50 protein-coding genes, 1 tRNA gene and 3 pseudogenes (2 of these 54 cut by a window edge) are annotated in these 55,972 nt (G+C 64.5%); 22 read left to right on the top strand and 32 right to left on the bottom strand.

The features are described 5' to 3' along the window. From GA0116996_RS25775 to GA0116996_RS25765, 3 genes are all read right to left on the bottom strand, one after another. Positions 1 to 430, bottom strand: the 5' portion of a protein-coding gene (locus tag GA0116996_RS25775; protein WP_092317379.1) for a glutathione S-transferase. 191 nt of this gene lie to the left of the window's left edge; only the first 430 of its 621 coding nucleotides appear in the window; the start codon lies at positions 428 to 430; its stop codon lies off the left edge, out of view. 20 nt (positions 431 to 450) lie between these two features. Beyond that, complete coding sequence (locus GA0116996_RS25770; protein WP_092317377.1) at positions 451 to 1,428, bottom strand: NAD(P)H-quinone oxidoreductase; 978 nt, start codon at positions 1,426 to 1,428, stop codon at positions 451 to 453. A 90-nt stretch (positions 1,429 to 1,518) separates the two neighbouring features. Then, positions 1,519 to 2,667 carry an ABC transporter ATP-binding protein gene (locus tag GA0116996_RS25765; RefSeq protein ID WP_092317375.1) on the bottom strand — a complete coding sequence of 383 codons (1,149 nt, stop codon included), beginning with the start codon at positions 2,665 to 2,667 and terminating at the stop codon, positions 1,519 to 1,521. Positions 2,668 to 3,077: 410 nt separating this feature from the next. On the opposite strand from GA0116996_RS25765, the gene GA0116996_RS25760 reads away from it, so the two are divergent. After that, on the top strand, positions 3,078 to 4,331 hold the full coding sequence (locus GA0116996_RS25760) for a flavin-containing monooxygenase (RefSeq protein ID WP_092317373.1): 1,254 nt from the start codon (positions 3,078 to 3,080) through the stop codon (positions 4,329 to 4,331). 109 nt (positions 4,332 to 4,440) lie between these two features. After that, on the top strand, positions 4,441 to 5,586 hold the full coding sequence (locus GA0116996_RS25755) for an alpha-hydroxy acid oxidase (RefSeq protein ID WP_092317371.1): 1,146 nt from the start codon (positions 4,441 to 4,443) through the stop codon (positions 5,584 to 5,586). Positions 5,587 to 5,633: 47 nt separating this feature from the next. Here the strand turns inward: GA0116996_RS25755 and argE are convergent, their stop codons facing one another. The 4 genes from argE to GA0116996_RS25735 form a co-directional block, all read right to left on the bottom strand. Then, complete coding sequence (gene argE / locus GA0116996_RS25750) at positions 5,634 to 6,809, bottom strand: acetylornithine deacetylase (RefSeq protein WP_092317369.1); 1,176 nt, start codon at positions 6,807 to 6,809, stop codon at positions 5,634 to 5,636. A gap of 59 nt (positions 6,810 to 6,868) precedes the next feature. After that, entirely contained in the window at positions 6,869 to 7,843 is a 975-nt protein-coding gene (locus GA0116996_RS25745) for a LysR family transcriptional regulator (protein WP_092317367.1), read from the bottom strand. A 109-nt stretch (positions 7,844 to 7,952) separates the two neighbouring features. After that, the gene (locus GA0116996_RS25740) at positions 7,953 to 8,624 is read right to left on the bottom strand and encodes a DUF1028 domain-containing protein (protein ID WP_092317365.1); all 672 of its coding nucleotides are present in this window, start codon (positions 8,622 to 8,624) and stop codon (positions 7,953 to 7,955) included. 6 nt (positions 8,625 to 8,630) lie between these two features. After that, entirely contained in the window at positions 8,631 to 9,044 is a 414-nt protein-coding gene (locus GA0116996_RS25735; RefSeq protein WP_092317363.1) for a RidA family protein, read from the bottom strand. Positions 9,045 to 9,435: 391 nt separating this feature from the next. Between GA0116996_RS25735 and GA0116996_RS25730 the strand changes: the two genes are divergently transcribed. The 3 genes from GA0116996_RS25730 (at position 9,436) to GA0116996_RS25720 (ending at position 12,227) form a co-directional block, all read left to right on the top strand. Further along, positions 9,436 to 10,461 (top strand): ABC transporter substrate-binding protein, encoded by a 1,026-nt coding sequence (locus GA0116996_RS25730; protein ID WP_092317361.1) that lies wholly within the window; start codon positions 9,436 to 9,438, stop codon positions 10,459 to 10,461. A 93-nt stretch (positions 10,462 to 10,554) separates the two neighbouring features. Continuing rightward, positions 10,555 to 11,403 (top strand): ABC transporter permease, encoded by an 849-nt coding sequence (locus GA0116996_RS25725; RefSeq protein WP_092317359.1) that lies wholly within the window; start codon positions 10,555 to 10,557, stop codon positions 11,401 to 11,403. Between the two features lie 2 nt (positions 11,404 to 11,405). Further along, positions 11,406 to 12,227, top strand: a complete 822-nt coding sequence (locus GA0116996_RS25720; RefSeq protein ID WP_092317356.1) for an ABC transporter permease — start codon at positions 11,406 to 11,408, stop codon at positions 12,225 to 12,227. Between the two features lie 206 nt (positions 12,228 to 12,433). Here the strand turns inward: GA0116996_RS25720 and pdxR are convergent, their stop codons facing one another. After that, positions 12,434 to 13,945, bottom strand: a complete 1,512-nt coding sequence (gene pdxR, locus GA0116996_RS25715; RefSeq protein ID WP_092317353.1) for a MocR-like pyridoxine biosynthesis transcription factor PdxR — start codon at positions 13,943 to 13,945, stop codon at positions 12,434 to 12,436. Between the two features lie 140 nt (positions 13,946 to 14,085). Between pdxR and GA0116996_RS25710 the strand changes: the two genes are divergently transcribed. From GA0116996_RS25710 to GA0116996_RS25695, 4 genes are all read left to right on the top strand, one after another. Continuing rightward, positions 14,086 to 15,351, top strand: a complete 1,266-nt coding sequence (locus tag GA0116996_RS25710) for a 4-aminobutyrate--2-oxoglutarate transaminase (protein WP_208601273.1) — start codon at positions 14,086 to 14,088, stop codon at positions 15,349 to 15,351. 9 nt (positions 15,352 to 15,360) lie between these two features. Next, entirely contained in the window at positions 15,361 to 16,812 is a 1,452-nt protein-coding gene (locus GA0116996_RS25705; protein ID WP_092317347.1) for an NAD-dependent succinate-semialdehyde dehydrogenase, read from the top strand. A gap of 271 nt (positions 16,813 to 17,083) precedes the next feature. Continuing rightward, positions 17,084 to 18,061, top strand: coding sequence for a Bug family tripartite tricarboxylate transporter substrate binding protein (locus GA0116996_RS25700; RefSeq protein WP_092317344.1), 978 nt, complete (start codon positions 17,084 to 17,086; stop codon positions 18,059 to 18,061). 65 nt (positions 18,062 to 18,126) lie between these two features. Continuing rightward, positions 18,127 to 19,716, top strand: coding sequence for a gamma-glutamyltransferase family protein (locus GA0116996_RS25695; protein WP_092317341.1), 1,590 nt, complete (start codon positions 18,127 to 18,129; stop codon positions 19,714 to 19,716). Positions 19,717 to 19,819: 103 nt separating this feature from the next. Here the strand turns inward: GA0116996_RS25695 and GA0116996_RS25690 are convergent, their stop codons facing one another. Continuing rightward, positions 19,820 to 21,028 carry an NAD(P)/FAD-dependent oxidoreductase gene (locus GA0116996_RS25690; protein WP_092317338.1) on the bottom strand — a complete coding sequence of 403 codons (1,209 nt, stop codon included), beginning with the start codon at positions 21,026 to 21,028 and terminating at the stop codon, positions 19,820 to 19,822. A gap of 154 nt (positions 21,029 to 21,182) precedes the next feature. Further along, positions 21,183 to 21,374 (bottom strand): hypothetical protein, encoded by a 192-nt coding sequence (locus tag GA0116996_RS28145; protein ID WP_141693770.1) that lies wholly within the window; start codon positions 21,372 to 21,374, stop codon positions 21,183 to 21,185. A gap of 511 nt (positions 21,375 to 21,885) precedes the next feature. On the opposite strand from GA0116996_RS28145, the gene GA0116996_RS28330 reads away from it, so the two are divergent. Further along, positions 21,886 to 22,047: a hypothetical protein gene (locus GA0116996_RS28330; protein WP_167355552.1), complete on the top strand. Its 162-nt coding sequence runs from the start codon at positions 21,886 to 21,888 to the stop codon at positions 22,045 to 22,047. A 97-nt stretch (positions 22,048 to 22,144) separates the two neighbouring features. Here the strand turns inward: GA0116996_RS28330 and GA0116996_RS25685 are convergent, their stop codons facing one another. Continuing rightward, complete coding sequence (locus GA0116996_RS25685; protein WP_092317434.1) at positions 22,145 to 22,828, bottom strand: nitroreductase; 684 nt, start codon at positions 22,826 to 22,828, stop codon at positions 22,145 to 22,147. Between the two features lie 257 nt (positions 22,829 to 23,085). Between GA0116996_RS25685 and GA0116996_RS25680 the strand changes: the two genes are divergently transcribed. Genes GA0116996_RS25680 through GA0116996_RS25665 form a run of 4 tightly spaced genes read left to right on the top strand, consistent with a single transcriptional unit; the run spans position 23,086 to position 27,606 of the window. After that, positions 23,086 to 24,204 (top strand): iron-containing alcohol dehydrogenase, encoded by a 1,119-nt coding sequence (locus GA0116996_RS25680; RefSeq protein ID WP_092317336.1) that lies wholly within the window; start codon positions 23,086 to 23,088, stop codon positions 24,202 to 24,204. Continuing rightward, positions 24,204 to 25,598 carry an amidase gene (locus GA0116996_RS25675; RefSeq protein WP_092317333.1) on the top strand — a complete coding sequence of 465 codons (1,395 nt, stop codon included), beginning with the start codon at positions 24,204 to 24,206 and terminating at the stop codon, positions 25,596 to 25,598. The genes GA0116996_RS25680 and GA0116996_RS25675 overlap by 1 nt, the downstream gene beginning before the upstream one ends. Before the next feature lie 23 nt (positions 25,599 to 25,621). Further along, a complete protein-coding gene (locus tag GA0116996_RS25670) occupies positions 25,622 to 26,539 on the top strand; it encodes a tryptophan 2,3-dioxygenase (RefSeq protein ID WP_092317330.1) in 918 nt (305 codons plus the stop codon). 20 nt (positions 26,540 to 26,559) lie between these two features. Next, positions 26,560 to 27,606 (top strand): glutathione S-transferase family protein, encoded by a 1,047-nt coding sequence (locus GA0116996_RS25665; RefSeq protein WP_092317327.1) that lies wholly within the window; start codon positions 26,560 to 26,562, stop codon positions 27,604 to 27,606. Between the two features lie 90 nt (positions 27,607 to 27,696). Here GA0116996_RS25665 and wrbA read toward each other — a convergent pair whose 3' ends face one another. Together wrbA and GA0116996_RS25655 are read right to left on the bottom strand one after the other, a co-directional pair. Continuing rightward, a complete protein-coding gene (gene wrbA / locus GA0116996_RS25660; protein WP_092317324.1) occupies positions 27,697 to 28,323 on the bottom strand; it encodes an NAD(P)H:quinone oxidoreductase in 627 nt (208 codons plus the stop codon). A gap of 17 nt (positions 28,324 to 28,340) precedes the next feature. Beyond that, a complete protein-coding gene (locus tag GA0116996_RS25655) occupies positions 28,341 to 29,291 on the bottom strand; it encodes a ring-cleaving dioxygenase (RefSeq protein ID WP_092317321.1) in 951 nt (316 codons plus the stop codon). A 318-nt stretch (positions 29,292 to 29,609) separates the two neighbouring features. Between GA0116996_RS25655 and GA0116996_RS25650 the strand changes: the two genes are divergently transcribed. From GA0116996_RS25650 to GA0116996_RS25635, 4 genes and pseudogenes are all read left to right on the top strand, one after another. Then, entirely contained in the window at positions 29,610 to 30,521 is a 912-nt protein-coding gene (locus tag GA0116996_RS25650; protein ID WP_092317318.1) for a LysR substrate-binding domain-containing protein, read from the top strand. 242 nt (positions 30,522 to 30,763) lie between these two features. Continuing rightward, positions 30,764 to 30,877: pseudogene (locus GA0116996_RS25645) on the top strand (transposase); the annotation flags it as partial. A gap of 185 nt (positions 30,878 to 31,062) precedes the next feature. Further along, positions 31,063 to 31,326 (top strand): type II toxin-antitoxin system Phd/YefM family antitoxin, encoded by a 264-nt coding sequence (locus GA0116996_RS25640; protein WP_092317315.1) that lies wholly within the window; start codon positions 31,063 to 31,065, stop codon positions 31,324 to 31,326. Further along, positions 31,323 to 31,592, top strand: coding sequence for a Txe/YoeB family addiction module toxin (locus GA0116996_RS25635; RefSeq protein WP_092317312.1), 270 nt, complete (start codon positions 31,323 to 31,325; stop codon positions 31,590 to 31,592). The genes GA0116996_RS25640 and GA0116996_RS25635 overlap by 4 nt, the downstream gene beginning before the upstream one ends. A gap of 379 nt (positions 31,593 to 31,971) precedes the next feature. On the opposite strand, the gene GA0116996_RS25630 is transcribed toward GA0116996_RS25635, so the two are convergent. From GA0116996_RS25630 to GA0116996_RS25595, 8 genes are all read right to left on the bottom strand, one after another. Beyond that, positions 31,972 to 32,232: a gamma-butyrobetaine hydroxylase-like domain-containing protein gene (locus tag GA0116996_RS25630; protein ID WP_311734389.1), complete on the bottom strand. Its 261-nt coding sequence runs from the start codon at positions 32,230 to 32,232 to the stop codon at positions 31,972 to 31,974. 8 nt (positions 32,233 to 32,240) lie between these two features. Next, entirely contained in the window at positions 32,241 to 33,239 is a 999-nt protein-coding gene (locus tag GA0116996_RS25625; RefSeq protein ID WP_092317306.1) for a HEAT repeat domain-containing protein, read from the bottom strand. A 94-nt stretch (positions 33,240 to 33,333) separates the two neighbouring features. Further along, positions 33,334 to 34,110: an ABC transporter ATP-binding protein gene (locus GA0116996_RS25620; RefSeq protein WP_092317304.1), complete on the bottom strand. Its 777-nt coding sequence runs from the start codon at positions 34,108 to 34,110 to the stop codon at positions 33,334 to 33,336. Continuing rightward, on the bottom strand, positions 34,107 to 34,952 hold the full coding sequence (locus GA0116996_RS25615) for an ABC transporter permease (protein ID WP_092317301.1): 846 nt from the start codon (positions 34,950 to 34,952) through the stop codon (positions 34,107 to 34,109). The genes GA0116996_RS25620 and GA0116996_RS25615 overlap by 4 nt, the downstream gene beginning before the upstream one ends. Positions 34,953 to 34,966: 14 nt before the next feature. Next, a complete protein-coding gene (locus tag GA0116996_RS25610; protein ID WP_092317298.1) occupies positions 34,967 to 36,391 on the bottom strand; it encodes an ABC transporter substrate-binding protein in 1,425 nt (474 codons plus the stop codon). 39 nt (positions 36,392 to 36,430) lie between these two features. Beyond that, positions 36,431 to 36,676 carry a 4Fe-4S dicluster domain-containing protein gene (locus GA0116996_RS25605; RefSeq protein ID WP_063237363.1) on the bottom strand — a complete coding sequence of 82 codons (246 nt, stop codon included), beginning with the start codon at positions 36,674 to 36,676 and terminating at the stop codon, positions 36,431 to 36,433. A 24-nt stretch (positions 36,677 to 36,700) separates the two neighbouring features. Beyond that, positions 36,701 to 38,488, bottom strand: coding sequence for a fumarate reductase/succinate dehydrogenase flavoprotein subunit (locus GA0116996_RS25600; RefSeq protein WP_092317295.1), 1,788 nt, complete (start codon positions 38,486 to 38,488; stop codon positions 36,701 to 36,703). A gap of 39 nt (positions 38,489 to 38,527) precedes the next feature. Then, positions 38,528 to 39,379, bottom strand: coding sequence for a GntR family transcriptional regulator (locus GA0116996_RS25595; RefSeq protein ID WP_092317292.1), 852 nt, complete (start codon positions 39,377 to 39,379; stop codon positions 38,528 to 38,530). Positions 39,380 to 39,598: 219 nt separating this feature from the next. On the opposite strand from GA0116996_RS25595, the pseudogene GA0116996_RS25590 reads away from it, so the two are divergent. Beyond that, positions 39,599 to 40,268: pseudogene (locus GA0116996_RS25590) on the top strand (type 2 periplasmic-binding domain-containing protein). A 356-nt stretch (positions 40,269 to 40,624) separates the two neighbouring features. On the opposite strand, the gene GA0116996_RS25580 reads toward GA0116996_RS25590, so the two are convergent. The 6 genes from GA0116996_RS25580 to GA0116996_RS25555 all read right to left on the bottom strand — a co-directional run bounded on the left by GA0116996_RS25580 (position 40,625) and on the right by GA0116996_RS25555 (position 47,522). After that, complete coding sequence (locus GA0116996_RS25580) at positions 40,625 to 41,641, bottom strand: LysR family transcriptional regulator (protein WP_141693769.1); 1,017 nt, start codon at positions 41,639 to 41,641, stop codon at positions 40,625 to 40,627. 62 nt (positions 41,642 to 41,703) lie between these two features. Further along, positions 41,704 to 42,810: an S-(hydroxymethyl)glutathione dehydrogenase/class III alcohol dehydrogenase gene (locus GA0116996_RS25575; protein ID WP_092317286.1), complete on the bottom strand. Its 1,107-nt coding sequence runs from the start codon at positions 42,808 to 42,810 to the stop codon at positions 41,704 to 41,706. 45 nt (positions 42,811 to 42,855) lie between these two features. Further along, the gene (locus GA0116996_RS25570) at positions 42,856 to 44,223 is read right to left on the bottom strand and encodes a nucleobase:cation symporter-2 family protein (RefSeq protein ID WP_092317283.1); all 1,368 of its coding nucleotides are present in this window, start codon (positions 44,221 to 44,223) and stop codon (positions 42,856 to 42,858) included. 33 nt (positions 44,224 to 44,256) lie between these two features. Continuing rightward, complete coding sequence (locus GA0116996_RS25565) at positions 44,257 to 44,901, bottom strand: glutathione S-transferase family protein (RefSeq protein ID WP_092317280.1); 645 nt, start codon at positions 44,899 to 44,901, stop codon at positions 44,257 to 44,259. 10 nt (positions 44,902 to 44,911) lie between these two features. Then, positions 44,912 to 46,648, bottom strand: coding sequence for a Rieske 2Fe-2S domain-containing protein (locus GA0116996_RS25560; RefSeq protein ID WP_167355551.1), 1,737 nt, complete (start codon positions 46,646 to 46,648; stop codon positions 44,912 to 44,914). 25 nt (positions 46,649 to 46,673) lie between these two features. Further along, entirely contained in the window at positions 46,674 to 47,522 is an 849-nt protein-coding gene (locus tag GA0116996_RS25555) for an aromatic ring-hydroxylating oxygenase subunit alpha (protein ID WP_092317431.1), read from the bottom strand. A 316-nt stretch (positions 47,523 to 47,838) separates the two neighbouring features. On the opposite strand from GA0116996_RS25555, the gene GA0116996_RS25550 reads away from it, so the two are divergent. Both GA0116996_RS25550 and GA0116996_RS25545 read left to right on the top strand, forming a co-directional pair. Beyond that, the gene (locus GA0116996_RS25550) at positions 47,839 to 48,375 is read left to right on the top strand and encodes a MarR family winged helix-turn-helix transcriptional regulator (protein ID WP_208601272.1); all 537 of its coding nucleotides are present in this window, start codon (positions 47,839 to 47,841) and stop codon (positions 48,373 to 48,375) included. Positions 48,376 to 48,429: 54 nt separating this feature from the next. Beyond that, on the top strand, positions 48,430 to 49,527 hold the full coding sequence (locus GA0116996_RS25545; protein WP_092317274.1) for an enolase C-terminal domain-like protein: 1,098 nt from the start codon (positions 48,430 to 48,432) through the stop codon (positions 49,525 to 49,527). Between the two features lie 159 nt (positions 49,528 to 49,686). Here GA0116996_RS25545 and GA0116996_RS25540 read toward each other — a convergent pair whose 3' ends face one another. Both GA0116996_RS25540 and GA0116996_RS25535 read right to left on the bottom strand, forming a co-directional pair. Then, the gene (locus tag GA0116996_RS25540) at positions 49,687 to 50,259 is read right to left on the bottom strand and encodes a DinB family protein (protein ID WP_092317271.1); all 573 of its coding nucleotides are present in this window, start codon (positions 50,257 to 50,259) and stop codon (positions 49,687 to 49,689) included. A 152-nt stretch (positions 50,260 to 50,411) separates the two neighbouring features. Next, positions 50,412 to 51,216: pseudogene (locus GA0116996_RS25535) on the bottom strand (PhzF family phenazine biosynthesis protein). Between the two features lie 188 nt (positions 51,217 to 51,404). On the opposite strand from GA0116996_RS25535, the gene GA0116996_RS25530 reads away from it, so the two are divergent. Beyond that, positions 51,405 to 52,025: a hemerythrin domain-containing protein gene (locus tag GA0116996_RS25530; protein ID WP_092317268.1), complete on the top strand. Its 621-nt coding sequence runs from the start codon at positions 51,405 to 51,407 to the stop codon at positions 52,023 to 52,025. 606 nt (positions 52,026 to 52,631) lie between these two features. Here GA0116996_RS25530 and GA0116996_RS25525 read toward each other — a convergent pair. The 3 genes from GA0116996_RS25525 to clpX all read right to left on the bottom strand — a co-directional run. Continuing rightward, positions 52,632 to 52,707 (bottom strand) — tRNA-Val (locus GA0116996_RS25525). Between the two features lie 190 nt (positions 52,708 to 52,897). Continuing rightward, entirely contained in the window at positions 52,898 to 55,309 is a 2,412-nt protein-coding gene (gene lon, locus GA0116996_RS25520) for an endopeptidase La (protein WP_012352669.1), read from the bottom strand. 255 nt (positions 55,310 to 55,564) lie between these two features. After that, positions 55,565 to 55,972, bottom strand: the final stretch of a protein-coding gene (clpX, locus tag GA0116996_RS25515) for an ATP-dependent Clp protease ATP-binding subunit ClpX (RefSeq protein WP_012352668.1). The gene runs 870 nt beyond the window's last position; the window shows 408 of its 1,278 coding nt (coding positions 871-1,278); the start codon falls outside the window, past its right edge; it ends in the stop codon at positions 55,565 to 55,567.

The raw sequence follows: 55,972 nt of genomic DNA, 5'->3' as shown, positions 1-55,972 counted from the left end.
CGATTGACTCGAGGCAGGCACCGACTTTCGTCAGCAGCGCTTCACGCCACGTGGGCCACTGCACTTCCTCGGGCCGCGCGGTCCGTTCGTAGCGCGCGAGCAACGCGGCGTCGAGCAGGCCGTCGCCGAGCGCCTGCCGGGTCAGGGCCGTCCAGCGCGCGGGGCCGGAGGCGGGGAAGATATCCCCGGCGTCTGCCCGGCTGGCCAGGTACTCGCAAATCACCCGGCTGTCATAGATGGCCTGGCCATTTTCCAGGATCAGCGTCGGGACTTTGGCGAGGGGGTTGTGGGCCGCGATGCGCGGGTCGCGCCGCACCGGATGGGCGGCGCTGTCCAGCAGCTCGATGGATTCGGCCTGCCCCGTCAGGTGTGCGCAGACCATGACCTTGCGCACGAATGGCGAGGTCGGAGCGAAAAGAAGTTTCAGCATGCTTGATTGGATGACAGGCTCTAGGGGATCAGGACCAGCTTGCCGAAAACCTTGCCGCTTTCCAGCATCTGGTGGGACGCGACTGCTTCCGCGAGCGGGAAGGTGGCGTGGATGCGCGGCTTGACCCGTCCGTTTTTCAGCAGCGGGATGACATGGCGGGCAAGGCTCTGGGCCATCCGGGTCTTTTCGTAATGGGTCTGGGGGCGCATGGTGGACGAGTGCAGGCTCAACTGGCGCTGCATCAGCATCAGCAGTTCGACATTGACCGCCGAACCCTGCATGAAGGACAGGCTGACATGGCGGCCGCCGAAGGCCATGGCGGCAAGATTGCGGCGGATATAGTCGCCGCCGACGATATCGATGACCACGTCGACCCCGCGCCCATCGGTGTACTCCAGGCAGGCCTTGGTGAAATCGGTGGTGGGCCAGCAGATCGTCGCATCGGCGCCCATAGCGCGCAGTTCCGGAAAACGGCTTTCGTCGTTGTCCGTGACGATGACGGTTGCGCCGGCGGCATGCGCCATGCGGATCGTGAGCGTGCCGATGCCGCCGGCTGCACCGTGGATCAGGACGGTTTCGCCCATGGCCAGGCGGGCCAGCTCGAACAGGTTGTGCCACACGGTGAACAGCCCCTCGGGCAAGGCGGCTGCCTCGGCATCGGAAAGCGTGCCGGGCACGATGAAGGACTGATCGACCGGCGCCGTACACCACGGCGCATAGCCGCCGCCGGGCACCAGGCTCATCAGCCGCTGGCCCATCAGCTGGCGGTCCACACCGGGACCGCAGGCGACCACTTCGCCGCAGACTTCCAGGCCGAGCACGTCGGTGATGCCCGGCGCGGGCTTGGCGATACCCTGCCGCTGCATGATGTCGGGCCGGTTGACGCCGGCGGCAAGCACGCGCAGCAGGACTTCGCCAGCACCGGGCTCGGGCATGGGGCGCTCGGCCAGCACGAGCACACCGGCGTCGCCGGGTTCACGGGCGATGATGGCTTGCATGGAGCGGGGAAGACTGGTCATGGATGTGCTCTCTCAGGCGTTGTCTGACGCGTTGGGTTATGCCTTCGCGCTGCGCTCTTTCATCTATTCTTACGTCCGTTTCTGCGGACTGAAAATGCTGACGCCCTCATCGGGCAGCGCAAGTCCCGCGACCGAGCCGATGGGCCATTGCTGCATGGCGCCCAGGCCCGCACTGCGCACCGTGACGACCTGGCGGGCCGTCATCGGAATGTCCACGTCGATAAACGTATTGATGTGATCGCCCTGGTAGACGTGATGGATCACCGTGCCGCTCAACACCGATTCGGCATGCAGATGCTCAAGCTTGATGTGCTCCGGGCGCACGTACACGTCCAGCCTCTCCCCGTCGTGCGATGCATCGGCCAGGCGGGCATGCGGAAAGCTGATGAGCCCCGAGCCCAGGCGCAGTTGCACATCCGTTGCCGTCTGGCCGTGATAATGCGCCGGCAGGATGTTCACGTCGCCCAGGAAGGACGCCACAAACGGGTCTTGCGGGTTCTGATACAGATCGGCCGGCGACGCGATCTGCCGAATGATGCCGTTCGACATCACCGCGATCCGGTCGGACATGGCCAGCGCCTCGCCCTGGTCGTGGGTGACGAATACCGTGGTCAGGCGCAAGCGGCGCTGGATTTCCCGGATCTCTACCTGCATGGAGCCGCGCAGGTTCTTGTCCAGCGCCGAGAAGGGTTCGTCCAGCAGCAGTACCTTGGGCTGGATCACCAGCGCCCGCGCCAGCGCCACGCGCTGCTGCTGGCCGCCGGAAAGTTCGCGCGGCTTGCGGTGCCCGAGGCCGTCCAGCTTCACCAGGTCCATCACCTGCTTCACGCGCTGTGCGATCTCATCCTTGCCCACGCCCCGCATGCGCAGGCCATAGCCGATATTGCGCTCGACGGTCATGTGGGGAAAGAGCGCGTAATTCTGGAAGACGATGCCGATCTGCCGCTTGTGCGGCGGCTCGCAGGTCACCGGCTGGCCATCGATGAAAATCTCGCCGGTGTCGGCTTCCGCAAAGCCTGCGATGAGGTTGAGGAGCGTCGTCTTGCCGCAGCCGGACGGGCCCAGCAGGGTGAGGAATTCCCCGCGTCGTATCTTCAGCGAGAGCTCGTGCAGCACGGTGTGGTCGTGATACTTCTTGACCACCCGTTCCAGGCTGACTGCGGTATCGGGCTGTGCGTGGGGTTGCTGTGCGGCAGGCTCGGAGTTGGCTACGTTCATAGGTGTACAGAGATTGAGGAGTATGCCGTGCTCCAGGCTTGGGCCCAATGACATCGAGGCCGAGCTGGTACTGGCAAGCAGGATAAGTCAAAGAGCCAGTATCGGGACTTTGCCGAAACTGATGCGGTCCCTCGGAAAAAACGAAATGCTCGTTTTCAGGCGCAGGCGGCGCGGATGCGATGGCCGGGAACGCCTTGTGGTGCGCGGGTGCGGGGGCGGTGCGGGACCCTTCGGCACGCGCTTTACTTTTTCCTAAGTCCTGAGTTTGAAAAACGTGATTTTCAAACGAGGTGGGCTTCATCAAACTGGTCACCGTCGATGAGCGATGTCTCCAGGGCGCCAGGACGCCTTGCCGTCGAAGCTTCCGTGCCGGGGCGACTGACCGGGGCGATCATTCTTAGGAAACTCAAATGTCAGTGGAAAAAATCAACACCGTGGTGGTCGGTGCTGGCCAGGCGGGCATCGCGATGAGCGAGCATCTCGCGCACATGGGTGTTCAGCATGTCGTGCTGGAACGCAGCCGCATCGCAGAACGCTGGCGCTCGGAACGTTGGGATTCTCTGGTCGCGAATGGACCGGCCTGGCATGACCGCTTTCCCGGGATGAAATTCGAAGGAATTTCACCGGAGACCTTTCCGTCGAAAGAGCGCATGGCCCAGTATTTCGAGAGCTATGCCGCCATGCTGAAGGCCCCGATCCGTACCGGCGTGGAAGTCAGGCGGGTGGAACGGCATCAAGGGCGTCCCGGCTTCAGGGTGACGACTTCCGACGGCATCATCGAGGCAGACAACGTCGTTGCCGCAACCGGCCCGTTCCAGACGCCGGCCTATCCGAAGATCGTGCCAGAGAGCGAAAAGATCCGGCAGCTGCATTCCTCGGTCTACAAGAATCCGGGCCAACTGGCGGAAGGCGGGGTGCTCGTGGTGGGCGCGGGCGCTTCTGGCTCGCAGATCGCCGAAGAGCTGCGCCAGGCCGGCAAGACGGTTTATCTCTCGGTCGGCGAGCATTACCGCCCGCCGCGCGCGTACCGTGGCCGTGACTACTGCTGGTGGCTGGGCGCCCTCGGCCTGTGGGATGAAGTGAGGATCCGGCCCAAGAAGGCACACGTTGCTTTCGCCGTGAGCGGCTATGAAGGCGGCAAGACCGTCGATTTCCGGCGCCTGGCGCATGCGGGAATCCAACTGGTCGGCCTGACTCAATCCTTCAAGGATGGCGTCATGACGTTCGAGCCAGGCCTGCCCGAGAACATCGCCGAAGGCGACCGCGCCTACTTCGACGTGCTGCGCGAAGCGGATGCCTATATCGAAGAGAACGGCCTGCCGTTTCCGCCGGAACCTGACGCCTGGGAACTGCTGCCGGACCCGGAGTGCCTCAAGCACCCGATCCTCAGCCTCGACCTGGCTGAAGCCGGCATCACCACGATTCTCTGGGCGACCGGTTTCAAGTTTGATTTCAACTGGCTGAACGTGAAGAATGCCTTCGACGAGAAGGGAGATCCGTTCCATAAGCGCGGCATCTCCGCAGAAGGTGGTATCTATTTCCTGGGCCTGCCGAATCTAGTCAACCGGGCGTCGTCCTTCATCTATGGCGTCTGGCACGATGCGAAATACATCGCTGACCATATCGTGCTCCAGAACGGCTACATGACGTATGAGCGATCTTGAGCCTGTCCTTGAGGCTGCACGGTGACCTGTCATTGGTAACGAGATTGCACGGACGAGCTGCTGGATCGGGTGATCCAGCAGCATTTTTGTCTTCTTTCAGGGAGTTCCCATGGCCGAGATAACGTGCATTGAAGACTTGCGCAGCCTGGCAAGAAAGCGCGTGCCCCGCATGTTCTACGACTATGTCGACGGCGGGTCGTGGACCGAATATACCTACCGTGCCAACGAGGCGGATTTTCAGCGTATCGAATTCCGCCAGCGCGTGGCGGTCGACATCACCGAGCGCAGCACCGCCAGCACCATGGTGGGCCAGCCGGTCAGCATGCCGGTGGCGATCGCGCCCACCGGGTTGACCGGCATGCAGCACGCCGATGGAGAAATCCTGGCCGCGCGCGCAGCGAAGCGGCACGGCATCCCATTCACCTTGTCCACCATGAGCATCTGCCCGATCGAGGCGGTGGCGGAAGCCACCGGGTGCCATCCGTTCTGGTTCCAGCTGTATGTGCTGCGCGACCGGACCTTTGTCGAAGGCCTGATCGACCGTGCCAGGAATGCCAGTTGTTCGGCGCTGGTGGTCACGATGGACCTGCAGGTCTTCGGCCAGCGGCACAAGGACAAGAAGAACGGTCTGTCCACGCCGCCCAGGCCGACCCTGCGCAACCTTGTCAACATGGCGGGCAAGCCGCGCTGGTGCATGGGCATGCTGGGTACCAAACACCGTCAGTTCGGCAATATCGTCGGGCATGCCAGGGGCGTCGACAATATCGGGTCGCTGGTGGAGTGGACTCGCGAGCAGTTCGATCCGCGTCTGTCCTGGCAGGATGTTGAATGGATCAAGAAACGGTGGGATGGGAAGCTGATCGTCAAGGGCATTCAGGACCCCGAGGATGCGTGGCTGGCGGTGAAAAGCGGCGCCGATGCCATCATCGTGTCGAACCATGGCGGGCGCCAGCTGGACGGCGCCGCGTCATCGATCTCCACATTGCCGCGCATCGTGGAGGCGGTCGGGGATCAGGTGGAAGTCCATATGGATGGCGGCATCCGCTCGGGCCAGGACGTGCTCAAGGCCGTCGCGCTCGGGGCGCGTGGCACGTATATCGGTCGCGCCATGATGTATGGCCTGGGCGCCCTCGGGGAGCAAGGCGTGACCACGGCCCTGAACATCATTCAGAACGAGCTCGATCTCTCCATGGCGTTTTGCGGCAAGACGGATATCCAGTCGGTCGACCGCAGCATCCTGCTGACTTCATTTTGACAGCATCCCTGAGGGGTTCGAGCCGAAGCTGGCCGGGATGCCAGGACTCATTGACAGAGAAAATCGACGAGGCCGGCCAGCATGCGGTCGCAGGCTTCGATCTGCGCCAGCTCCACATACTCGTCGGCCTTGTGTGCGACTTCAATGCTCCCGGGGCCGCAGATCAGCACTGGCGTTTCGTTCCAGCTCTGCTGGAACAATCCACCCTCGCTCCCATAGTCCACCCTGGTGCATGGGGTGCCGGGGGGGAGCAGCGATGCGAGCAGGCCGACACCCGGCGCATCCTCGCGCGTGTTCAGGCTGGGATAGCTGTTCGTCATCCGGATTTCTGGTAGAGGCGCCGCAGGATCCAGCGCCTCTTCTTTGACGCGCCCGGCCAGGCGCTCCAGGACACGCGTCAGGATCTGCTCGGGTTTATCTTCCGAGACGTTGCGAATCTCGAAACTGACTTCGCATTCGCTGGGCACGATGTTCAAGGCGCGGCCGCCGTGGATGACGCCGGCGTGGACCGTGCTGTAGGGCACGCCGTAGCCCTCCTCGCGCGGGCCGCTTTCCGCCAGCTCACGCTGCACGTCCCGCAGGGATGCGACGAGGTCGCTGGCCATGTGGATGGCGTTGAAGAACCGGGGCGCCAGGCCTGAATGGCCGGCTTGGCCGCAGCAGACCGCCCGGTAGGCAGCCTTGCCCTTGTGACCGGTGCCGATCCGCATCAGGGTCGGCTCGCCGACAATGCACAGGTAGGGTGCGGGGAGGCTGTTCTCCAGGCGGCGCAGCAAGTGGCGCACGCCAACGCAGCCGATTTCCTCGTCGAAGGACAGCGCCAGCTGCAAGGGGCGCTGGAGCGGCTGGCGAGCGGCTGCCACCATGGCGGTGACGGCGCAGGCCACAAAGCCTTTCATGTCGGCTGTGCCGCGTCCGTAGATGCGGCCATCCCGGTGCGTAGCCTCAAAAGGGGGTGAAGTCCAGGGCTGGCCTTCCACCGGCACCACATCGGTATGGCCGGAGAGCAGGACGCCCGGAACGCCCACCGGACCGACCGTCGCAAACAGATTGGAGCGGCTGGCGTCTTGCGGGTCGGGCGCGAGCATCGATTCGATTCCGGCTTCCGCCAGGATGTCCTGGATCTTGTGGATGAGCGCGATGTTTGGCGTCAGGGAAACCGATGCGAAAGAAATGAGCGTTTCCAGGAGAGAGACGCTTGCTGAGGAGGCTTGATTTTCCATCTGTGGCCCTTCTTGATGGGGGCATTGCCGAACACGGCGTGACCGATGCAGCTGGCGCTTCAGGACGCCGCTTTCAGCGGTGCTGCGATATGGGGATCGAAGAAACTTGGAGCGCTCATTCCGGGGATGTATTGGTCGGAGATATAAGCGCGGCAGCGTTCCATGAAGATTCTCGTCAATCTTGACTGTTTCATCGGCTTGTAAGTCGCCAGGCCGAGCAGCATGGGCCGATGGCTACCGGCAAGGCGGACCCGCACCATGCGTTTTCCATCGAGCGACTGATTGGACTTGGGGCGCACATTGAAGAGCGCGTAGCCAATGCCGTTGGCGACCATGGACCGGACTGCTTCGGTGGACTGCGAACGCGCCGCGATGTTCGGCGTCACGCCGGCCTTTTCAAACAGGGAGGCGAAATAATCCCGGCTCATCGGCAAATCGAGCAGGACGTAGGGTTCGGGCGCCAGCTCTTCGAAGGAGACGACTTTCTGCTGCGCCAGCGGATGGACCTCGCTCACCAGGACATAGGGCGGCATCGTCGCCAGGCTCTCGAACTGGATGTCGTCCTCAAGGTGCAGGTCGTAGGTGATCGCCACGTCGATCTCGAGCGCATGGAGCTTGTTCATCAAGACTTCCTGATCGCCTTCGACCATCTGCAGCTCGATTTTGTTGAAGGCGCGCGAAAAGCCGAAGATAACCTCGGGCGCAATCATCGCCGTGAGCGACTGGAAGCTTCCCACCCGCAAGGTGCCCTGGATGACGTCGCTCGAATCGGAGGCGATTTCATAGAGTCGGGACGACCGTCCGAGCATGTCTTCGCAGTGATGCAGGACCAGCTTGCCGATGGTGGTCAGGCCGATGCCCTTGGAAGAATGGCGCACGAACAGCTGCACGCCCAGTTCGGCCTCGATATGGGCGATCGCTGCGGAGATCGAGGGCGAGGAGATATGGATTTGCGTCGACGCAGCGGCGATGCTGCCATGCTTCGCCGTTGCGACAAAATACTCCATCTGGCGCAGGGAAATGCGATTGAGCATGTCGAGATCAGGAAAAGGGGAACGATCCAGTGTACTGGAGAAGGTTTGCCCTTTCGAGTGCCGGCCACCTGCCTTGCGCTGCCACGCTTCATTCGATGCGTCGGACTGGTCACAGATTTCCGGGAACGCCAAAGCTGGGCGCCGCGCGGGGATCGAGCGCTCGCTTGACATAGTCCTTCAGCTGCGGCGCGTAAACTTGCCAGGCGGCATGGAGGGCCTCGACCGGGTCGTTTTCTACCCAGTCCAGGCGCAGATCCACGACAGGCCAGTTTTGCGCATCGTATACCAGCAAACCTGCCGAGTGCACCGGACCTTCCTCGCCGCCGGCGGCCTGGCCGGCGAGCATGGCCTGCATCAGCCGTTCCGCGAGCGCGCCTTCGGCCTGCTCGAAGGCCGACAGCATGGCCTGGGGCACCTCACGCGTCGCCAGCATGTTGCCCGCGCATGCGGCATGGGTGCCGACCACGCTTGCCAGGGTGCCCAGCGCCTTGGCACCCGTGAAAACCACTGGCGGGTTGTGCGCGTCGATGGCCATGAGCTGGCGATACTCGATATGGGGGCGCTTCTGCAGCTCCGCCAGGGCGCGTTCCGGTGTCAGGCCGCTGGCCATCAGGTCCAGGGCGAGCGGCCCCAGATCCGGGTCGGTAATGTTCTGGCTCGCGGCTGCGCCGACCCCTTTGCGGCCGCGGATGCAGCGCGAGGCGACCGCCGGTGACGAGGACGCCACGGCGGCGCCGAACTGGCCGGTGGCGGGGCACCGTGCAATGATGGAAAAGGTCATGGCAGCTCAGTCGGGGATGACAGCGGTGGCGTCGATCTCTACCAGCCACTCGGGGCGTGCCAGAGCCGATACGACGATGCCGGTCGAGACCGGGAAGACACCCTTCAGCCAGCGGCCAACGACGCGATAGACCGCCTCGCGGTAGCGCGGGTCGATGATGTAGATCGTGATCTTGCAGATGTCCTCGAGCTCGCCGCCGGCTTCCTCGAGCAGCATCGCGATATTGGCCATGGCCTGCTCCGCCTGCCCGCTGACGTCCCCGATGCACACGCTCTCCGAGGTGTCGAGGTTCTGGCCGATCTGCCCTCGCAGAAAAACGGTACGGCCGCGCGCGACAACGGCCTGGCAAAGGTCGTTGTCCAGGTTCTGCTCCGGGTAGGTGACTTTGGTGTTGAAGGTGCGGATGCGGGTGTGCTTCATGGTCGATTCGGATCGATTCGGCAGGTGGCGGGAGATTGGGGGCGATGCACCCGACTGCATGGTCATGTGCAGCCGCTGGCGGCGCCATTTGTATTTTCCTGCCGGCCGTTTAGGAATTTCCGAATACCACCGAACCTCACACGGCCGCTAACCTGCTCCCGACGGCCGAACCATCCATAACCCCATCGGGAAATGTGAGGCACCCCTACGAAAAAGCCGACTTGGCCGCCTGGTACGACTTTCACATCATAGACTCCGTAATTCGAAGTCATTGCGTCAACGTGGTTGCGTCAGCAACGCGTCGCTGCTTGTGATTGCATTTCCCGGTGGCACGTTCCAGCGTATTTCCAGTTCTATCAGATGTTTATCTTTTCGATTGGGGGTTTAGTAAATGACGATTCGCAAGCTTTTGGCACTTTGCGCGCTCTCCGCCACGCTTGGCAGTACGGCGGCATGGGCCCAGGAAGCCTTGGTAGTGAGCACCTGGGGCGGCAGTTTCCGCGACCTCATCGATGAAAGCATCGGCAAGGAATTCACGCGGCAAACCGGGGTGCCGGTCAAGTACATCACGGGCGGCACCATCGACCGCCTGAACAAGGCGAAGCTTGCCTCCAAGCCCGAGAGCGACGTTACCTTCACGACTTCCCACGTCGGCTGGCTCTACGCCAACGGCAATCTCTTTGAAAAGCTGGATACGAGCAAGATTCCGAATTACAAGCATCTGGTCGAGCGCGCCAGGATCAGCCCGTATCACATCGGCAGCTGGGCCTATGTCTATACCATCGGTTATCGCGCCGACCTGGTGCCGTCCAGCGTCAAGTTCGAGAGCTGGAACGACCTGTGGAGCCCGGCCCTGAAAGGCAAGATCGGCGTGCCTGACTTCGATCCGAGCCATGTGGTCGCGGTTTCGGCCATGCTGTCGGGTGGCGATGCGCAAAGCTGGGAAAAGGGCCAGGACAAGCTCAAGGCGCTCAAGCCCAACTTCAAGGCGTTCTATACCAATGACGCCAATGCGCAGCAGTTGATCGCCACCGGCGAAACACCCGTGCAGGTCATCCTGTCGATCAACGCCTATCACATGATCAGCCAGGGTGTTCCCGTCAAGTTGGTAACGCCCAAGGAAGGCGCGGTGCTCGGCATCGATACCATGGCCATCACGAAGGGCTCCACCAAGGCCGATCTGGCTTACAAGTTCATGAACATCGCCTTGTCCCCGGAAGTCCAGTCGAAGATCGTGGCCTTGAAGAAGGCCAGCCCAGTCGTCGACGACGCCAAGGTTTCGCCTGAAGACGCCAAGCTGCCGGGCGTGTTCACGACAAAGGAGCAGTGGGACAAGGCCATCCTGGTGGACCACAAGCTGCGCGCCGAGAAGACTGCGGAATGGCGCAAGTGGTTCACTGAGAACGTCATGAACTGAACCCGACAGTAAGAGTATGGAGGGAGGGTCGCCGCGGCCATGCACCGCGCCGATCCTCCCTCGCCGATTGAGCATCTGGAATAAGGTTTAAGAATGCGCCCCGATCCACGAGCCTGGTTGGTCTCTCCGGCAGTACTTGTCGCGCTGTGCATCGCAGTATCGTTGATTGCGGTCCTGCAGTTCAGCTTCCGGGCGTATGTGCCCGGCTCCCTCGATGTCGGCGGATTCACGTTCGCCAACTTCAGCGACTTGACCAAGTCGATTTATCTCGACGCGTTCGCCAACACCTTGTGGCTGAGCGTGGAGACGACCTTGTTTTCGCTGCTGGTTGCGTACCCGCTGGCCTATGCCCTGGTGCGCGTCAGAAGCCGGGCGCTCAAGTCCTTCATCCTCGTGGTGTCCATCACGCCCCTGTTTCTGGGGGAAATCGTCCGGACCTACTCCTGGATCGCCGTCCTGGGCAGCAATGGCTTCATCAATGGCACGCTGCGAAAGCTCGGCCTGATCGACTGGCCACTGGAACTCATGTTCACCCACCTGGGCGTCCTGGTCGCGCTGGTGCACGTGACGATTCCCGTCGTGGTCCTGATGCTTGCCACGGCAATTTCGCATATCGACCGCGACTACGAAAAAGCCGCCCAGAGCCTGGGGGCCGGCCCGGTCAGGACCTTCCTCACGGTCACGCTTCCGCTTTCGATGCCGGGTATCCTGGCTGGCATCACAACTGCGTTCGCCTGGACCTTCAGCGCCTTTGCCACGCCTCAGATGATTGGCGGAGGCCGCGTGCCGACGGTTTCGACGCTGGTGTACCAGCTTGGCTTTGCTTCCATGAACTTCCCGCTGGCGGCCAGCCTGAGTGTGATGGGCTTGCTGCTGACGGCCGCAGCACTCTTTTCCCTGGGCCTGTTCACCAAGCGGCTGAAAGCCGTGGGAGGACACTAAAAATGAAAATCAAAAGCGCTCTGCCCTTGCCGCTGCGTGTCGCGGGCCCGCTGCTCGTCGCCATCCTGCTTGCATTCGTGCTGCTGCCGGTCGTGGTGGTGACGATCGCCGCCTTCAACGAAAAGGCGATCATCACTTTCCCGCCTGAATCCTATTCGCTGACATGGTTTGCACGCGTCTTCAGTTATCCGGATTTCCAGGATGGATTCCGTGCCAGCCTCGTCATTACCGGATGGTCCTCGTTCATTGCGCTGGTGATCGGTACCTGCCTGTCGATTGCCGTCAAACGGCTGGAATTCCCCGGCAAGCAGACGCTGCTGGCCATCCTGCATTCTCCGCTCGTGGTGCCGCACTTCACGCTGGGGCTGGGCCTGCTCATCCTGGTGTCACAGGCCTCCATACACCGCTCCTATGACGTCGTCATCCTGTGTCACGTGATGCTGGTGCTGCCGTTCGTGCTGAAGAGCGTCTATGTTTCCATGGAAAACCTGGACGCAAGGCTGGAACAGGCGGCAGCAAGCCTCGGCGCGTCGCCGCTGAAGGTGCTTTTCACAATTACGATTCCGCTGCTCGCGCCGGGGCTGTTTGGCGGCTGGTTGTTTGCGGCGATCATGTCGTTCAGTGAATTCACCGCATCGCTTTTCGTCACAACGCAAGACACGCAGACCCTGCCCGTTTCCATGTACAACTATGTCCGGGAGTTTGCCGATCCGACGCTGGCTGCGCTGTCAGTCGTCTATATTGCCGTGACGGCTAGCGTGCTTGCCTTTGCGAACTATTTTCTGGGCCTGGGGAAAATCCTCAATATCGAGGAAGGACATTGACCGGCATGCGCGCCAGCTGCCATCCCGGGATCATCGTACTTTTGGTGCGGAATCTTGGCGCCAGCAAGCCGCCTGCACGACGGAAATGCCTGCTGGCTTGGCCGGGTTCCTCGACCGGTCAGGACGGATGGCTGAAGCCGGAATCCCAAGGTTCTTAACGCTCCCCCTCCGATCAGAGGACATGTTCTTCGCGGATGGGAGCCTTTCTACCGGCTATGCAAGCTGGCGCCGAGCGGCAGGCATCCGAGCAGACTTTCGAAAGCAGGCGCGATGTCCTCGTCGGGCACGCACGCGTACCCCAACAGCAGGCCTTGCTGCACGGCATCGCCGATGAAATAGCGCGACAGCTCTCGCACCACGATGCCGCGCGCCCCGGCGGCAGCGGCGATGGCCACGTCGTCGGCATCGTCGGGCAGCCGCAGCACCAGGTGCAGGCCGGCGTTGCTGCCGTGCTCGTGCAGCGCGCCGGGGCCGAGGTAGCGCTCGATCAACGCGGCCAGGATGGCCCGCCGCCTGGCATACAGCGGCCGCATGCGACGGATGTGGGCGGCATAGTCACCGGCCTGCATGAATTCGGCGACGGTTGCCTGCGTCATCAGGTGGCCGGCCCGGTACAGCTCGGCGTGCGCGGTCTGGAAGGCGCCGGCCAGGCTGCGCGGCAGCACCAGGTAGCCCATGCGCAAGCCCGGATAGAGCGTCTTGCTGAAGGTGCCGATATAGATCACCGGCGCATCCGGCTCCATGCCCTGCAACGACGGAATCGGCTGTCCGGAGAAGCGGAATTCGCTGTCGTAGTCGTCTTCCACGATCCAGCTGCCGCGCTGGCGGGCGTATTCCAGCAGCGCGCGCCGGCGCTTCAGGCTCATCACGGCGCCGAGCGGGTACTGGTGCGAGGGCGTGACGAAGATAAAGCGCGGCGCAGGCATCTCCCTGCCGGTTTCGCTGTCGGGCAGCGTCAGGCCCTCGTCGTCAACCGGCTTCGGCACCATGCCGATATCGCTGACCTGCAGCACGCCGCGAATGCCCCAATAGCTGGGCTCCTCCACCCACGCCTGGTCACCGGGCGAGCCCAGCATCCTCACCACCAGGTCGATGGCCTGGTGTATGCCCTCGGTGATCAGCACCTGGTCGGGATCGCAGCGCACCGAGCGCGCCACCCGCAGATGCGTCGCCACCGCTTCGCGCAGCGCCGGCAGCCCGCCGCCATGGCCATAGCTCAGCCATTCCGGCCGCGGCTGGCGCCACACGCGGGCCGCGATCTGGGCATAGCGACGGTGCGGGAAGCGCGTCACATCGGGCACGCCCGGCATGAACGCCCCCCATTGCGTGGGCGAAGCCGAGGCGTTGGCGATCAGTCGCTGTCCGCGCGGCGACAGCCCGGGCATGGCCTGCGGCCCGACCTCGGTGGCCGGGACGGCGGTGGCATTCAGGTAACTCTCCGGCGCGGTGGCGGCAACAAAGGTGCCACTGCCGGTGCGCGCGTACAGGTAACCCTCCGCCAGCAGCTGGTCGTAGGCAAACATCACCGTATTGCGCGACAGCCCCAGTTCGGCGGCAAGGTCGCGTTGCGGCGGCAGGCGCGTGGCCGGCGCGAGGCTGCCATCCTGAATCGCGCTGCGTATGCATTCGTAGAGGCCCCGGTTGAGCGGCTTGCCCAGCGCCGCCGGGCCTTCAGGTCCGAGGCGCTGGAGCAGCAGGTCGCCGCAGATCGATTTCAAATTGGCACCATTGGATTTGCGAAAGCGGTACTGGATTGTAGGGCCAAATCCGGTTGAAATGGCCGGCATCGCTGCGCTGCTGCCGGCGGTGCCCGTTTCGCGAGTCGGCCGGTGCCGACAGTCCTTACCGCACAATGACCATGAAAAACCTCGAACTGAACCAACGCCGAACCCTCGCGACGCCGCGCGGCGTGGGCGTGATGTGCGATTTCTTTGCCGACCGCGCGGAGAACGCCACGCTATGGGACATAGAAGGCCGTGCCTACACCGACTTCGCCGCCGGCATCGCCGTGCTCAATACTGGCCACCGCCACCCGCGCGTGATGCAGGCCATCGCCGCGCAGCTGGAGCGTTTCATGCATACCGCCTACCAGATCGTGCCCTACCAGAGCTATGTCGCCCTGGCCGAGCGCATCAACGCGATGGTGCCGATCCAGGGCCTGAACAAGACGGCCCTGTTCACCACCGGTGCCGAAGCCGTTGAAAATGCCATCAAGATCGCCCGAGCGCATACAGGCCGCGCGGGCGTGATCGCCTTCTCGGGCGCCTTCCATGGCCGCACGCTGCTGGGCATGGCGCTGACCGGCAAGGTGGCGCCGTACAAGGTCGGGTTCGGCCCGTTCCCGTCCGACATCTACCACGCGCCGTTTCCCAGCGCGCTGCATGGCGTCAGCACCGAGCGGGCGCTGCAGGCGCTGCACAACCTGTTCAAGACCGATATCGACCCGGGCCGCGTGGCCGCGATCATCGTTGAGCCGGTGCAGGGCGAAGGCGGCTTCCAGGCGGCGCCGTCCGATTTCATGCAGGGCTTGCGGGCGGTATGCGACCAGCACGGCATCGTGCTGATCGCCGATGAAGTGCAGACTGGCTTTGGCCGCACCGGCAAGATGTTCGCGATGTCGCACTATGACGTCGAGCCGGACCTGATCACGATGGCCAAGAGCCTGGCCGGCGGCATGCCGCTGTCGGCGGTCTGCGGCCGTGCGCAGATCATGGATGCGCCGCTGCCCGGCGGCCTGGGTGGCACCTATGCCGGCAATCCGCTGGCGGTGGCGGCGGCGCACGCGGTCATCGATGTGATCGAGGAAGAAAGGCTGTGCGAGCGCTCCGCCGAGCTTGGCAACCAGTTGCGCGATCACTTGCTCGAACAGCGCAAGCATTGCCCCGCAGTGGCCGAGGTACGCGGACTGGGTTCGATGATCGCTGCCGAATTCTGCGACCCGGCCACGGGCCAGCCCAGCGCCGACCATGCCAAACGGGTACAGGCCCGCGCGCTGGAAGCCGGCCTGGTGCTGCTGACCTGCGGCACCTACGGCAATGTCATCCGATTCCTCTATCCGCTTACCATCCCGCAGGCGCAGTTCGACGCAGCGCTGGCGGTGCTGGCGCAGGCGCTGGCCGAATAAGGGGATCCCATGGAACTCCAGCATACCGCGCTGTTGCGCAGCCATTGCCTGATCGACGGCGAATGGACCGGGGCGCAAAGCGGCGCAGAATTCGCGGTCTTCAACCCGGCGACGCACGAACAGATCGGCTCGGTGCCCCTGGCCGGCGCGGCCGAAACCGAACAGGCGGTGCGCGCCGCCGAGCGCGCACTGCCGGCGTGGCGCGCGCAGACGGGCAAGGCGCGCGCCGCTGTGCTGCGCCGCTGGGCCGACCTGATGCTGGCGCACCAGGAAGACCTGGCCCAGCTGATGACCGCCGAGCAAGGCAAGCCGCTGGCCGAGGCGCGCGGCGAGGTTGCCTATGCCGCGAGCTTCCTCGAGTGGTTCGGCGAAGAAGCCAAGCGGGTCGATGGCGAGGTGCTGGCCAGCCCGCGCAGCAGCCAGAAGCTGGTGGTGCTGCGCGAGCCGGTGGGTGTGTGCGCGGCCATCACGCCATGGAACTTCCCCGCGGCGATGATCACGCGCAAGGTAGGCCCGGCGCTCGCCGCCGGCTGCACCATCATCGTCAAGCCCGCCGAACAGACGCCGCTCACGGCACTGGCACTGGCCGTGCTGGGCGAACAGGCGGGCGTACCCCGTGGCGTGCTGCAGGTGGTGACCGGCGACGCCGCGCAGATCGGCGGCGTGCTGTGCGCGAGCCCGGTGGTGCGCAAGCTCAGTTTTACCGGCTCGACCGCGATCGGCAAGCTGCTGATGGCGCAGTGCGCCGGCACCGTGAAGAAGCTCTCGCTGGAGCTCGGTGGCAATGCGCCGCTGATCGTCTTCGACGATGCCGACCTCGACCGTGCGGTGGAGGGCATCCTCGCCTCCAAGTTCCGCAACAGCGGCCAGACCTGTGTCTGCGCCAACCGGATCTATGTGCATGACCGCGTCTACGACGAGGTTGCGCGCCGGCTGGTCAGCGCGGTCGAACAATTGCGGCCGGGGCATGGCGTCGACAGCGGGGTCACGCAAGGCCCGCTCATCGACGCGGATGCGGTGGCCAAGGTCGAAGCGCATATTGCCGACGCGCTGGCGCACGGCGCCACCGTGCTGACCGGCGGCCAGCGCCATGCGCTCGGCGGCACCTTCTTCGCGCCGACAGTGCTGGCCAATGCGACAGCGTCGATGCGGGTGGCACGCGAGGAGACCTTCGGCCCACTGGCGCCGCTGTTCCGCTTCAGCACCGAAGCGGAGGTGGTGGCGATGGCCAACGATACCGAGTCGGGCCTGGCCGCTTACTTCTTCTCGCGCGACATGGCGAAGATCTGGCGCGTGGCGCAGGCACTCGAGTACGGCATGGTGGGCATCAATACCGGGCTGATCTCGAACGAGGTGGCGCCGTTCGGCGGCATCAAGCAATCGGGGCTGGGCCGCGAAGGTTCAAGCCATGGCATCGACGAGTACCTGGAGACCAAATACCTCTGCATGGAAGTCGAATAACAACGACGGGGTGAAGTACCCCCCGCCAGGGCGGGGCCATGGCGCACCCACGCAGTGCGCCGGCCCCATGGGGACAACACAGTCCGGCAATTGCCGGTGCGACGCTGACGACTCCGGTGCACGACGTACGCAAACTTCCACGAAAGGGAAGGAGGCGGGCAGGACGCGCGCCGGAATCGGCCCGACACCAATGGCACGCATATTGCGGACTGGGAAGTGCCATCCCTCCTTGCGAGCGGATGACATTTCTTCTATCGATGAGGGTATAAACATGCGTTTCAATGCTATCCGCAGCCTGCTTGCGGTCACCATGCTGGCGGCCTCTTCCGTGGCACTCGCGCAGGGCGCCCGCGACTGGCCCAGCCAGCCGGTGCGTATCGTCGTGCCGTTCCAGGCCGGCTCCGCCACCGACCTGATCTCGCGGCAGATCGGCCTGGGCCTCGGCAAGGAATATGGCCAGACCTTCGTGATCGAAAACCGGCCAGGCGCCGCCGCCATGATCGGCAGCGAAGTGGCCGCGCGCGCGCCTGGCGATGGCTATACGCTGCTGATGTCCGGACCGGCGTCGATGGTGACCAACCGGTTCCTGTACAAGAAGCTCAGCTATGACCCCGATGCGTTCGAGAAGGTGGCGGTAGTCGCGATCACGCCTAACATCCTGTTGTCCAACCCCTCGCTGCCGTTCAAGACGCTGCGCGAGATGGTGGCGTATGCCAAGGCCAACCCGGGCAAGCTGACCTATGCCTCGTTCGGGGCCGGCACCACCTCGCATATTGCCGGCGAAATGCTGAAGGCCGCGGCCGGCATCGATATCGTCCATGTGCCGTACAAGGGCGCCGGCGAAGCGATTCCCGCGCTGCTGTCCGGCCAGGTGTCGATGTATTTCGACACCATCATGACCGGCCTGCCATATGTGAAGGCGGGCAAGCTGCGTGCGCTCGGCATGTCCACCGCGAAGCGGTCGCCAAACGCGCCGGAGATCCCGACGATCGCCGAGCAGGGCTATGCCGGCTTCGATATCGCGCCGTGGTACGGCATTGTCGCGCCCAAAGGCACGCCGGCCGACGTGGTCGCCAAGCTCAATGTCTCGATCAACAAGCTGCTCAAGTCACCGGAGTTCCGCGAGCGGCTGGCGGCAACCGGCGCCGAGCCGCGCGGCGGCAGCGTCGGCGACTTCAGCGCGATGGTCAGCGCTGAGATCCCGCGCACCGAAAAGCTTGTCAAGCAGTCCGGCGTGACACTGCAATAACCCGCGTGCCGCAACCCCGGGGCGCCGCCCGCGCGCCCTTTTACCTGTTCTGAATGGAGTTCCCGATGTTGCCTTTCGACTGGACCTTTCCCTACCCGTCGCAGAAGATGCCGCTGCTGGCCGCCAACGCGGTCAGCACCAGCCAGCCGCTCGCCGCGCAGGCGGGGCTGCGCATGCTGTACGAAGGCGGCAATGCCATCGACAGCGCCATTGCCAGCGCGATTGCGCTGACCGTGGTGGAGCCGGTCATGAACGGCATTGGCGGGGACATGTTCGCGCTGGTCTGGCACGAAGGGCAACTGTACGGACTCAACTCCAGCGGCCGTGCGCCGGCGCGCTGGACGCCGGAGCATTTCGCCGGACGCGACGCCATGCCCGAGGTAGGCTGGGACACCGTAACCGTGCCGGGCCAGGTTGCGGGCTGGAAGGCGCTGTCGGCCCGCTTCGGCAAGCTGCCGTTCGCGCGGCTGTTCGCACCGGCCATCGAGTACGCCGATCAGGGCTTCCTGGTGTCGCCGCAGATCGCACGGCAATGGGCCGCGCAGGTGCCGGTGCTCGCCGGGCAGCCTGGCTTTGCCAAGGCGTTCCTGCGCGACGGCAGGGCGCCGCAGGCGGGCGAGCGCTGGCGCTTCCCGGAACAGGCTGCCACGCTGCAGCGCATTGCCGAGAGCGATGGCGAGAGCTTCTACACGGGTGAACTCGCCGCGCGCATCGTCGCGTTCGCCGAGGAAACCGGAGGCGCCATCCGCGCCGACGACCTGGCCGCGCATCGCGCTGCCTGGGTCCAGCCGATGGCGCAGGAGTTCCGCGGCTACACGCTCCACGAAATTCCCCCGAACGGCCAGGGCATCGCCGCGCTGATCGGCCTCGGCATCCTGGACCGCTTCGACGTGGAAAGCATGGGTTGCGACAGCGCCGACTTCTACCACGTCAGCATCGAGGCGATGAAGCTGGCCTTTGCCGACCTGCACCGCCACGTGTCGGACCCGGCCTCCATGCAGCACGCGCCCGCAGCTTTCCTGGACCCGGCGTACCTTGCCGAGCGCGCGGCGCTGATCGACTTGAAGCGGGCTGGTGCACCCACTGCAGGCATCCCGAAGACTGGCGGCACCGTTTATCTGTCCGCCGCGGATGCCGCGGGTTCGATGGTTTCGTATATCCAGTCCAACTACCGCGGTTTCGGCTCCGGCGTGGTGGTGCCCGGCACCGGTATCGCGCTGCACAACCGCGGCGCAGGTTTCAACCTGAAGCCGGGCCACGCCAACTGCGTGGCTCCCGGCAAGCAGCCGATGCACACGATCATCCCCGGCTTCGTCACGCGTCAAGGCGCGCCGGTGATGTCATTCGGCGTGATGGGCGGCTCGATGCAAGCGCAGGGCCATGTACAGATGATGGCGCGGCTGGCAGCATTCGGCCAGAACCCGCAGGCCATGAGCGATGCCCCACGCTTCCGCGTGGAACACGGGCCTGTGGTGAATGTCGAGGCGCACCTGCCGGCGGACGTGGTGGCGACGCTGCGCGGCATGGGCCACCGCGTCGAGGTCGCGCCACGCGACAGTCTGGAATTTGGCTCGGCGCAGCTCATCTACAAGGCGCCGTTCGGCTACATCGCGGCTTCGGACTCGCGGCGCGACGGGCAGGCGGTGGGGTTCTAGCGGGAGAGAGGTCCGTCGCCGGCAATCGCCGGCGGCGGCCCCACCCCCGCAAAGCCGACGCCCCGCGAGAGCGGGGCGTCGGCACGGCCGGGGCGAGAACGCCTCAGGTGTACGTGACCTCCGGATTGCCCGCGGCCAGCGCCTGCTCCCGGTCCGCGGCCGGCGGGTAGATCCACTGGGTATTGATCAGCAACTTGCGTGCCTTGCCTTCGGCGTGCGTCAGCTTGACCCGCCGATCCCAGCCTTCGGTGTAGACCGCGCCCCATGCGCCCAGGTCAAGGCAGGTTGCATAGAAGTCCTGCCGGTACGCGATCGTCGGCAGACCCAGCAGGTCCGCCGCCACGTTATGTCCGGCAAATCGCCCCATGTACAAGGCGTGCTGGCACGACATCAGCGAGTAGTGGCCGTCGTCGTCGGTCAGTGCGCGCACCACGTCGCCGGCGCCGAACACACCGCTTGTACCGGTCACCCGCAGGTCCGCGCTGACTTCCATGCGCCCCTGTCGGTCAAGGTGCGGCGAGACTTGCGCGGTCAGGCCACTGGCAATCATGCCACCCGTCCAGATGACCGTGCCCGCGTCGATCCGTTCACCAGTCGCGGTCACCACGCCGCCGGCATCCACAGAGACCACACCCGCGCCAACGCGGGTTTCGATACCCAGCTGCTCCAGTGCCTGCAGGATCTGCGGGCGCGGACCGGGCCCCAGATCCGGACCGATCGCATCTGCGCGCTCGACGATGACGATGCGGGGGCGCACGGTCTCGCCCAGGATCGCGCACAGCCGCTGCGGCAGTTCAGTCGCCACCTCCAGCCCCGTAAAGCCGCCGCCGACCACGACAAAAGTATTGCGCCGCGGGCCCTCGGGCTGCGACGGCAGGCGTTCCAGATGCTCGCGCAGCGCCACCGCCTCGTGCAGCTGGTCCACCGCGAAGGCGTGTTCTGCCAGGCCCGGCAGCGGCGGACGGAACAGGCGGCTACCGCTGGCAAGGACCAGGCGCTCGTAGCCTTCGGTGCTGGTCTGGCCATCGGCCCTGGTGATCTCGACGCAATGGTCCGCCACATGGATGCGCTCGACCGAGCCTTCGATGAACTTGACGCCAACGGCGTCCAGCACCGGAAGGAACGGCACCGCCATCTGCTCGGGGTGGGCCTCGTGCAGGCGCGGACGGACGTGGAGCTCCGGCCGCGGTGAAACCAGCGTGATCTCGACATCCGCCGCAGCGCCGCCTTGCATATCGACGACGCGCGCCGCGCCGAGCGCCGTCCACAGTCCGGCAAAGCCGCCGCCGACAATCAGGATCCTACGTTTCATGATGGTTACCTCGCTTCCTTCTGTTGTTGGCCTTCGGCGGCACGACGTGGCGACCGAACGGTGTAAGACGCCTGGCCGCGCGGTGCAAAACCGGCGGATCCGGGGTCCGAAATCGGGGGAACCGGGCCGTGACCAGCCCGGGAGAACGGCTGCGCTAGTTCACCGAGGTGAAGACCGGCGCCCCAACCGTTTCATGGCATGACTCAGGTTGGCCTTGTCCAGCCCGCAGGCCTTGTCGGAGGAACCCGGCAAAATGCGGAAGGCGACGTTCAGCCGGTTCCAGGAGCTCCATGAGCATCTTGGACAGCTCGGGCGATTGCTGGAAGTCGTTGAGGCGTTGCGTCATGTTCTCTCCTGCTGAGATGACGGGGATGCTCGGCGGGTCTGCGCCGGAAGGCAAACAGCGGCCGCTTGAAGAGCATCCTAGCTGTCGGCCGGTTGCAGCGGAAGCATCACCAAAGTACCCACTCTGTTACCACACCGGCACCAATCGGTGCGCACGCTCCCGTTCCAGGTGACTTGCACCGGAACTGACCCCGTCCCGCGCGAGAGAACCCGGGACGCGTGCGCGCAGAATCTTCTCCGCTCCCCGTGGCGATCACGGCGAGGTGCCGGGGCGGGCCGGCACCGTGAACTGGAGCAGAAGCAGCATCAGGGCGTGGCAGGCCCTGCCGCGGGCGCCGCGACCTTTTCCGGGGCCGTCTGAGCGCCCGGACAGGCGGCTGTTCCGGTAGCGAGTGCAGTCATGACGAGACATGCCTGGCGTGGCGCAGGCTGCAGGATGCACCGCGCCTGCGACCAGGTGCATTGGTGCGGGCAAGGAAACGCTGAAGGCCCAGGTACGAATCTACTGCCGCATGGCCACTGCGCCTAAGCTGCTATGCATCGGCGTCTGGCCCGATCCAGTGGAGCGCATCATGTACCGCTACCGGCTTTGCATTTCGTTTGTCGGGTGGATTTCCCTGGCAACTCTCCATATCGGGCTGGCGCTCGCGCTTTGCCGCAGCGGCGTGATCTGAGCGGTCGGCTGACCGTCCCTCTGCACGATGCTCAGCGGCCGGCCGCGCCCGGCAACGCGAATGCCATTGGCGCCGGCCAGCTTGCGCAGCACGCGTATCAGCCAGTCAAGAACGAGACGAACTCGTCCAGTTCCAGCCTGCTGAGGTCCATGTTGTTCTCCGGCATACTGTTGTCCGCATAGCCCAGCGACATGCCGGCCACGATCATCTCCTCGCTGGAGATGCCAAGACTTTCACGAAGCACCGCCGATTGCAGCGACCAGATCTGCTGCGGACAGGTATCCAGCCCGCGCGCGCGTGCGGCCAGCATGATGTTCTGCAGAAAGCAGCCGTAGCAGATGAAGCTGGCCCATTCCAGGCGCCGATCCATGGTGAAGATCAGCCCCACTGGCGCATCAAAGAACCGGAACTGCCGTTCGACGTCGCGTCGGCGCCCGACGACATCGCTGCGCTGCACGCCCTGCGCATCGCCCAGCATGCCGCGAAACGTGTTGAAGCGCGAAGAGAACGGCGCGGGCAACTCTTTGGGAAAGAACGGGTATTCGGGCGCGAGCCCCGTGGGCGCGGCGCGATACGCTTCGACCGCGGCTTCCGTGATCTTGTCGCGCGCCGCTCCGGTCAGCACATAGCAGCGCCAGGGCTGCGTATTGCTCGAACTGGGCGCGTATTTCGCGACGGACAGGATGTCCCTGACCGTCTCGATCGGCACCGCGTGGTCCAGGAAACCGCGCTTGCTGCGGCGTCCGCGGATCAGCGCTTCCGTCAATTGGATTGCCTCCATCTTCATGTCTCCGTTCTAGTGGTGGGGGTCGCTACGCTGGAAAAGATCATAGATATCTCCCCGGCCTTGTGAAGACGGCAAGCCTGGAAAGCTCCGTCCGGAATCGACGAACGACCAGCACCCGTCGGCACAGGTACGGCGTCCAGATTCCTGGACGCTGCGTTCCGCAATTCCGCGGGCACGCGCGCAGCCGATTCGCCTATCTTCCTACTCGGATCGACGCCCGATCCCATACGAAAACACGGTGGAGATGTGGAATGAATCAGTTGAAATGCCTGCCGCAGGAAGAGATTGTCTGGGGACTCGACGTGCTGAAGACCGTCGCAGCGTCCATGGGGAGCTACGGCATCCGCCGTCCGATCATATTCACCGTCGAGTTCCTTGACGCATTGAACCGCGAGCACCTGCAGCCTGCCGTCGGCGACAGCGTTGGCACCTTCACCGGCCTGCCGCCGCATGTTCCCGATTTCGCCGTCCAGGACGGGCTGCGCGCCTGCCTCGGTGCCCGTGCGGAATCGATCATCGCGCTCGGCGGCGGCTCCGTGCTCGACGCCGCCAAGGCGGTCTCGCACCTGCATTTCCAGCAGACCGGCCGCTACCTGCCGATTGCGGCGATTCCCACCACGCTGTCGGGTTCGGAGTTCTCCCACTATTTCGGCGTGACCGAGACGGATGGCCCGCGCAAATTCAAGCGCAGCCATGCCGTCCGCGAAACCACACCCAGGCTGGTGGTGCTCGATCCGAGGATGATCGTCGATACCCCGCGCATGCTGCTGCTGAGCTCGGCCATCAAGGGCATCGACCATGCCGTGGAAGGCATGCGCCGGGTCGACGTGGATCATCCTCACGCCATCCTCGCCGCCAGGGGCGTGGAGCGCTTCCTGGCCGTGCTGGAGAAGTGGCCGCGCAAGCTCGAAACGCGGGATGCCATCGCGGGCGGCCTGGTTTCGACCGACGACCTGATGCAGCTTCAGCTTGCCGCGTGGCAGTGCTACTTCTATCCCGCTTCGGTCATCTATGGCCTGAGCCATCGCATCGGGCACATCCTCGGCGGAACCTTCGGCGTCGCTCACAGCCTGACCTCCTGCATTGCGCTGGCGCCCGTCATCCGGGCCTGTGCCGGCGCCTATGGCCGCAAGCTCGAGATCTTCGCCATGGACCGTGGCAGCCGCACGCCTGCCGCCTTCCTCGCCGACCGCATCGAGGCAGTCGTGGACGCGCTGCAACTGCCGAGCCGGCTCGGCCACCTCGATTTCGACCGGGCCAGGCTTCCCGAGATGGCGGCGCTGCTCAAGCAGAACTATCCCGCCGAGGTCAGCGACCTGGGCGACAACGCCGGCACCAGGCTGGATGCCCTGCTGGAGGGGATGTGGTAATGAACCGCCAGCCCTCCGACAGCTTCCCGCACCCCGCCGGCCTGCGCAACGCGCTCGAGGCCCTGGCCAGCCGGGAGATCACCGCGACAGGCCTGGCTGAAGCGGCACTCCACCGCGCGCAGGCATGCAAACAGTCACTCAACGCGTTCGCTGCCATTGACGGGGCGCGCGCCTTGCAGGCCGCGGCGGAAAGCGACCGTCGCTACCGCGAAGGCAGCCAGCGCCCGCTGGAAGGTCTGCCGATCGCCATCAAGGACCTGATCGACACCAGGGACATCGAAACCCTGTACGGATCGACGGCCTGCCGCGGCAATGTTCCCGCAGCCGACGCCGACATCGTGAAGATCTTGACGGATTGCGGCGCCATCGTCATCGGCAAGACCACCACCCACGAATTTGCGTGGGGCGTGACCACCGCCAGCCCCAGCTTCGGCGACACCCTGAATCCCCGCGACCACACCCGCATTCCAGGCGGCTCGAGCGGCGGCGCCGCGGCGGCGATCGCGCATGGCGCGGTCATGGCGGGCGTGGGCACCGACACCGGCGGCTCAGTGCGGATTCCGGCGGCGCTCTGCGGTGTGGTCGGCTTCAAGCCAACGCTCGGCACGCTTTCTACGCGCGGTGTGTTTCCCCTGGCGCTCACCTGCGACCATGTCGGCCTGCTGGGCTCACAGGTCGATGACGTGCGGGTGCTCGCCGAAGCCGTCGGCATCGGGAATTCCCACGCCGATGCCAGGCTGTCCCCTCGCCTCGGCATCGTCCGGCACATCGCGCCGGTGCCGCTGAGTGCGGAGATCGCCAGCGCCTTCGATGGAGCAGTTGAAAAACTGGCCCAGGACTTTGCCTGCGAGGACCTCGGCGGAACCCGTCGGTTTGATGCCATGTTCGACACCGTGTTCGATGCCTTCGCGGCCATCGTCCTCATCGAGGGCGGCATCGAGCATCTGCGCCGCCACGAGTGGGATCGCATCGCCACGCATTACAACCCGGAAACGGTCGACCGACTCCGGCGCGCACAGGCCATGGATCTGCGCGCCTATGCGGCAGCCCAGCAGGCGAGGCGAGAGTTTACGGCCCGGCTGCATGCGGCAATGTCGGCGTTCGACTTTCTCGTGTTGCCGACCTGCCCTTGCACCGCGCCGCGCCGCGACGCCGGCACGGTCGGCATCGGCGACTGGACCGGCACGGTTCGCGAAGCCCTGATGACCTACACCGCCCCGTTCAACCTCGCCGGCTTTCCCGCCATCTCGATTCCCCTGCCGTCCCGCAACGGCGGCCTTCCGGCGGCGTTGCAGATCGTCGCCCGGCCCGGCGGCGACGCTGCGCTGCTGCGGGTCGCGCAGCAGATGGAGTCGTTGCTGGGGACCGCCTGCGGTGCACCAGACTTGCCCTGACCCACCACCACGAGGAGACCAGCATGAACCATACCGTCAAGCCCGCATCCCTGGCGCCGGCAGAAGCGCCCGCCGGCCATACGCCCTACAGCGACTGGTTGCAGACCGAGCTGCTCCACTCGCTGCAGCACCCCGTCAGCGCTCATCCCGGCGAGCACGCCTGGATCGTGTCGGCGCAGGTGTCCGAGCTCTACTGGATGCTGATCATCCGGGAAATCCAGGCCGCGCAGGCGCAACTGCGTGCCGACGACCTGGCTGGCGCCTGCCGCACGTTGCGGCGCGTCGTCGCCCACCACGAGCCGCTCAATGCGACCTGGCGCTCCATTGCGTGGATGACACCGGTCGACCTGCTGGCGATCCTGTCCTGCGTTGGTCCGAAGTATGGCAAGGACACCGCGCTCCAGGGCTGGACCTTCCGCCAGATGGTCTACCTGCTCGGCATCAAGCAGGGCGAGCACCTGCAGCACTTCCTGCCGCAGCCCCACCGCTGGCAGCAACTCAGCAAAGCACTGGCAGAGCCGAGCCTGTACGACGACGTGCTTGCCCATCTGAGCCGCCAGGGCTTCGCCGTGCCGACGCCGGCACTCGACCGCGATTTCAGCATGCCCTATACGCCGGACCAGGCGGTCGAGAAGGTCTGGCGCGACGTCTACGCCGATCCGGACCAGCACCGCGAACTGCAGCAGCTCGGCGAGACGCTGGCCGATATCGCGGAGGGATTCGCCGCATGGAAACACCTGCACCTGATGGCCACGCGCCGGACCTTCGGCGCAAGGCCGGCCTACTTCGGCACCGAGGGCATTGCCTGGCTGCTGCCAACCATGAACGAGATCCCGTTCCCGGAACTCTGGTCCGCGCGCGGCTTCATCGGCGATCCACCCGCGGTGTGCCCGCACGCCCGCGGGCAGCAAGGCGGCCGGGAAATGGGACGGCGTGACTGACCATCGAGCTGGAAGAAACCATGCACAATGATTCCATAAGCAGCCTGGCAGCCTGTGCCCGCGCTGCCATCGCCGATCCTGCACGGATCACCATCGTGGGGAACGATGCAAACCCGCGCTTCGAGCTGTTCCATGCCGCGAGTTCCCTGTGCTCCCAGAAAGTACGCACGGTGCTGTTGGAAAAACGGTTGCCGTACCGATCGAACGACATGCTGATCCTGAGCGCGATGGGTCCGGACGGCGTCATTCCGGCAGAACACTATCACCCGCCCTACGTCCGCCTGCGGCTGATAGCCGGACAGGAAATCGGACGGGAGTTCGTCACCGGCTATAGCGGACGTCCCTCCGTGGACACCGATGGGTTCGATCCCTGCGCGGTGCCGTTGCTCGTCGACCACGAAGCCTCCCGCGTGATCGCGGATTCGCGGCGCATCTGCTGCTATCTCGACGCGGTGTCGCGCGCGCCAATCCAGCTCCTGCCCGACGATGACCAGGAGCGTGCCGCGGTAATGCGTCAAGTGGAGATTGTCGACCAGATGCCGAACGGCGCCCTGCTCTATGGCTCGCATCCCGACGCCGACCGGCGGCCCGACGCGCTCAAGGCGATCATGGAAACAGTCTACGATCACAAGATCGCCGCGATCGAGGCCATGCTCGCCGACAATGCCGAAGACAACGAACTCGTTGCCGCCTATCGCGCCAAGCTCGCCAAGGAGCGAGGCGGCCGGGCGGTGCGCCGCGATGCCGCATTCCAGCGCGCCGCGCGCCATCACGTCGAACGCGTGTTGAAGGAGCTGGACCGTACCCTGGTGACTGCACCAGCGCAGTATGTTGCGGGACACGCGTTCTCTCTGGGGGATGTGCTGTGGGGTGTCAACCTGGTGCGGCTGGCATACCTCGGGCTCGCGCCAATGTGGGACGACCTGCCCAACGTTGCCCGCTATGCCGAGATGCTGGCCAAGCGCCCTTCGCTCTGCAGGGAGGCGATCCGCGCCACTATCGACTCGCTGCCGCCATCGCAACAGATGGACGCCCTGGGAAGCTGCGTGGAGACGTCCCCGGCCTGAGCGGCAGCCATCCTGTTACCGGCCTGTGCCGATGAAGAAAAAGGGCGGAGACTGCGAGTCTCCGCCCTTTCTTGCGCTCAAGCTCTACGTTCAGGCTGCTACCGGCTCCGGCTGGACGTGCAGGGCGCGGGCAACAGTCGTCACCCTGCGGCCCTGGTACCGTGCAACGTCGAGGTGATCGTCGTCGGGCTTCACGGTGTCACGGTGCGAGACGTGCGTTGCGCCGTACGGGGTGCCAGCCTTGAACATCGCCGCGTCGGCATAGCCCAGCGGAACGATGATCAGTCCCAGGTGCGCCATCGGCGTGTAGGCCGCCAGTAGCGTGGCTTCATTGCCGCCGTGGCGCGAGGACGTCGTACCGAACACCGAGCCCACCTTGCCGTTGAGCTTGCCCGCGAACCAGAGGCCGCCGAGCCCGTCGATATACGATTTGAGTTCGGCCGAGATCGTCCCGAACCGCGTCGGCGTGCCGAACACGATCGCGTCGGCCCACTCGGCATCGGCTTCGGTCGGCGCCTCATATTTCGCGTTCATCTCCGTGGCGTTCTCGAGCCAGCCCGGCGCCTGCCGCATGACATCGGGGCCGACGAACTCCCGCACACGCCGAATGCGCAGTTCGGCGCCAGCCTCGAGGGCGCCCTCGGCGACAGCCTTGGCGAGCAGCTCGGTAGAGCTGTTCCGTGAATAGAAAACGATCAGTACTTTTGGCTTGCGCATATCGATCTCCGGCAACCTCATGCAGAAATGGGCTCGAGCCGGCCCAGCAGTTCGTCCTTGCGATCCACCAGCCAGGGCGGGAGCTGGAACTCTTCGCCGAAATGGCCGGGCGCTTCATCGATCGCGAAGCCGATGTCGGTGGTGGCGGCCTCGAACATCACGCCGCCGGGCATCTTGAAGTACATCGAGCGGAAGTAATTGCGGTGCACCGACTCGGAAGTGTCGATGTAGCCCAGCGCAAACAGCTTTTCCTTCAGGATCGTCTGCTGTTCGACGTTGTCCACGGCGAAGGCTACATGGTGGATCGTCCCTTCGCCGTAGATCGACGAGCCCTGATGCCGGTCGGGCTCATGCAGGAACTCGACGACCTTACCCGGGCCGCCGGTGTACGTCTCAAAGCGGTAGTACGGCCCCGCCTGGCCGACGTTTCGGAAGCCAATCGCTTCGCTCATGAAGCGGATGGATTCAGCGACATCGCGCAGCGACAGGGTGATGCTGTGCACGCCGCGGATGGCATGGATGGCGGGGATATCGCTTGCGACGCAAGCCGGACGCGGGTCGAGATCCGTTTCGACGAGATCGAACTCGATGCCACACGGATGTTCGAACCGCTGGCGACGCTCGCCGAAGCGCTCGACGATCTCGCTGTCATACGGCACGTTCATGGCATCGAAGCGGCTACGCCAGAACTCGAGCGAGCCCTTTGGCACCGAGTAGTTGATGACGCGCACCTGGCCCGATCCCTGGCGTGCCATGACCCCGCGCTGGCGGAACGGAAACGACGTCACCAGCGTTCCCGGATCGCCATTCGCGTTGCCGTAGTACAGGTGGTAGATGGGATCCTCGCCGTCGAGCAGCACGGTCTTTTTCACGAGGCTCTGCCCGAGCAGCTTGACGTAGAAATCGACATCCTCCTGCGCGTGCCGCACGCCGGCAGTCAGGTGATGAAATCCCTTGAGCATTGTCATGTCCTCTCCAGTTTAAATAGGGATGTGGAAACAGCGCACAGCCGCTCCTGCGCAACAGCTTATGACGGCAGATTCCGCTTGGGCAGTCGTCAGGGGTTGTACGCAGGGTTCGGCAAACTTGGACAATGGCGCCCTGTCGAGACGCGGAGCGTTCCGCCGGGCAGGAAAAAATGGACCCGGCGGCCGCCGCAAACGCGGCGATGCGCCAAGGGCTTGCCCGGGTGGCAGCGGGCTGCGGGCGTGGAGTATGATCCGCGTCACCCACTCGCTTCTTGACCATCGCCGCCCCCATGGGAATGGCCGGCAAGCCTCCATGAAATGCTCGACCTAAAGGACGTTTATTACTTTGTGCAGGTGGTCGACCGTGGCGGATTCACCGCGGCCGGGGAAGCACTCCGGCTTCCGAAGTCCACGCTGAGTCACCGCGTAAAGGAACTGGAATCCTCGCTGGGCGTGCGACTGATCAACCGGACGTCGCGCCAGTTCGCGGTAACGGAGGTGGGGCAGGAGTTCTACCAGTACGCCATGGCGCTGATGCGCAGCGCCGAGCTTGCCGAGGAAGCGATGCGTCAGCGGCTGGCAGAGCCGAGCGGCGTGATCCGCGTGACGACGGCGACGGACATTGCCCAGTTCGCGCTGCGCCATGTCTTGCCGACCTTTCTCTGCGACCACCCCAAGGTCAGGATCGAAGAAACTGCCACGGACAGGGTCGTGGACATCGTCGGCGAGGGCTTCGATCTGGCGATCAGAGGCCATGTCGGCCAGCTGCAGGACTCCAACCTGGTTCAGCATCCCCTGGCCAGGACGCCGTGGTATCTCTTCGCAGGCCCGGACTATCTCGAGCGAACGTCAGTGCCGGCAGAGCCCGCGGCGCTGGAATCTCACGCCATCCTTGCCATGGCCGGCAAGGGCGCGTCGCCATGGCAATTGCTGGGCCCGGACAAGCGCGTGGCCACGGTGCAGTTTGAACCGAGATTCCTCAGCAACAGCCTGATCTCGCTGAAAGAGGCGGCGTGTGCGAACGTGGGGGTCGCCGCGCTGCCGGTGTACGCCTGTCAGGCGGAGCTAACGGCCGGCTCGCTCAGGCAGATATTGCCGGATTGGATTGCGGCGGACGCTCGTATCACCGCCCTCATCCCCTATCGCACGGGCCTGCTTCCAGCGGTCCGCACGCTCGTGGACTATCTCGCCGTGGTGCTACCAAAGGTGACGGCGTTTGACCACAACTGAGCCTTCGGCGCGCTGGCTCATTTGAGCGATCCCATCACCGGAAAATGGCAACAACAAGGTTCTACCTCGTTGCGATGTTCTCAGGTCAGAGCAGCCAGCAGGCATGCCATGCGCCGCCTCGCCGGCCGGCACGGGCGGCACGGTTGCTTTCAGGCGTCATCATCCACGGCTTCGCGCCGGTCGGCAAGATTCGGCACCAGGCCATCGCAGGCGCTCGAGCCGTGGGCTGGGATCGAGCGCCTGTCGAGGGCATCAACAACACTATCAAAGTGATCAAGTGCCGGGCCTACGGTTATCGCGACGAGGAATACTTCTTCCTCAAGATCCGCGCAGCCTTCCCCGGTATTCCTCGATGAACCCCAAAAAAAAGGACCTGGATCGCTCCAAGCCCTTGATTTCACCGATCCTCAACGTGGCCTTTCCTGCTTATACGGGCCGCTGCTAACCGCGGCTACACAGCCATGTGTCTCCCCAATCCACTCTGCACGCAGACCTGCTATAGTTGTACAAGTTATAGTACCAGTTATCCGAGGAGTGCGGTATGCGTACCATCCATTTCTCCGACGCCCGCAGCAACCTAAAGGCAGTCATGGACCAGGCCATTGCCGACCACGACGCGGTGCTCATCACGCGCCGCGACGCGCCGAACGTGGTCATCATGTCGCAGGAGCAGTACGACAGCTGGATGGAAACGATGCACCTGCTCAACTCGCCGGCTAACGCAGCGCGCCTGCTGCGGTCGATACAGCAGCACCGCGCTGGCATGGCCGAGAAGCACGACCTGATCGACCCGGATGCTGAATGAGGCGCCAGCTGACCTTTATGGCCGATGCTTGGGAAGACTATGTCTATTGGCAGGGCCAAGACAAGAAAACGCTCAAGCGCATCAATGCCCTAACCCAGGACGCCCAACGCGAACCGTTCGACGGGCTCGGCAAGCCCGAGCCGCTGAAAGGCAACCTGTCGGGCTACTGGTCACGGCGCATCGACGACAGCAACCGCTTGGTGTATTTCGCCAACGACGATGAACTGACCATCATCGCTTGTCGGCTTCACTATGGCGACAAGTAAGCGCTATAACCGCCTGACGGTGCTGCTAGGGTTCATACTCACCCCCGTCTCCTCCCTTTCACCGAAGAAATTCCAGCCCGCGCTCGCAGCGGGCTTTTCTTTGTTCACCGATGCTTTAGGTCTTCGCCCAGCCACCGGCATGTGGTGGCGTCTGTGCGGACGCAAGGAATTTGCTGCCTTTGCCTGTCGGGAAGCTCCCGGCGTTACACCGGCAGAGGGGGCGCAGGCCGGACTGCTGGCGAACTGCGCCTACACCCCCCGTGCCCGTCAACCGTCCTGGCACCAGCTTCGCTATACTTTGGGCCGGCCAGCGATGCGCGATCTCCGCTCGGCATCGAGGTGGCGCGGCCACGCGGGTGGCTGCTCGAACGCGCTAGTGCTACAGCATCTGCAGGTACGACCACGGATAAATGCCGCGCTCATGTCCGTCGCTGAAGAACAGCTGGATGCCATACCCCATCTCTGCCACTGCAACAATGCGCACGCCTTGCGCCGTGACGGCTTCCACCGCCTGGTAACGACAGGCAGCGCAACGGCATGCGGCGCGAAGCCGTGCATGTTCCAGTGACTGGCGCCGGCCGTCGGGCCAGTCGAGCTGCAGCCTGCCTTCGGCGGCCGCCACTTCGATGAGGGTCGGCACGACGCTGTTCATGCCGCACCATAGCGGTGACCGATCTGGGCCAGCGCGATCCGCGCCGCCTTGCGGACCTCTGGGTCGGCGTCGCTGGCAGCGGCAGACAGCGCTGGCAACGCCGCCGGGTCCCGCAGGCTGCCCAGCGACAGCGCAGCTTCCTTGCGCAGGTTGCTGATCGCATGCCCGAGCTGTACCGTCAGCGGCTTCAGCGCGCGGCGGTCGCCGATCTTGCCCAGCGCGCGCGCGGCCTGCAGCCGGACCTGCCAGTAGGCGTCTTCCAGCGCGTTGACCAGCGACGGCACGACCTCGGCGAATTTCAGCTTGCCCAGCGTCTGCGCGGCCTCTTCGCGCACCTGCCAGGCGTGGTCGCGCAAGGCGGACAGCAGCGCATCCCGCGCCGACACGTCCGCTGCCAAGCCAAGCGCACCTGCCGCGGCGCGGCGGACGTCGGTGTCGGCGTCGCTGGCGGTGACATGCGCCAGCGCGGGCAGCGCTTCGTTGCGCTTGAGCCAGCCCAGCACGGTCACCGCTTCGCGCCGTACCGGCGCGGCGGCATCGGACAGCGCCGCCGTTGCCGCATCGAACGCGGGCGTGTAGCGCAGTTCGCGCAGGCCGCGCCAGGCCGATGCGCGCACAAAGGGTTCGTGGTGCGTGACCCACGGCAGCAAGGCCGCGCCAGAAGCAGGCTCCTTTAGTTCCGAAAGCGCCTGGGCGGCGGCTTCGGCCACCTCGCGGTCCGCATCGGCCAGCGCTGCCGCCAGTGCCGATACCACCTGTTCGGCTTCCCAGTTGGCCAGCGTGCGCGCGGCTTCGGCGCGTACACCCGGTGCCGGGTCGGATTGCAACCGGTGCAACAGCAGCGGCACGCTGGCTTCGTCCTCGAGATCGGCGAGCTGCAGCACCGCCACCCGGCGTACGGCGGGGTCGGGATCGGTCAAGCGTGGCGCCAGCGTGTCGATAGCGGTGGCCAGTACGTCCGGCGCATCGTCGGGTAAGGCAGAAAAAGGCGACATGGTGGATATCGGTAGCATTCGGCATTCCTCATGCGGCGCGCCCCAGCGCGCCGTAAGCGGTGTGGGTTGACGAGGGGTCCGCGCCCCGGAAGCCCTACTGGAGCAACGCACGGCAATGGCGCTTGAGCCGGATAAAGGCGTCGTCGGTCAGCAGGTCGCCCTGGCGGGGGCGGTCGAAACGAACCACGATATCGTCCAGGATGCGGCCGGGGCGCGGCGACATCACCAGCACGCGGTCGGCCAGGAACAGCGCTTCGTCGATATCGTGGGTGACAAAGACCACGGTCGTGCGCATCTGCGTCCAGACGTCGAGCAGCAGCGACTGCATATGGGCACGGGTCTGCGCATCGAGCGCGCCGAATGGCTCGTCCATCAGCAGCACGCGCGGCCGGTTGATCAGCACGCGCGCGATTTCCACGCGCTGCTGCATGCCGCCGGAGAGCTGCGCAGGATAGCGACGCGCGAAGCCGCCCAGCCCGACCAGGTCAAGCAGCGCCTGCGCCTCGCGCTCGCGCTCCGCAGCCGGCATGCCCTGCATCTTCAGGCCAAAGCCGACGTTGTCGAGCACGCGCTTCCACGGGAACAGCGAATGCTGCTGGAACACCAGCCCGCGTTCCGGCGCCGGTCCACGCACGGGCATGCCGTCAAGCAGGATCTCGCCGGCCGCGACCGGCAGGTGGCCCGCGATGGCGCCCAGCAGCGTCGACTTGCCGCAGCCCGACGGCCCGAGGATGCAAACGAACTGCCCGGCGGGGATATCGAGGGAGAGCTGGTGCACGGCAACGAAGGTGGCATCGCCCTTGCCCAAGGCGACGTCGATGCCGCGCACCTGCAAGCGTCCCGCGTCGATGGTGTGGCCGGATGCCGTCATGCGCGCACCTCCTGCAAGCGTGTCCACGGCATCAGCCACGCGCCGGCGCGCTTGATCAGTGTGCTGCTGCCCATGCCGAAGGCGCCGATCAGCAGCATGCCGACGACGATATCGGCGTAGTTCTGCAGGTTGTAGGCTTCCCACGTGTAGTAGCCGATGCCGTACTGGCCGGCGATCATCTCCGCGGTCACCAGGCAGAACCACGAGGTGCCCATGCCGATCGCCAGCCCGGTGACGATGCTTGGCAGCGCCGCCGGCAGCAGCACCTCGGGAAACACTGCCCAGCGCCGTGCACCCAGGCTGCGGGCGGTGGCGACCAGCCGCGCATCGGTGCGCTCGACGCCGTGGATGGTGTTGAGCAGGATCGGGAACAGCGCACCGATGAAGGTGATGAAGATCATGCTCAGTTCCGACGAGGGAAACATCAGGATTGCCAGCGGAATCCACGCCACGCCCGGGATCGGCCGCAGTACTTCCAAAGGCGGCAACAGCAGGTCTTCCAGCCAGCGCGAGCGGCCGATCAGCATGCCCAGTACGATGCCGGCCAGCGCGGCCGCGCCAAAGCCGGCGAATACGCGCGCCAGGCTGTTGCCAAGGTGCAGCACCAGCTTGGGCGACTGCAGCAGTTGCCAGGCGGCGGGCACGACGTCAGTGGGTGCCGGCACATTGGCAAAGGTGACGATGCCAAGATGCGCCTTGTGCGAGGAGGCCAGTTGCCACAGCACGATGCAGCCGGCCAGCGCGGCAATCCGCACCAGCCAGCGCGCCAACCGTGCGCGGGACTGCCCCGCGATGGTGGACGCCACGCGTGGCGCCCCGACATCAAGGGTGATCGAGGTCATGGGCGTGTTCCGCTTCAGGGATTGCTGGCGACCGCAACGGCGGCGCCGCTGACGGCGGCATAGCTGCGCACGCTGCCGCCATGGCTCCTCGCGTAGCTGTCGGCCGAGCCCTTGAGCAAGAAGGCGCTGACCTGCCCCTTGCCGTCTTGCACGTACCAGACCTTGTCGGCCAGCAGCTTCAGGCCGGTATTCCGGTCATGCACGTAGAGCACGCGCGCCTTCTTGCCTTCCTTGGCGGCCTGCCGCAGCGCGGCGAAGGCGGCTGCCGGCGAGGCGTAGTTGCGCACCGTGGGCTCGCCCTGCAGCCACAACTGCGCGGCGAGCTTCGGATCGGCGATGGGCTTGCCGGTGGTGGCGTCGCTGGCCGCCAGCGGCTGCTTCTCATACGACCTCAGCCGCGCGTCGTAGTCGAGGCCTTCCAGCTTGAACGCCTCGCGGATAAAGCGATCGTCGATCACGGCGTCGGCAGTCAGGTCGGCGTCGGTACGCTTGAGCAGCTTCAGCGTCTCGATCGAGGTCTGCAAGGCCTGCCGGTATTCCGGCTTCCACGTGTAGTCGCGGTTCTGCAAGCCGAGGGGGCCGTGGAACAGGTAGTCCACCTCGGCGTCGATGCCGGTCACCTTCGCTATCAGCTCGCTGTACTTCTCAGGCTCGGCGGCCATCAGACGGTCGGCCTCGATGGCGGCGCGCAGGTAGGCGACCACGATCTCCGGGTACTTCTGCGCATAGGCCGCATTGACCAGCGCGCCGTGGAAGGTCGGCGCCTCCGCCTGCGAGCCGTCATAGATCTTGCGGCCAAAGCCGCGGAAGGTGAACAGCTCGGGGAATGGCACGAAGTTGGCATGCCCGTCGACCTTGTGCGCCTGCAGCGCCGAGCCGCCCACCTCCGGCGACTGCGACACCAGCGTCACGTCCTTGTCCGGGTCCCAGCCCTGGCGTCTGATCGCGCGCAGCAGCATGCCGTGCGCGGTGGAGCCGAACGGCACCGAGATGGTCTTGCCCTTGAGTTCGGCCAGCGACTGGATCGGGGAATCGGCCGGCACCACGATACCGTTGCCGGTGCCGATCGCATTGCCCGACAGCGGTGCGATAAACAGGCTCTTCTTGCCGGCCTTCTGGAACGCCGCGGCGTTGAGCGAACCAGGGAAGTCCGCCATGGCCCCAATATCGAGCTTGTCGGCCACCATCTCGTTGGTCAGCGGCGGACCCGAGGTAAAGTTCTTCCACTGCACGTCGTAGCTGACGTCCTTGTATTTGCCGGTACGCGGCAGGTATTTGTCGAGCAGCTTCAGTTCGCGGATCAGCAGGCCGCCGGTGGCGCAGTTGATGGTGGTGTCCTGCGTGCCGATGGCGATGCGGATGGTCTCTGCGCCGGCGGTGCCGGCCAGGCTTGCCGTGGCCACGGCAAGCAGCAGGCAAATGCTGTAAGACGTCTTCATGGGGCGTTCCTGTGGTCGGTTTGTTGTCAGGCGATGCAGTCAGCGCAGCAAGTACGGGATCTCGACCCGTACCGCGCCAGTGGGGCAATCCTTCTCGCAAGGCATGCAGTACCAGCACTCGTCGAACTGCATGTAGGCCTTGCCCTTGCTCACGTCGATGGCCAGCAGGTCCATCGGGCACACATCGACGCATACCGTGCAACCCTTGTCTGCAATGCACTTGTCTTCATCGATGGTGACGGGCGCGCTGCTGCGCTGGGCGATTTCATGCGGGGTGTAGGCCATGGCTCGGTTTCCTCATTGCAGGTCTCATGCGGCTGCCAGGTTGGGTTCAGCGGCTGCGGTGCCGACGGTTGTGGCGCTTGTGGCGGTCGTGGCGGCGGCGCGGCTCACGCGCAGCCGCTGGTAGGCGGTGGCGTCATCGCCCTCCACCGGCACCACATAGGGCTCGATCGCGCGCTTGTGGCTGACCATGCGGCCCGAAGCGTCCTTGCTCAGGTGCGTATGGCAGAACCATTCGGCATCGTTGCGCTGCGGATAGTCGACACGGTGGTGGTACAGTCCCCAGCGGCTCTCGGTGCGGAAGAGCGAGGCGCGCGCCGCCATCTCGGCGCAGTCGCGGATCGCCATGACCTCGACCGCGCGCATCAGTTCGTGCGGATTGGCGGCGCGGATCTGGCCGATGTCGTCGGCAATGGCATCGAAGCGCTGCAGGCCGATTTCCATCTTGCGCGTGACCTTGGGCGGCTGCAGGTAATCATTGACCATGCGCCGCAGCTTGTATTCCACCTGCGCCGGCGGCAGGCCGTGTTCGCGCGCCAGCGGCGCGAAGATGCGCGCGCGCTCGGCGTCGACCTGCGCCGCATCCGTTTCCGGCAGGCCACGCCCGGCGACGTAGTCAGCCGCATTCTGACCGGCGAACCAGCCATAAGTGAACGCGCCCAGCATATAGTTGTGCGGCACCGCGGCCATGTCGCCGGCGGCATAGAGGCCGGGCACGGTAGTTTCGGCGCGCTCGTTGACATGCACGCCCGAGGCGCTGTGCCCGCTGCAGAAGCCGATCTCGGAGATATGCATCTCCACCATCTGCGTGCGATAGTCGGTGCCGCGCCCGGCGTGGAACTGCCCGCGGCTGGGGCGTTCGTTGGTGTGCAGGATGGTCTCGATGGTCTGGATGGTCTCTTCGGCCAGGTGGTCGAGCTTCAGGAACACCGGGCCGTTACCCCCCTGCAGTTCCTGGTAGAACTCCCACATCATCTGGCCGCTCCAGTAGTCGCACTCGATAAAGCGCTCGCCCTTGCCGTTGGCGGTATAGCCGCCCAGCGGGCCGGTCACGTACGCGCACGCCGGCCCGTTGTAGTCCTTGATCAGCGGATTGATCTGGAAGCATTCCAGGTTGGCAAGCGCCGCGCCGGCGTGGTACGCCATGGCATAGCCGTCTCCGGCATTGGTCGGGTTCTCGTAGGTGCCCATCAGGTAGCCCGAGGCAGGCAGGCCCAGCCGCCCGGCGGCGCCGCAGCAGAGGATCACCGCGCGTGCGCGCACCACGTGGAAGTCGGCGGTGCGGCAGTCGAAGCCCATCACGCCGCATGCGGCGCCGTTGCCATCGGTCAGCACGCGGGTGGCGACGATGCGGTTGGTGATCTCCACGCGCGCGCGCTTGAGCTGGCGGTACAGCACCTTCTTGACGTTGTGGCCCTCCGGCATCGGCAGCACGTACGAGCCCATGTGGTGGACCTTCTTTACCGCGTAATCGCCGGTCTCGTCCTTCTCGAAGCGCACGCCCCATCGGTCGAGCTGCTCGATGGTGGCAAAGCTGTGGCGCGCATAGGCATAGACCGTGGACTGGTCGACGATGCCGTCGTTGGCCACGGTGATCTCGCGTGTGTATTGCTCGGGCGTGGCGTGACCGGGGATCACGGCGTTGTTCAGGCCGTCCATGCCCATCGAGATCGCGCCGCTGCGCTTGACGTGCGCCTTGTCGATGAGCAGCACGCGCAGCGCGGGGTTGCGCTCCTTGGCCTTGATCGCCGCCATGGGTCCGGCGGTGCCGCCGCCGACAACGACGATGTCGTATTCGTGGGTCAGGGTGTTCATGCGAAGGCCTTCACGTTGGTAGCGAATTCACTGGAGGATCTACGCCCGACTTGCGGACCGGGACACTGAGACTGGCGGGTCTTTGGCCTCGGTGGCGCGTGTGTCGGTCGAAGCTCTGTGCCGGTCTGCGCGCAGCCGGTACTGGAACGCGTCGCCGCGGAAGTAGAGGAACTCGTAATCGATCGGTGTGCCCTGCGCGTCGTGGGTCAGGCGCTCGATGCGCAGCACCGGCGCGTTATCCTGGATGCGCAGGGCGCGGGTGAGGTCTTCATCGGCGAGGATGGCGTCGACGCTAAGATCGGCGTGGCCGAGCCTGACGCCGCAGTCGTTCTCCAGGATCACGAAGATGTCACGCGTGGCAAGGTCGGCGGTCAGCAACCGCATGCCTATATCCTCTGGCACCCACGTCAATTCCAACGATACCGGCTCGCGGTTGAGCAGGCGCACGCGCCGTATCTCCACCACCCGATCGCCCTCATTCAGCCGCAGACGCGAAGCGACGTGGCGGCTGGCCGGAACGCATCTGCAGCTACGCACCTGATTCAGGATCTCATAGCCCATGCTCGACATCGCCTCGGCAAAGCCCTGCAGGGAAGTGACGTTCTGAAATGCGCGCGGCTTGGAAACAAAGGTGCCCTTGCCGTGGATCCTGAAGATCAGCCCCTCTTTCTGCAGGTCGCCCAGCGCCTGGCGCACGGTAATACGACTGGCGGAGAACTCTTCACCCAACTCGGCTTCCGACGGCATTCGGTAATGCGGCGGATAGCTGCCGTCGAGGATGCGGGAACGCAGCGCGTCCTTGATCTGGGTGTAGAGCGGTTGCGGGATAGGGATGGTTGCGGAGGATGCCAGATGCGCAGGCAGCGCAGTGGATAGGACGAGGGCAGTCATCAGATCGACATATCGCGTTATGACAAGTTGGAAGCACTGTACTAACGACCCCCGGGAACAAGGAACGAAGCAATTCGGATATCTAACGATGAATTCCAGCATGCTCGTCTGGCTCTCGTTGTCCGCCCACCGTCTGCCTGGCACGCTGAATATCCTTATCCGAAAGGCTTCTTTGTTCGCCGCGGCCCCGGGCGATAGCATCGTCTCCTCCTTGTTCTTATGACCAGACATGGCCGCGCTCCCTATCGACCTTCGCTTCGCCGCTGCTGCGGCACTGTCTGCCTTAGCCTGAACGCCGCCTGGGCGGATGCCACACTGGACCGCATCAAGCAGCGCGGCAAAGTGCCCATCGGCGTGCTCGTCGGCGGCAGCCTGTTCGGCTCGATCGAGGCGAACTGCTCGGCTATGCGCCAACACCGTTCTATCGCGTCGGCGGCACGACCGCCGTGCCAAAGCGCAGCGGCATCGCCAAGTGGGAGGATCTGCGCGGCAAGACCGTCTGCGCTTCGCAGGGCAGCAGCTACGTCAAGCCTTTGCAGGAGCAGTACGGCGCTCAGGTGCGTGGCTTCAAGACATCCGCTGAATCGTTGCTGGCGCTACGGGGTGGCCAGTGCATCGCCGCCGTCCATGACGCGACGTTGATCCACCCTCTGGTGCGTAGCAACGCCGACTGGGCGGACTACGCCGCGCCGATCTCCACCGAGATCCTGCCTGCGCCGTCAGTGGTGTGGACCCGCAAGGGCGAAGCCGACACCATCGCCGCGGTCGACAAGATCGTCCAGGAATGGCACCGCTCGGGCTGGCTGATCGCCACCGAAAAGCGCTCGGCATCACGCCGCCGCAGCCGCTGCTGCCCGAACTGCAAGCACGATTCAAGAACGCGTCCTGACCAAACTCTACGCCCCTAGCCCTTTCTGATATGAGAAGAGTCTTCAGGCCGACTCGTCCGGTTGGCCGCCCTGAGGCCGAAGGCGCGGCTGTCGTCAACGGTGCTGCTCCTCGGTCATAGGGTATCAACGCGCTCGCCACAGGATCCGCGAGGAAGCGCCGGCGCAAGTGATAAACCGTAGCCCAATGGATTCCAAGCAATTTGCCAGCGTTCTCAGCTTGCTTACGCGTAAGCGGAGCCGTCCCAAGCGGACGTAAAACCCTTGCAATCGCTAGTTCTCTGCTGTTCGCCAATTGCTTCAAATAACGAGGGGGCTCGATGAAATCCGCGGAGCAACCCGGCAAGCGTGAAGCCGGTCAGTCCGTCCTCGACGCTGTCGCGAGGGCCTGGCCCCGCCGGATGTCTTCGGCAACCGCTGCAATCTCGCCGCGCAGCCAGCGGTGTGCCGGATCGGCATGCCGGCGGCCATGCCATACCAGCGAAACGGTGAAGCCGCCGACTTCGACGGGCGGTTCGAGCACTTGCAAGGGAACGGCGCTGCCGAGACGCCGGGCAGTCAGTTCCGCGATCAGGCCGATCAGGTCAGACTGCGACACCAGCAGCGGCGCCAGCAGGAAATGCGGCATGGTCAGGGAGGCCGGTGCGCGGATCCCAAGCGTTCCATAGAGTCCGTTGACGGCCTCCTTCACCGCGCCGTAGGTGCTGCTGGCGCGCAGGTGCTTGCCCTGGCAGAACTGTTCGAGCGACAGGCTGCCTTTAATCTCCGGATGTCCGATGCGCACCATGGCCTTCAGCCGGTCCGAGAACAGCTCGCGCACGTAGAAGTTCGGTGGCGCGCTTTCCTCGTTCCACAGCACCAGGTCGATCGTGCCGTCCTTCAGTGCGGCGAGATCGTCCTGCGGCTTGAGCGGCCGGATGTCCAGGTCGATCCCCGGCGCGGCCGCGGTCAGGCGCTGGATCAGCAGGGGCAGCAGGATAAAGCCGATGTAGTCGCTGGTTGCGATGCGGAATGTGCCGGTGAAGCTTGCGGCATCGAAGCCCTCTGCCGGCCGCACCAGCGTCTCGAGCGCGTCGAGCGCGCGCTGCAAGGGCTCGGCCAGTTCGAGCGCACGCGCGGTCGGCACCAGGCCGCGGCCCATCGACACGAACAACGGGTCATGAAACAGGTCCCGCAGCCTCGCCAGCGTATGACTGACGGCCGACTGGGTCATGTTCAGCTCCACCGCCGCCTTGGTGACGTTGCACTCCTTGACCAGCGACGCGAAGACTTGCAGGGACTTCAGATCGACGTTATGCAAACGTTCTCCGGCATCTCCGCCGCCGGCCATGGCTGCATGGCGGCGCGGATGCGCTTCAATGTGGGTGGAGACCAAATTGTAGCCGCTGGTCGGGCAGCGCCCCGGCTGGCGCTGCCCGCGGCATGTCCAGCGCGGGGCTAATAGAGGACGACGGAGCGGATGGATTCGCCCCGCTTCATCAGGTCGAAGCCCCGGTTGATCTCGTCCAGGGTAAGCCGATGCGTGATCATGTCGTCAATGCGGATCTTGTTTTCCATGTACCAGTCGACAATCTTCGGGACATCGGTGCGGCCCCGCGCGCCGCCGAACGCCGACCCTTTCCACACCCGGCCAGTGACCAGCTGGAACGGCCGGGTGCGGATCTCCTCGCCCGCCGCCGCGACGCCGATCAGGATGCACAGCCCCCACCCCTTGTGGCAGCATTCGAGCGCCTGACGCATGACCTGCGTATTGCCGATGCATTCGAACGCGTAATCGGCGCCGCCGTCGGTGAGCTGGATGATGTGGTCGACGACATTGTCGACCGCTTTCGGATTGATGAAATCGGTCATCCCATACTGCCGCGCAATGGCTTCCCGCGCCGGATTGATGTCGACGCCGATGATCTTGCCGGCGCCGACCAGCCGCGCGCCCTGGATGACGTTGAGCCCGATGCCGCCCAGGCCGAACACCACGACATTTGCCCCGGCCTCGACCCTGGCGGTGAATATCACGGCACCCAGGCCGGTGGTGACCCCGCAGCCGATATAGCAGACTGTGTCGAATGGGGCGTCTTCGCGGATTTTCGCCAGCGCGATCTCGGGAACCACGGTGTAGTTCGAGAACGTCGACGTGCCCATGTAGTGATAGATGGGACGGCCGCCGGCACTGAAGCGGCTGGTTTCGTCCGGCATCAGCCCGCGCCCCTGGGTCGCGCGGATCGCCTGGCACAGGTTGGTCTTCTTCGACAGGCAGAACTTGCATCCGCGGCATTCCGGCGTGTATAGCGGAATCACATGGTCGCCGCGTTTCAGGCTCTTGACGCCTGGCCCGGCGTCGACGACAACGCCGGCGCCCTCATGTCCGAGGATGGCGGGGAAGATGCCCTCCGGATCGGCACCGGAGAGCGTGTAGTAGTCGGTGTGGCAGATGCCGGTGGCTTTCAGTTCGACCAGCACTTCGCCCTCGCGTGGCCCGGCGAGGTCGACGGTTTCGATGGTCAGGGGAGCGCCTGCCTGCCACGCAACAGCAGCTTTGGTTTTCATTGCAGTCCTTGCACGCAAGTGGGTAATGGGACGGCGGATCCGCTATCAGCGCGAGCCTTCCGGCAAGGAAGCAGCCAGCTGCTCCTGCCGGGATCCGCCCAGTACGTTGAAGAAGAGGTTCAGCAAGACCGCGGCGAGCGCGGCCAGCAGGATGCTGCTATGCAGAAGCGGTGCCAGTTGCGCGGGGAATTTGGCGAAGAATTCAGGCTTCACCACCGGCAGCATGCCGATGCTCACGCTGATGGCGATGATGTAGGCATTGAACGGGTTGTTGTCATAGTCGACGGCAGCCAGCATCCGCACGCCGCAGGCGGTGATCATGCCGAACATGATCAGCCCCGCGCCACCCAGCACGTATGCGGGCACCAGCGCGACCAGCGCCGACATCTTCGGGAACAGGCCCAGCGCCATCAGGATCACCCCGCCCATGGCGCAGACCCAGCGGCTGCGCACGCCGGTGATGCTGACCAGCCCGACGTTCTCGGCGTATGAGGTGTAGGGAAAGATATTGAAGACCGCGCCGAGCAGCGTGCCCAGTCCGTCTGCCCGGAAACCTTTGACCATCGCGGCTTCGTCGACAGGCTTGCCGACGATCTCGCCGACCGCGACAAACATGCCGGTCGCCTCGATGAACGTCACCAGCATGACGATGGACATGGCAACGATGGCCCAGAAGTCGAACTTCGGCATGCCGAAATGGAACGGCAGCACCAGCCCGAACCACGCAGCTTCGCCGACCGGCGAAAAATCGATCGAGCCGTTGACGGTAGCCACGCCCATGCCGAACACGATGCCCAGCAGGACCGCGATGTTGCGGATGAAGCCGTTGAAGTACTTGGTCAGGGCCAGGATGAAGGCGAGCACCAGGAAGGACATGCCAATCAGTTTCGGGCTGCCGAACTCCGGATGGCCCGTTCCGCCGGCGGCCCATTCCGCACTGACCACCATCAGGCATAGGCCGACCACGAGGATCTCCGTGCCGATCACCACCGGCGGGAAGAAGCGCAGCCCTTTCGCCATCAGCGGCGCGATGGCAATGCCGAGCAGGCCCGAGCAGATCATCGAGCCGTATATGCCGAGCAGGCCCAGTTCGGGGTTGGCACCGATGGCGATCATCGGTCCCACGCCGGTAAACGACACCCCCATCATGATCGGCAGCCGGACGCCGAACCAGCGGGTGCCGACGGCCTGGACCAGCGTGATCAGCCCGGAAACGAACAGGTCCACGCTGATCAGGTAGGCGACCTGCTCCTTTGGCAGTTTCAAGGCCATGCCGATGATCAGCGGCACCGCGACCGCGCCGGCATACATGACCATCACATGCTGCATGCCGAGCACGGTCAGGCGGCCGGCCGGGAGGACTTCATCGACCGCGGCACGCGAGTCGGCGGGGATATAGCGCTTGATTTTCATGGTGTCTCCTCCGGAATATGGTTTTTTTTGTCTCTATGGCGCCGGGGCGGACGCGGCGAAGATGCCCGACATCACGATGAAGCCGGGCACGCGCCTGACCCGGTCGGTCCACCGGCGCAGCGCGGGATAGTCGATCAGCGGGATCCCGCCCTCGTCGGACAGCGCAACATACGGAAAGCAGGCGATGTCGGCCACGGTCGGGCGATCGCCGCTGCAGATCCAGCCGGCGTGCTCGCGCTCGGAAAACCAGAGCTGCTCGTCCAGCACGCGGAACAGCGCATGCGCGCCAGCGCGCGCCTTGTCTGCATCGAGCGCATAGCGCAGCAAGTCGTGCAGCCGCGCCGCCGATGCCGTGCCGGTGATCGCATCCGCAAACGCAAGCCACATATTGACCTCGGCCAGCCGCTTCGGATCGTCGGTGGGATACCAGCTGCGCGTCGCGTCGTAGCGCGACGCGAGATAGCCTAGGATCGCCTGCGCGTCGCGCAGGACGAAACCGTCGTCGTCGAGCACCGGCAACTGGCCGAGGGGGTTCAATGCCAGGAAGGCATCGCCCTTGTGCTCCTGGCCGGGAAAAAACTCGACGTTCTGCTTCCGGTATTCCAGGCCCAGGATATTCATGAAGAGGCGCAACTTGTAGCAGTTGCCGGACAGCTCATAGTCGTAAAGGGTAATCATCGGCAACTCCCTACAAATCGAGGACCAGAAGTCCGGAGCGGCTGCGCGAAACGCAAGGCAGCAGGCAGCGGTTGCTCTGCTTTTCGGCGGCGCTGAGGTAAACGTCGCGGTGTTCCGGTTCGCCGTCGACCACATCGGTCAGGCAGGTGCCGCAGACGCCCTGCTCGCATGAGGTATCCAGCGCAATGCCTTGCGCCTTCAGTGCCTCGGCCAGGGTGACGCCGGCCGGCACGAGGAACTCCGTGCCACGCTTGCCGAGGCGGACGCGGAATGGCTGGTCGGCATGGTGCGAGACGTCGTTGGCGAACAGTTCGGCATGGACGCGTGCCTCGGCGATACCCCGCATAGCCACCCTTTCCCGCACCAGATCGATCAGCGGGCGCGGGCCGCAGACGTAGATGTGGCAATCGTCCGAGGTGGTCTGCAGCGCCCGCTCAACCGCTTCGCGCGTGGCTTGCGCGGTCAGGTCCATATGGCGCTGCAGGTGGTCGAGCCCGGCCAGGCGCTCGCCGAAGGCGACATGCGCCTCGCCCCGCGTGAAATAGTGCAGCGCATAGGGCAGTCGCGCGGCCTGCAGGGACGCGGCCATTGCCAGGATCGGCGTGATGCCTATCCCCCCGGCAATGAGCAGGCCGCCCGCGGCCGGGGCCAGCCGGAAGTTGTTCTTCGGTGCGGACACGGCCAGCCGGTCGCCGACCTGCAGCGCCTCATGCATCGAACGCGACCCGCCCCGTGACTGGGGCTCGAGCTTGACCCCGATCACCAGGCTGTCGCGCTCGCCAGGCGCGTTGACCAGGGAGTACTGCCGCACCGGCCCCGCGGGCGTATGCACGTCGATATGCGCGCCGGGCTCGAAGGCGAGCGGGAACCCGGCCGACGGTGCCAGCCTGAAGGCCACGATGTCCTGCGCGGTCATCCAGCGCGCCGCAACGGTGACCGCGTGCGTGTTGGAGGGCACTGCGGCCGGCCTTGGCACGACGGCAATGATGCGTGGCTGTGCAATGGATGCGGCGGCGCCCGTGCCGCCGGCTCGCGCCGCGTTGTGTTCGACATCGCGGCGCAGCGCCGTCAGCATCCGGTTGTGCCAGCGCAAGGCGGCTTCCGGTGCCATGCCGCACCCGCTGGCCGTGCTGTGCACGATGGTCTTGCCGGTATCGGCGGGCTGCAGCCAGAACCGGACTTGCCGTTCGTGCGCCCCGGCGCGCCATGACAGGTCGATCTGGGCAACTTCGTTGTCACGGCGGACCAGCGTGGCAGAGCCAGGCACGGCACTGTCATCGTACCTGGCGTAGCGTGCCAGCGCGTCGGCAACCGCATCGATGTCCGCATGGAAGACCAGGCTGCGCAGCGCCAGCGGCAGCGCTTTCCCGGCCGCGGCGAACGGGGCCGCTGCATCGGCTGCCAGGTTGACCCAGACGTAGCCCCCGGCCTCGGCCGCGGCGAAGGTCCTGGCGCACAGGCTGGCCGGCGGCGTGGCGCCGCTGGCCGCGGGAATATGCGTGCAGCGGCCGTCCCCGCTGCGGTATTGCCAGCCGTGATACTGGCAGCGCAGCTTTTCTCCGGTATTGGCGCCCAGTGAGAAGCGCACGCTGCGGTGCGGACACCGGTTCTCCCAGGCGTTCACCGTGCCGTCGTCGGCGCGCCACAACGCCAGTTCGATGCCATGCAGCTGTCCCTGGAAGACATGGCGCATGGGCAGGTCGTCGGCGCGCGCCACCGGGTACCAGCGGTGCTCGCGCGTGTTCATTGCGTTTTCCATATGCGTGGCGTGGTCAGTGAGCTTGATAGGTGCCGTACGAGATGCCCTTCTGCAGCAGCCAGCGCCGATAGGCGGCTGACATCGCGTCGGCGCGCGTCGGGACTTCGAGCCGGGTGCCGAGCGGCAGGGTGCGCGGCATATGGTTGGACAAGATCATCAGGTCCTGACCGAAGATCGTCTGCTGGAACTGTCGAAGGTCCTGGTCGCTCGAGGTGTCATCCAGGTAAGCCAGCACGGTGTGCGCGATGCACCAGTCTTCTTCGACGGGCTGCACGAACAGGCAGATCACGTCGCGCCGGGTCGGCTGTGGCGGCGAGGTCTTGTAGAGGATGGCAACAAACGGGCTGGCAACGCGATAGATGTAGTCGGTATCGATGCCGGCGGTCGAAGCCGATGCCGCCCTTGGCTGATAGAACCGGCATTCGCGTGCATAGATCTCTTCGGTGTCGCGGTCGAACTCGACGGAGTACGGCGCCACATCGGTGTGTGGCTCTTCGCCCAGGTAGCCGGTATGGACGTAGGGAAAGTGCGCCATGTCCAGGAAATTCTCAATCGCGCGCAGACCCGAGACATGGACGCGCATGGAGCCGGCCCCGAGGATGCGGCGGTCAGGCTCGCTGAACTCAGGCACGGCAAAGAACGCTTCGGCCGGCTCGCCGAGCGACACCCAATGCGTGTGATAGCAGGTTTGCACGCGGCATGCGTCGCCCCCTTCACGGCGCGCGAAAAAACTGCCTTCATCGTCGCGGCCATATTCGATGTCCTGTCCCAGCAGCCGGGTGTGGTAACGAACCCCCTCCTTCAGGTCTTCCACGACCGCTACCGGGTACCACGCATCCCGGATTGTCGCTTCGATCTCCATGCGCATTGCTCCTCCTGTTCCGACGCGGATTTCATGTTTGAGGTCTGGGAAGAAACGATACGTTTGGCGTTGATATCGATCAAATGACGAGGTTCATAGCAGGTATGAAAGATCGTCATTGGAAATCCGGCCGGGAAACGCCTAGGCAGCGCAGGCGTCGCGTGAGTGGCGAAGGCCTGGCTTATGCCGAATGCGCCGGCGCTCGCATCGCTTGTGGTCTGGTCGTGGACCGGTCGCTATTGGCGCGCGGCTTGGAGCACGTCGGGCGACTCAGCGAATCGCGTTCCAGGACCGGGCGCCGGCGTGGACGCTGCTGGTGTTTGTCGATGACGCGACCGGGCGGCGGATGCAGTTGCTGTTTCGTGCCGACCGAGTCGCCGCCTCCCAATTGCAACCGCCGCGGCACGAACTATATTGGGGGTATATACCCGCAATCGACATGATCCACACGCCTTGCGCCTGCACCAGGATCCGCCGGGCAGCCCGCGCCCTTACCGAGGTTTACGATGACGCGCTGCTGCCCCTTGGCCTGAAGGTCACGCAGTTTTCGCTACTGCGGACCATCGCGCGACTAGGAACGCCCAGCCTGACCCAGCTGGCGGGGGAAATGGCGCTAGACCGCTCCACGCTCGGGCGCAACGTCGGCGTGCTTCAGCGCAAGGGCTTGGTCCGCTTGTCAGAGGGTGAGGACCTGCGGGAGCACACCGTATCGCTGTCGCCGCAGGCGTGCCGGCTGTTGGAGCAGGCGGCTCCGCTGTGGCAACAGGTGCAGCGACGCGTGGAGCATGCGCTCGGCGCACAAGGCGTTGCGGTGCTGTTCGACGCGCTGGCCAGACTCGAGGAACTCCGATAAGAGGTTCTTGTCCGGTGCCGTGCGGGTTGCACTGGTCGTCAGGGAGGTACCGCCATGAATTTCGAACCGCTCACTTACCAAAGCGTTGAGGCCCGTGCGGTTCTCGTTCCGTTAAAGCGACCCATCATTTCGAAGGTCGGCGCATTCGACCAGTGGCCGCTGATCCTGGTTGACCTTTACACTCGGGAAGGTATTGTCGGTCGCAGTTATCTTGAGCCATATCTGCAGCAGGCACCAAGGTACATCGTGCCTGCGATCCGGGATCTTGCAGCATCACGGACCGGTAACCGGATCGCACCGCTGGATGACTTCCAGGACGCCAGAGGTTCAACGCATCTGCTGGGCTACGAAGGCATCATGATGATCGCCATCGCCGGGCTCGACATGGCCGCGTGGGATGCGCTCGCCAAGGCTGCAGGCCTGCCTCTCGCTGCATTGCTTGGCGGAACAGTGGGCAAGGTGCGGGCGTACAACAGTAACGGGCTGTGGTTGAGCCACGTGGACGGCCTTGCCGAAGAAGCTGTTTCGCTCGTTGCAGAGGGAGCATTCAGCGCCCTGAAGCTCCGGCTGGGCCGCGAGAAGCTGCAAGACGATCTCGATGCCCTTCACGCGGTGCGCGAGGCGGCTGGAGACGAGATCAAGCTAATGGTGGATTTCAACCAGGGCTTGCCGTTTGATGACGGTCTGCGCCGCTGCCATGCCCTCGACAACGAGCGGCTGTTCTGGTTCGAGGAGCCCCTCGCCTACAACAACACCAGCGGCTACGCGCAGCTGGCCCGCGAGATCAAGACGCCGATCCAGCTAGGCGAGAACTTCTATGGTCCGCGCGAGTTATTGAAGGCAGTGCAGGCCGAGGCATGTGACTGCGCGATGCTGGACATGATGCGGATCGGCGGCGTGTCGGGGTGGCTGCGGTCTGCGCCGATCGCTTCGGCGGCGGGAATCCCTCTCTCCACGCATTTGTATCCGGAAGTCTGCGCACACCTGATGCGCATCACCGAAACCGCGCACTGGCTGGAATGGCAGGACTGGGCCTATCCCGTGCTGAAGGAGCCCTTTGCGCTTGCAGATGGACAACTGGTGGTGCCGGACAGGCCCGGATCAGGCATCGAGTGGGACGAGGGTGCGGTGAAACGGTTTCAGTACGACTAACGCTGGCCGCGAGGCGCGTGACGGCAAAGTTGGACGCAATAGCACCCCTCGCGTGTTGGTGGCGAACTGCGCGTCGTATTCGTCGATGTCAACCTGGATGTCAGAAATCGCCCGAAGAGATGGGATGATCTGCAGTGGAAACTTTCGCTCGAGGAAGGCTTACCGAGCCTTGCGATAGTAATCCCTGAGAAATACAGGCAGATCATTTGACGGGGGCGTACAGGGAACTTGATACATCATGTCGCTGACGAAGCCGCGGTGATAGGTGGCATGGTTGACGAGATGCAGCACGATTTCCTCTTGTGTCATGACACCCACTCCTCCGCCGACAAACTCGAAATGAACGGACTTGGCCATATCCTCATTTGACCAGGTGTCGACAAGGTCGATATACCAGCGGTCCATCTCCTGAACCGCTTGCCACAGGTCACCCACCGGCGGTGTGTGATCGGTGTTGCGGGAGGTATAGCCATGTTTGCTGCCTTGCAGATGATGCCTGAAGATGTCGTCCACGACGTACAGGTGGTTCAATGTATGGACCATGTTTCCAAACCGCGTGGGCCGCGGCCGGAGAGCCTCGCCATCCGGCAGATCCATCACGCTCCTGAAGGTCAGCTCGTTCGCCCATTCTTTGTAACGCACCAGCATTTTCAAGGTGTCTGCGGCTGAGGCCAGTGGCGCGGAGCCAACGGCGGCTGCGGGGGATGGCTGGACCTGTGAGACCGCGGGCATGCGGATAACTCCTTGTTTCAAACGTTGGCCGGGTCGATAAGGCCGATACCCGTTTTTTATTCGGGTGGTTCTTGGTGGTCGGCCTGAACGGCTTGACGGACTGGCAAATGGTGCCTGCAAGCTGGCCTGCCACGATGCGGTATGCAGCTTGCCTACGGCGCTGAAAATCCTCGCAGCCGGCCTTCGACATGGGTGCGTTTCACCGCCGACCCAGATCCGGCCGGCTTCGTCGCGGCTCGCATGAATGCGAGCCCTTTCGACCGAGGCAGGTTCCCTGGGCGGCGACATAGGCTTCCTTGACCACGCCTGCGGCAAACAGCCATTGCGCCAGCGAGGCATTGAGGCTTCCTGTCACTGGGTCTTCGGCAATTCTCCCCAGATGATCGCTAAAAAAAGCGCGAACCTCGAAGGCTGCATCACCACCGGCATGGGCGCCGACAACGCCGACATCAATCCTGCGTGGCCAGCCTCGTTCCGGGTTCAAAAAAGCACTTTCTCCGCCGAGGCCAGCCTGATCCCCGGCCATCCGGGGCCGTTGTCGATCCAGGCCGCATCAACCACGTCGCATGGTTCGATTCCCAGAAACCGCAGCGCCTCGGCCAGTTCATCGTTTGTGGGGGTGCCGGAACGGATCAGCGGCGGAGCGCCAAAGGAAAGCCGTCCCTGATCACGTCGAACGGTGACCAGCCCTGCGCCGCATTCCTGGATGATTTCGGCCTGCTGCTTCGGCTCGCCGCCGGTCGAAAGCCAGGCACGGCAACTCCCGCGTGTCGGGTGTCCGGCAAAGGGCATTTCCCTGTCAAGCGTGAAAATCCTGACCCGGTAGTCGGCGCACGGATTTGTGGGCGATAGCAGAAAGGCGGTCTCCGACAAGTTGAACCAGCGCGTTAACCGCCGCATATCGTCCGTCTCCAGCGCATCCGCGCCAAGCACGGGCAAGGCGGCCACCGTTCTCAAACCGTTTTGATCAGCGTGAGAGCAGGTTGAGTGAACGTGCGGCGGATAAGGCCTCCGCCACCCCTTAGCGCCGCGTTGATCTTCGTCAAACCCGATTCATGTACGGAAACTATGGTTTCAATGAGGGCCCCGCGAGTCCCGATGTCGGGGACTTAACGGTCTGCTTGCCCAGCTTCCAGGAGCGCGCCATGGCCACCCCACTCGTCACTTCGCTTTCGACTTCTCCCGCCACCACGCTTCCCACACCGAGCCCGACACCGCTTGCCGCCTGGCACACCGACCATATTCATTTTGCCTCGCTGCTCGACCTTCTGGAAAAGCAGGTCAGCACCTTCCATCAGGGCGAGCAGCCCGACTACGGCCTGATGACGACGATCATCCAATACATGCGCAACTATGGGGATTGCGTACATCACCCCCGCGAGGATGTCGCCTACGCCCTGCTCGTGGAACGGGATCCCGGCACGCAAATCATCATCAGCCGGCTGCTGCAAGAGCATCGCGTGATCGCCACGGTCGGCGCAGAATTGCTCGACCGCCTGCGTGAAGTCCAGAGCGAAGTCGTCATCTCGCGATCGGCACTTGAAGCGGCCGCCGCCATGTACCTGGTGTACTACCGCAACCATCTGTCCACTGAGGAGAAGCAGGTTATGCCGCGCGCCGCCCGGTTCCTGACCGACGCCGACTGGGCGGAGGTCGCCGCCACCGAGCCGGCCAGTGCCGATCCGCTATTCGGCGCCAATGTGAAGAAGCGCTTCGCTACCTTGCGCAAGCAGATCGACAGCGAAGCGAAGGCGTCCATGCACTGAACACCGACCGCTACGCTGGACTGCTGGACCAACGGCCCGACTCAGGACCTTTGCCGCATCCGGATCCCGCAACTGTGCGGGCTCACGGCTTTGATCGTTTCCGCAGCGTCGCAGCTCGATAGATGCTTCATAAGCGGTCCCTGAGGAAAGAGGAGGCGTACCATGCAAGGCCCCTCTGCTACATGGCGCCACTGTGCAGTTCCGCATTGCGACGCCCGTACAGGAAGTAGCTCGACAGCCAGATCCCCAGCCACGCTAGGAAGCGATCCAGCTCAGCAACAGTGGATGGCCGATATGGCCGGCGATGGAATCTTTGCGGGACTCAGCGAGGACGCCGGCTGGCGAGCCTATGCCGACCGCATTCTGCGCGCGCACGAGAACGCTCCCGCGGCCGCGTGATTCAGTTACGCTGAGAAACTGCCGTGTCAGGCTTGGTTCTCCGGACCCGCGCCGTCCGGCCCGCGACAAGCCGCTGTATATGGCATAGCCGGTAGAAGGCTCTTTTTGGCTGGTAGAGCCTCCGCCAGCCCCCCTTCGAAGCGGGTAGAACGGGCATAAAAAAAGGACCTGGATCGCTCCAAGCCCTTGATTTCACCGATCGAACGTTGGTGGGTGCTGAGGGGCTCGAACCCCCGACCTACGCCTTGTAAGGGCGCCGCTCTACCAACTGAGCTAAGCACCCGCTCGACCGTCGCAGGCTGTCTGCCTGCCACTTGCTGAACGCTCCGCACCTCGCGGCAGATGCCGTGGTTTGCGTTGCGAGGGCGCAAGTTTAATACATGTGATTTCGGTTTGCCAAGGCCCGCGCGGACAAAAAAACGCCGCCGGGCATCGCTGCCCTGCGGCGTTTTGGTCATGCGGCTGAGCCGGCGTCAGTGATGCAGGCGCTCGACCTTGGCCGTGGCCTTGTCGGCCACCTCGGCGGGCTTGGCGTCCTCCTCCGGCAGGGCCTCGGGCTTGCGCTCGAGCGCCAGTTCCAGCACCTTGTCGATCCAGCGCACCGGCACGATCTCGATGGCGTTCTTGACGTTGTCCGGGATCTCGGCCAGGTCCTTGACGTTTTCCTCGGGGATCAGCACCAGCTTGATGCCGCCGCGGTGGGCTGCCAGCAGCTTCTCCTTGAGGCCGCCGATGGGCAGCACCTCGCCACGCAGCGTGATCTCGCCGGTCATGGCGACATCCGCCCGCACCGGGATGCCGGTCAGCACCGACACCAGCGCCGTGGTCATGGCACCGCCGGCCGACGGGCCGTCCTTGGGCGTGGCGCCTTCGGGCACGTGGATGTGGATGTCGCGCTTCTCGAACATCTCATCCGTGATGCCCAGGCGGCGTGCCCGCGAACGCACCACCGAGCGCGCAGCCTCGACCGACTCCTTCATCACGTCGCCCAGCGAACCGGTACGGGTGATGTTGCCCTTGCCCGGCATGATCGCGGCTTCGATGGTCAGCAGGTCGCCGCCCACCTCGGTCCACGCCAGCCCGGTCACCTGGCCTACCTGGTTTTCCTTGCCGGCCAGGCCGAAGTCGTACTTGCGCACGCCCAGGAATTTGTCCAGGTTCTCGGAATCGACCTTGATCGTGCCCGACTCCTTCTTCAGCAGCAGCAGCTTGACCACCTTGCGGGCGATCTTGGACACCTCGCGTTCCAGCGAACGCACGCCCGCTTCCCGCGTGTAGTAGCGGATGATGTCGCGGATCGCGCTTTCGGTGACCTCGATCTCGCCTGCCTTCAGACCATTGTTCTTGATCTGCTTGGGCAGCAGGTAGCGCTGGGCGATGTTGACCTTCTCGTCCTCGGTGTAACCCGACAGGCGGATCACTTCCATGCGGTCGAGCAGCGGCGGCGGGATGTTGAGCGAGTTCGAGGTCGCCACGAACATTACGTCGGACAGGTCGAAGTCGACCTCGATGTAGTGGTCCTGGAACGTGTGGTTCTGTTCCGGGTCCAGCACCTCGAGCAGCGCCGACGACGGATCGCCGCGGAAGTCCATGCCCATCTTGTCGATTTCATCGAGCAGGAAGAGCGGATTGCGCACGCCGACCTTGGACAGGCTCTGCAGGATCTTGCCCGGCATCGAACCGATGTAGGTACGGCGGTGGCCGCGGATCTCGGCTTCGTCGCGCACGCCGCCCAGTGCCATGCGCACGAACTTGCGGTTCGTCGCGCGCGCCACCGACTGGCCGAGCGAGGTCTTGCCCACGCCGGGAGGCCCGACCAGGCAGAGGATGGGTGCCTTCACCTTGTCCACGCGCTGTTGCACCGCGAGGTACTCGAGAATGCGTTCCTTGACCTTCTCGAGGCCGTAGTGGTCTTCATCCAGCACGCGCTCGGCGTTGGCGAGGTCGTTGTTGACCTTGCTCTTCTTGCGCCACGGCAGGTTCACCAGCGTGTCGATGTAGTTGCGCACGACGGTGGCCTCGGCCGACATCGGCGACATCAGCTTGAGCTTCTTGAATTCGGCGTCGGCCTTCTTCTTGGCTTCCTTCGGCATGCGCGCAGCCTTGATGCGCTTGTCGAGTTCTTCCAGGTCGGCGCCTTCTTCGCCCTCGCCCAGTTCCTTCTGGATGGCCTTGACCTGCTCGTTCAGGTAGTACTCGCGCTGGCTCTTCTCCATCTGGCGCTTGACGCGGCCACGGATGCGCTTTTCGACCTGCAGGATGTCGATCTCGCCCTCGAGCTGCGACAGCAGGCTTTCCAGGCGCTCGGTCACATTGACCATCTCCAGGATCTTCTGCTTCTGCTCGAGCTTGATCGGCAGGTGCGCGGCGATGGTGTCCGCCAGGCGCCCGGCCTCGTCGATGCCCGACAGCGAGGTCAGGATCTCCGGCGGGATCTTCTTGTTGAGCTTCACGTACTGGTCGAACTGCGACACGATGGCGCGGCGCAGGGCCTCGGTCTCGGCGCTTTCGCCAGGTGCGGGCGGCACGGGCACGGCTTCGCACATGAAGTGCGAATCGTCCTCGCTCACCTCGCGGATATTTGCGCGCTGGGTGCCCTCGACCAGCACCTTCACGGTACCGTCGGGCAGCTTCAGCATTTGCAGGATATTGGCGATGCAGCCGACCTCGTACAGGTCGTCGGCGGTCGGCTCGTCCTTGGCCGCCGTCTTCTGGGCCACGAGCATGATGCTCTTGCCCGCCTCCATCGCAGTCTCAAGCGCCTTGATGGACTTTGGGCGTCCCACGAACAGCGGGATCACCATGTGCGGAAACACCACCACGTCGCGCAGCGGCAACAGTGGCAGGCGAATCGGCTCGGCCGGGAGGAGTTGTGTTCCGGACATCATTTTCCCCAAGTCAGTCATTTAAGGCGTAAATTGGGCCGCCCGAATCGATTACAAGATACGTGCCAATCGATTCATCAAGACAGGCAGATGCCGCTACCTGCACTTGGTGGCCCCTCTGAAACAGCATACCCGCGTTTCCTCCCTCTCGTCGGTAGAAATAAACAAAAAAAGCCGCTCGCTTCTACGCGAACGGCCTTTTCCGCCCTGCTGCCCGTGTGGTGCCGACCTCTGACCACTCTGGCAGGCCTCGCGTCAGTTAGACCCTGCCACCTTGGGCTGCTGCTCCTCATACATCAGCAGCGGCGGTGCATCGCCGTTGATCGTATTTTCATCGATCACCACCTTTTGCACGCCCTTGTAGTTAGGCAAGTCATACATGACGTCCATCAGCGATTGCTCCAGGATCGAACGCAGCCCCCGCGCACCGGTCTTGCGGCGGATCGCCTTGCGGGCGATGGCGCTCAGCGCACCGGGACGGATCTCAAGTTCGACGCCTTCCATCGCCAGCAGCTTCTGGTATTGCTTGACCAGCGCATTCTTGGGCTCGACCAGGATCTGCATCAGCGCGGCCTCGTCCAGCTTGGCCAGCGTTGCCACCACCGGCAGGCGGCCGATCAGTTCGGGAATCAGGCCGAACTTGATCAGGTCTTCCGGCTCGGT

It is taken from the genome of Cupriavidus alkaliphilus, assembly GCF_900094595.1.
GTDB classification, from domain to species: domain Bacteria; phylum Pseudomonadota; class Gammaproteobacteria; order Burkholderiales; family Burkholderiaceae; genus Cupriavidus; species Cupriavidus alkaliphilus.
Note: the sequence above shows the minus strand (reverse complement) of the source record. Positions and strands in the feature narration are given on the sequence as shown.

Bases quoted from the DNA above. Each gene is read 5' to 3' on its own strand.
- GA0116996_RS25770 (WP_092317377.1), bottom strand. From the start codon at position 1,428: ATGCAAGCCATCATCGCCCGTGAACCCGGCGACGCCGGTGTGCTCGTG.
- GA0116996_RS25765 (WP_092317375.1), bottom strand. From the start codon at position 2,667: ATGAACGTAGCCAACTCCGAGCCTGCCGCACAGCAACCCCACGCACAG.
- GA0116996_RS25760 (WP_092317373.1), top strand. From the start codon at position 3,078: ATGTCAGTGGAAAAAATCAACACCGTGGTGGTCGGTGCTGGCCAGGCG.
- GA0116996_RS25755 (WP_092317371.1), top strand. From the start codon at position 4,441: ATGGCCGAGATAACGTGCATTGAAGACTTGCGCAGCCTGGCAAGAAAG.
- argE (WP_092317369.1), bottom strand. From the start codon at position 6,809: ATGGAAAATCAAGCCTCCTCAGCAAGCGTCTCTCTCCTGGAAACGCTC.
- GA0116996_RS25745 (WP_092317367.1), bottom strand. From the start codon at position 7,843: ATGCTCAATCGCATTTCCCTGCGCCAGATGGAGTATTTTGTCGCAACG.
- GA0116996_RS25740 (WP_092317365.1), bottom strand. From the start codon at position 8,624: ATGACCTTTTCCATCATTGCACGGTGCCCCGCCACCGGCCAGTTCGGC.
- GA0116996_RS25735 (WP_092317363.1), bottom strand. From the start codon at position 9,044: ATGAAGCACACCCGCATCCGCACCTTCAACACCAAAGTCACCTACCCG.
- GA0116996_RS25730 (WP_092317361.1), top strand. From the start codon at position 9,436: ATGACGATTCGCAAGCTTTTGGCACTTTGCGCGCTCTCCGCCACGCTT.
- GA0116996_RS25725 (WP_092317359.1), top strand. From the start codon at position 10,555: ATGCGCCCCGATCCACGAGCCTGGTTGGTCTCTCCGGCAGTACTTGTC.
- GA0116996_RS25720 (WP_092317356.1), top strand. From the start codon at position 11,406: ATGAAAATCAAAAGCGCTCTGCCCTTGCCGCTGCGTGTCGCGGGCCCG.
- GA0116996_RS25710 (WP_208601273.1), top strand. From the start codon at position 14,086: ATGAAAAACCTCGAACTGAACCAACGCCGAACCCTCGCGACGCCGCGC.
- GA0116996_RS25705 (WP_092317347.1), top strand. From the start codon at position 15,361: ATGGAACTCCAGCATACCGCGCTGTTGCGCAGCCATTGCCTGATCGAC.
- GA0116996_RS25700 (WP_092317344.1), top strand. From the start codon at position 17,084: ATGCGTTTCAATGCTATCCGCAGCCTGCTTGCGGTCACCATGCTGGCG.
- GA0116996_RS25695 (WP_092317341.1), top strand. From the start codon at position 18,127: ATGTTGCCTTTCGACTGGACCTTTCCCTACCCGTCGCAGAAGATGCCG.
- GA0116996_RS25690 (WP_092317338.1), bottom strand. From the start codon at position 21,028: ATGAAACGTAGGATCCTGATTGTCGGCGGCGGCTTTGCCGGACTGTGG.
- GA0116996_RS28145 (WP_141693770.1), bottom strand. From the start codon at position 21,374: ATGACGCAACGCCTCAACGACTTCCAGCAATCGCCCGAGCTGTCCAAG.
- GA0116996_RS28330 (WP_167355552.1), top strand. From the start codon at position 21,886: ATGGCCACTGCGCCTAAGCTGCTATGCATCGGCGTCTGGCCCGATCCA.
- GA0116996_RS25685 (WP_092317434.1), bottom strand. From the start codon at position 22,828: ATGGAGGCAATCCAATTGACGGAAGCGCTGATCCGCGGACGCCGCAGC.
- GA0116996_RS25680 (WP_092317336.1), top strand. From the start codon at position 23,086: ATGAATCAGTTGAAATGCCTGCCGCAGGAAGAGATTGTCTGGGGACTC.
- GA0116996_RS25675 (WP_092317333.1), top strand. From the start codon at position 24,204: ATGAACCGCCAGCCCTCCGACAGCTTCCCGCACCCCGCCGGCCTGCGC.
- GA0116996_RS25670 (WP_092317330.1), top strand. From the start codon at position 25,622: ATGAACCATACCGTCAAGCCCGCATCCCTGGCGCCGGCAGAAGCGCCC.
- GA0116996_RS25665 (WP_092317327.1), top strand. From the start codon at position 26,560: ATGCACAATGATTCCATAAGCAGCCTGGCAGCCTGTGCCCGCGCTGCC.
- wrbA (WP_092317324.1), bottom strand. From the start codon at position 28,323: ATGCGCAAGCCAAAAGTACTGATCGTTTTCTATTCACGGAACAGCTCT.
- GA0116996_RS25655 (WP_092317321.1), bottom strand. From the start codon at position 29,291: ATGACAATGCTCAAGGGATTTCATCACCTGACTGCCGGCGTGCGGCAC.
- GA0116996_RS25650 (WP_092317318.1), top strand. From the start codon at position 29,610: ATGCTCGACCTAAAGGACGTTTATTACTTTGTGCAGGTGGTCGACCGT.
- GA0116996_RS25640 (WP_092317315.1), top strand. From the start codon at position 31,063: ATGCGTACCATCCATTTCTCCGACGCCCGCAGCAACCTAAAGGCAGTC.
- GA0116996_RS25635 (WP_092317312.1), top strand. From the start codon at position 31,323: ATGAGGCGCCAGCTGACCTTTATGGCCGATGCTTGGGAAGACTATGTC.
- GA0116996_RS25625 (WP_092317306.1), bottom strand. From the start codon at position 33,239: ATGTCGCCTTTTTCTGCCTTACCCGACGATGCGCCGGACGTACTGGCC.
- GA0116996_RS25620 (WP_092317304.1), bottom strand. From the start codon at position 34,110: ATGACGGCATCCGGCCACACCATCGACGCGGGACGCTTGCAGGTGCGC.
- GA0116996_RS25615 (WP_092317301.1), bottom strand. From the start codon at position 34,952: ATGACCTCGATCACCCTTGATGTCGGGGCGCCACGCGTGGCGTCCACC.
- GA0116996_RS25610 (WP_092317298.1), bottom strand. From the start codon at position 36,391: ATGAAGACGTCTTACAGCATTTGCCTGCTGCTTGCCGTGGCCACGGCA.
- GA0116996_RS25605 (WP_063237363.1), bottom strand. From the start codon at position 36,676: ATGGCCTACACCCCGCATGAAATCGCCCAGCGCAGCAGCGCGCCCGTC.
- GA0116996_RS25600 (WP_092317295.1), bottom strand. From the start codon at position 38,488: ATGAACACCCTGACCCACGAATACGACATCGTCGTTGTCGGCGGCGGC.
- GA0116996_RS25595 (WP_092317292.1), bottom strand. From the start codon at position 39,379: ATGACTGCCCTCGTCCTATCCACTGCGCTGCCTGCGCATCTGGCATCC.
- GA0116996_RS25575 (WP_092317286.1), bottom strand. From the start codon at position 42,810: ATGAAAACCAAAGCTGCTGTTGCGTGGCAGGCAGGCGCTCCCCTGACC.
- GA0116996_RS25570 (WP_092317283.1), bottom strand. From the start codon at position 44,223: ATGAAAATCAAGCGCTATATCCCCGCCGACTCGCGTGCCGCGGTCGAT.
- GA0116996_RS25565 (WP_092317280.1), bottom strand. From the start codon at position 44,901: ATGATTACCCTTTACGACTATGAGCTGTCCGGCAACTGCTACAAGTTG.
- GA0116996_RS25560 (WP_167355551.1), bottom strand. From the start codon at position 46,648: ATGAACACGCGCGAGCACCGCTGGTACCCGGTGGCGCGCGCCGACGAC.
- GA0116996_RS25555 (WP_092317431.1), bottom strand. From the start codon at position 47,522: ATGGAGATCGAAGCGACAATCCGGGATGCGTGGTACCCGGTAGCGGTC.
- GA0116996_RS25545 (WP_092317274.1), top strand. From the start codon at position 48,430: ATGAATTTCGAACCGCTCACTTACCAAAGCGTTGAGGCCCGTGCGGTT.
- GA0116996_RS25540 (WP_092317271.1), bottom strand. From the start codon at position 50,259: ATGCCCGCGGTCTCACAGGTCCAGCCATCCCCCGCAGCCGCCGTTGGC.
- GA0116996_RS25530 (WP_092317268.1), top strand. From the start codon at position 51,405: ATGGCCACCCCACTCGTCACTTCGCTTTCGACTTCTCCCGCCACCACG.
- lon (WP_012352669.1), bottom strand. From the start codon at position 55,309: ATGTCCGGAACACAACTCCTCCCGGCCGAGCCGATTCGCCTGCCACTG.